The organism is Belnapia sp. F-4-1, assembly GCF_000802185.1.
In the GTDB taxonomy this organism is placed as follows: Bacteria; Pseudomonadota; Alphaproteobacteria; order Acetobacterales; family Acetobacteraceae; genus Belnapia.
The window spans coordinates 1070492-1124639 of record NZ_KN676113.1 but is presented as its reverse complement, the minus strand read 5'-3'; the positions used below and the strand labels follow the sequence as shown (position 1 = coordinate 1124639).

Sequence of the window (54148 nt, the reverse complement as noted above, 5' to 3'; positions counted from 1 at the left end):
TACCGCGGCGCGCGGGACGCGCTGGTGGCGGCGCTGCGCGAGCACCTGCCCGAGATGCTGGAGGTGGAGGTGCCGGACCAGGGGATGAAGCTGCTGGCCCGCCTCCGCCCCGGCCTTACCGATCAGGCGGTTGCCGAGGCGGCGGCGCGGCGCGGCGTCATCGCCCGGCCGGTGAGCCCCATGTTCCTCGCCGCCCCGCCCATCCAGGCGCTGATGCTCGGCTTTTCCGGCCATGAGCCGGGCAGAATGCGCTGGGCGGCGCGGGAGTTGGCCCGCGCATTGGCGTAATTGTGCGTCCCTCGCCCTGGGCAGCGGCGGCGGTGGCGCCTAGAAGGGCCGGGTGAGCCCGCGCGACATCCCAGAGGGCGACCTTTCCCCCGCCGCCAAAGCCCCGCCCCGGCGGCCGGTCCCGTCCATGCTGCTGCTGGTGGCGATGACGGGCATCGGTCCCTTCACCATGCAGATCCTCATCCCGAGCCTGCCGGCCCTGGCGGAGGCGCTGGCCTCCAGCTACGGCCTCGCCCAGCTCAGCCTGACGCTCTACTTGGTCGGGGTGGCGGGGGCGCAGCTGGTCTACGGCCCGCTCTCGGACCGCTATGGGCGCAAGCCGCTGCTGCTGGCCGGGCTGGTGCTCTATTGCCTCGGCAGCCTGGGCGCGGCGCTGGCGCCCTCCATCCATGCGCTGATCCTGGCCCGCGTGGTGCAGGCGGTGGGCGGCTGCGCCGGCCTCGTCCTCGGCCGCGCCATGATCCGCGACGCCTATCCGCGGGAGGAGGCCGCCAGCCGCCTCGGCATCGTCAGCTCCGCCATGGCCATCGCGCCGATGATCGGCCCCTTGCTCGGCAGCCTGCTCGAGGCGCAGTTCGGCTGGCGGGCCAGCATGCTCGCCTGCCTCGTCTTCGGCCTGCCGCTGCTGGCCGCCATTCGCCTCCGCCTGCCGGAGACGCTGGCCGAGCCGGCGCCGCTGCCCGGCCTTGCCGGCCTGCTCGGCGCCTATGCGGCACTGCTGCGGCTGCCGGCCTTCCGCGCCTATTGCGGCATCACCGCCTTCGCCACGGGGATGTTCTTCGCCTTCGCCGGCGGGGCGCCGCTGACCGTCATCAAGGGGCTCGGCTACAGCTCCACCGCCTATGCCGTGGCGATGATGACGACGCCCTTCGCCTGGAGCTCCGGCACCTTCACCGCGGCGCGGCTGACGCAGCGGGTCGGCATGGTGCGGATGATGGCGCTCGGCACGGCCGTGATGCTGGCGGGGGGTACGCTCGCGGTGCTGCTGCCGCTGCTGGCGCCGGGGCATATCGCGCTGGTCTTCCTGCCGATGGCGGTCGCCGCCTTCGGCAACGGCATGGCCCAGCCGAACGCCATCGCCTGCGCCATCAGCGTGCGGCCGAACCTGGCCGGCACCGCCTCCGGCCTGATCGGCGCGGCGCAGATGGGCTGCGGAGCGCTGATGACGGTGTTCTGCGGCATGACGGAAACGGGCACTGGCCTTGCCACTGGCGCCTGGATGCTGGTCTCGGCGCTCGCCACGCTCTGGGCGCTGCGGGCGGCGCGGCGGCTGAAGGCCTGAGGCGGTGCCGGCCGACGCCGCAGACCGCCGGCCCGACGGCCGCTTCACCCATTTCGATGGGCTGCGCGGCCTCGCGGCGCTGAACGTTGCCGTCAACCACGCCGTGGTCGCCTTCGACTTCGCGGTCTATACCGGCCAGGCCGAGCATGCCCATGGCTACTGGGAGGTCGGCCTGTCCGCCTGGCCGCTGCTGCTGCCGGTCGCCGGCGCCAATTTCTCGGTCTGTCTGTTCTTTGTCCTGAGCGGCCTCGTGCTGGCCCATGCCTTCGCCGCGACCCGTCTCGGCATGGCCGCGCTGGCGATGAAGCGCCTGCTGCGGCTCGGCCTGCCGATCCTGGCGGTGACGCTCTTCGCCTGGGCACTCCATGCCGCCGGCCTGATGGTCAACCAGGCGGCGGCAGTCCTGACGCGCTCGCCCTGGCTGGCCTCCCAATTCCGGCAGGAGGCGAGCCTCGCCGGGGCGCTGCGGGAGGGACTCTACGGCGCCCTGGTCGGGCCCTGGGACTTCGCCACTTCCTACGACAGTTCGCTTTGGACGATGTCGGTCGAATTCGCCGGGTCGCTGCTGCTGGTCGCGGTGGTCGTGACGCTGCGGCGCCTCGGAAGGACGGAGGCCTCGCCCGGCCGCGCCGCCCTCATCTTGCTGCTGCTGGGCCTGGCGCTCTATCCGCTCTACTTATCGCTGCTGGCCTTCGGCGCCTTCCTCTTCACCCTGCTGCCGAGGCTCCGGCCCAGGATGGCGCCCCGGACCTGCCTCGGTCTGGCCGCCCTTGCCCTCCTTCTCGGTACGGTGCCCTACAGCGCCGCCCGGGGGGCCTTCTGGGACGGGCTGGCCGCCATCCCGGTGAAGGGCATCGGCCTGTCCTGGCACTGGATCGGTCCCGCGGCCCTGCGCATGGACGGCCCATCGGCCTGCCACGGGATCGCCGCCGTCATGCTGGTGCTGGCCGTCGCCTGCAGCCCCTGGCTGCGGGAGCGCCTGTCGGGCGAGGGAATGAGGTATCTCGGCCGGATCTCCTTCCCCCTCTACCTCGTCCATATCCCGGTGCTGATGTCGGTCGGCTGCGGCACCCTCCTGGCCGCGCATTCGGCCGGCCTGGCCTATGGCGCCGCGGTGGCGATCGCCGTGGCAGCCTATGCCGTGGTGGCGTTCGGCCTCGCCGCCCTGGCGGCGCGGGTGGTGGAAGGGCCTGCCATATGGCTCGCCGGGCAGGGCGGGCGGCTGGTGCAGGCCGGCCTGGAGGCGATCGTCGACGGGATCCGGCGCGAGAGGACCGCCCGGCCTTCCTGACACGGACCCGTCCCGCCCTCAGGCGTGCCCCGCCGCCCCCGAGAGCAGCAGCGGGTCGACCCGCAGCTTGGCCATGGCCTGCCGCCACTTGCCGTCATGCTCCTCGCCGAAGAGCAGCGCCTCGTCCGGATCGACCGAGAGCCAGGAATTCGCCTGGATCTCGTCCTCCAGCTGCCCCGGCCCCCAGCCGGCATAGCCGAGGGCCAGGATGCCGCTGCGCGGCCCGCCGCCGCCGGCAATCGCCTTCAGGATATCGACGCTCGCGGTCAGCGCCAGGTCCTCGGCGACGGGGAGGGAGGCGTCGCTGGTCCAGTCCTTGGTGTGCAGCACGAAGCCGCGGCCGCCCTCGACCGGGCCGCCCTGGCAGAGGGCGATGCGCCGCTGCGGCGGCACCGGCTCCAATTCGAGCTGCTTCAGCAGCTCGTCGAAGGACATGCCCTCGATCGGCTTGTTCAGGATGATGCCCATCGCCCCTTCCGGGGAATGGGCGCAAAGGCAGATCACGGTGCCGGCGAAGCGCGGATCCTGCATGTTCGGCATGGCGACCAGGATCTGGCCGCTCAGATAGCCTTCCTCATGGCTGGCCTGGGCGGTCGGTCGGGTGCGTGGGCGTTTGGCCATGCGCTCAAGATGGCGGCTGGCCCGTGGTCCCGCAAGCCGGGCCGCCCCCCACACGCGCGGGGGTGAAGGCCCGGCGCGTCCCCATCCCGTGCGGTGACAGGCGCCGGGGAAGCGGTTACAGGATGGAGGATCGGAGGAGATTACCCCCTATGACCATCCAGGTTGGCGACAGCATCCCCGCGGCGAAGCTGATGCAGGGCACCGCCGAAGGCCCGAAGGAGACCTCGACCGAGGAGCTGTTCGGCGGCAAGACCGTGGTGCTGTTCGGCGTGCCCGGCGCCTTCACGCCCACCTGCTCGGCCAAGCACCTGCCTGGCTTCGTCACCCAGTACGACGCGCTGAAGGCGAAGGGCGCCGACGTCGTCGCCTGCATGGCGGTGAACGACGCCTTCGTCATGGCCGCCTGGGGCAAGGACCAGGGCGTCGGCGACAAGGTGGTGATGCTGGCCGATGGCAGCGCCGAGTTCACGAAGAAGCTCGGGCTGGAGCTGGACCTGACGGCACGCGGCCTTGGCGTTCGCAGCCAGCGCTTCGCCCTCATCGCCAAGGACGGCAAGGTGACGCATGTCGCCGTCGAGGCGCCGGGCGCCTTCGAGGTGAGCACCGCCGAAGCCGCCCTGGCGGCGCTTTGATCGGGAGGCCGCGGCCATGAACCCCTTCACCGCCGCGGCCTTCGCCTGGCAGACGGCCTTCGTCTTCACGCTCCGCAGTGCCCAGCTCTGGGCCGAGCCGGCCGAGGCCCAGGCCCGCCTCACCGGCTACGTACTGGAGAAGCAGAAGGCCTTCACCAGCGGCGCCTTCGCCGCCGGGCAGGCGGCGCTCTCCGGCGCCGGGGCGGAGGCGGTGATGGCCGCCGCCCTCGCCCCCTCGCATCGCCGGGTGCGGGCCAATATGCGGAAGATCATCAGGGGCTGAGCAGGGGCGCCCGCCGCCGCAGCAGCGCCAGCCCGCCGAGCAGGGCGAGCGCCGCCAGGTTGCAGGCGATCCCGACCTGCCAGGCGATGGCATAGAAGCCGAAGCCGTCATAGAGCGCGCCCGCGAGCCAGGCCCCCGCCGCCATGCCGGAGAGGCTGAGGAAGAGCAGCACCGGCACCCGCCAGGCCGCCTCGCTCGCGGGGAAGAACTCCCGCACCGCCACCACATAGGCCGGCACGATCCCGCTGAAGCCAAGCCCGTAGCCGGCGGCGACGAGGAACAGCCCCGCCTCGTCCTGGGTGGTGAGAAAGGCCGCCATCCCCAGCGTCTGGCAGATGTTGCCGGCGAGCAGCGTGTTCAGCCCGCCGATCCGGTCGGCGACCCAGCCCCAGAACTGCCGTGCCAGGAAGGCGGCCGTCAGCAGCACGGAGAGCATCAGCGCGCCCTGCTGCGCATTGATGCCGAGATCGCCGCAGAAGGCGACGAGATGCGCCGCCGGCATCGCCATCGGGATGCAACACAGGAAGGAAGCCAGGGCGAGCAGCCCGAGCGCCAGGTTCGGCGGGAGGCCGAGCACCTCGGCGCCCGCCGCCGGCCCCGCCGCCGCGGTATCGCCGACGGCCGGCTGCGGCGGCGGCCGCAGCACCAGCGCCGCCAGCGGCAGGATGGTGGCGGCGGCGAAAACCCCGTAGCCCAGCATCACCCGCTGCCAGCCATGGGCGGCGATCAGCCGCTCGAGCAGCGATGGCCAGAGGGCGCCCGCGACATATTGCCCGGAGGCGACCAGCGCCAGCGCCGTCCCCCGCCGCCGGTCGAACCAGAGCGAGACATAGGTCATCATCGGCGGGAAGAGCGCGCCGTTGCCGAGCAGCCCGACCAGCAGCCCGAAGCCGAGCACCAGCTGCCAGGCCGCCCCGCCCGAGGCCAGCGCCAGCCCGGCGCAGACCATCGCGCCCCCGACCATGGCGATCAGCCGCGTGGAGGTCCGCCCGGCGATCCACCCCATCAGGATGCCCCCCGCCCCCGCGCCGAGATAGGCGAGCGACGAGGCCAGCGCCGGGATCGAGCGCGCATCGCCGAGATCGGCGGCGATCGGCCGCAGCGCCACCACCACCAGCAGCGGCGCCCCGAAGGAGATGGAGAGGATGACGACCGCCGTGACGGCGATCACCCAGGAGGCACGGCTCTCGATGCTCACCAGCACATCAGCATCCGGAGCCCCGCCGCGTCGCGGACCACCCGCCCGGCGGTGCGGCCGGCGAAATGCGTGCCGATCACCAGCACCGGCGTGCCGGCGAAGCCGCCGAAGATTTCGCGGCGCGTTGCCTCTGCCTGGGCCGGGTCGGCATCGGCGGTCGAGTTCCAGTGCGGATGGGCGAGCTGGCAGGGATGGTGCGCGATGTCGCCGGTGATGAAGCCCCGCTCGCCCTCGGACTCGATGGCGACGCTCACATGCCCCGGCGTATGGCCGAAGCTCGGCACCAGCCGTATCTCGGGGCAGAGGCGGTGATCCGCCTCGACCAGCTCGTGCAGCCCCGCCTCGACGATGGGTTGGACGGAATCGGCGAAGACCGCGGCTTGCGCCTCACCGCCCGCGCCGGCCGACCAGTGCTCGAATTCCTGCCGTCCGAAAAGGTAGCGCGCGTTCGGGAAGCTCGGCACCCAGCGCCCCTCGACGAGCCGCGTGTTCCAGCCGACATGGTCCACATGCAGATGGGTGCAGAGCACCGTGTCGATGCTCTCGGGCGGGAAGCCGGCCTCCGCCATCTCCTCGAGGAAGCGGGACTGCCGCGCGTTCCAGTGCGGGATCTTCCGCCCCTGCTTGTCGTTGCCGAGGCAGGTATCGACCAGGATGCGCCGCCCCGGCGCCTCGACGACCAGCGCATGGATGCTGAGCCGCAGCCGCCCCGCCTCGTCGGCGAAGTCGGGCACCAGCCAATCGATCTTCCGCACTTCCTCAGGCGTCGCCTGGGGCAGCAGGAAGCGGCTGCCGCCCGTCGCCTCCAGCTCAACCAGCTTGGTGACGGCAACCTGGCCGATGGTCCAATGCATGTGATGGCCTCCCCGCCGCCATAGCAGCGACGGGGTCGCCACCCGTCAAGCCGGGCCGCCGACCCCGGTGATGCCGCTATGCGCCGGCGGGTCGCTGGCGGGGAAGCTTTCCTTGCTCGCCTCATCCGCCTCCTGGTCCTGCTCGGCGGCGATGGCGCGGTGCCAGTACTCCTCCGCCTGACCGTTCGGTTGGCCATCGCCGAGCCAGAGGAAATAGGCGCGTTCGCGGATGCGCTGCGCGCGGTGTTCTTCGTCGCTCATTCCGGGTCCTCTCCTTCTCGCCGCATCAACCGGCGAGAAGGCAACTGGTTCGCCGCGCCATTGCACCGATCCGCGATGCACGGGTCAGTGACTGGATCGGAACGGTTGCGCCGCACAAACTCCGTTCCGTAACGACGTCATGGCCCATCTGTGCAGGACATTCTCGATCGACGGAGGACGGAGGCCCGCCAGGCGCTCCGCCCCAATCCCAATGCCTGGCAGCAGGCTCGCCCGCGCGCCGCGGCGATGCGCCCGTCCCGGCCCGCGCGCGTGAGCCTCGGCGAGGTGCTGCAGCGCCTGCTGGAGCGGGGCGCCGCCGGCCATGCCTGGAAGCTGTTCGGCGGCGCCGTTCTCGCCTGGGCGCTGGCCCTGCTCTGCACGGCCTGGCTGCTGGGTGTCTTCCCCTGATGACAGGCGGCGCCGGCTCCTGTTGACTGCGGGCGCATGAGCATCACCGCCTATCTCGCCGGGCCGGACGTCTTCCTCCCCGACGCCATCGCCCATGCGGCCCGCAAGGTCGCCCTCTGCGCGCAGCATGGCATCACCGGCCGTCCGCCGCTGAACGAGGATGTCGAGACGCTGCGCACCTTGCCGGAGGACCGGCTGTGGCGCGTCATCTACGACAAGGACGTGGCGATGATGGAGGAATGCGACATCGTCATCGCCAACCTCACGCCCTTCCGCGGCCCCTCGGCGGATGCCGGCACGCTGGTGGAACTCGGCTGGTTCCTCGGCCGCGGCAAGCCGATCTTCGCCTATTCCAACACGGCGACGCCCTTCGCCGAGCGCACCCGCCGGCACCTCTCGTCGGTGCCGGACCCGCTGCCCGGCCTGATGGTGGAAGGCTTCGGCCTCCCCGACAACCTGATGATCCCCGGCGCCGTGCTGCAGGGCGGCGGCCACCCGGTCGTGCTGCCGGCGGATGGGGTGGACCGGGCCTTCGATGCGCTCGATGTCTTCGCCGATTGCGTCCGCCTCGCCGCCGGGGCCTGCCGCCGGTAGCGCGGTGCTCTTCCTCGACCTCGACGGCGTGCTGGCGGATTTCGACCGCGGCGTCGAGGCCGTGACCGGCCAGCGGCCGGAAGCGTTGCCGCTGAAAACGATGTGGGCCGCGCTCGCCCGCGCGCCGCGCTTCTTCGAAACGCTCGAGATGATGCAGGATGCCGAGGCGCTCTGGCGCTTCTGCGCTCCGCTGCATCCGACCATCCTCACCGGCCTGCCGCGCGGCGCCTGGGCGCCCGAGCAGAAGCGGCGCTGGGTCGCGCGGGTGCTCGGCGCGCATGTCCCCGTCATCACCTGCATGAGCCACGAGAAGCCGCGCTGGTCAGGCCCCGGCCATGTGCTGGTGGATGACCGCGCCTCCGCGCGGGACGGGTGGGAGCGGAAGGGCGGGCGCTTCATCCACCACGTCTCGGCGGCGGGGAGCATCGCGCAGCTGCGGGCGCTTGGCCTCGAGGGCACTGCGGAGGGCCTGCCGCGTTGAGCCTGCCTCCCAGAACAGGAGACAGGCATGGCGAAGGATGACGCGAAGCCCGGCACGCCGATGGTGCCGCAGCCCCAGCAGCCGGCCGGCACCGGCGGCGGTGCCCGGCCGCCTACCGCACCGCGATCAGCTTGATCCGCCGCCCCTCGACGCCGACTGCCAGCCGGCCTGCCTTGAGCGCCATCGCCGCCTCGCCGAAGACCTCCCGCCGCCAGCCATGCAGCGCCGGCAGGTCCGGCTCCGCCTCGGTCGCCAGCCGGTCCAGCTCCTCGCTGTTCGCCAGCAGGCGCGGCGCGACATGGTGCTCCTCCGCCTTGGCCGCCAGCAGCACCTTCAGCAGCGCGACCAGGGCAGGGGAGGGGGAGGGGCCGCCGCGGTCGCGCGGCGCCTCCGGCAGGTCCGAATCGGGCAGCGCCTTGGCCGCCTTGATCGCGGCGATGAGCCCGGCGCCGCTCCGCCCCTTGGCGAAGCCCTCCGAGATGCCCCGCGCCCGGGCGAGGTCAACCGGCGTCTCCGGCCCGGTGGCGGCCAGTTCCAGCAGCGTCTCGTCCTTCACCAGCCGCTGGCGGGGGATGTTGATGCGCTGCGCCTCCCGCTCCCGCCAGGCGGCGGCGGCCTGCAGCAGGCCGAGGAAGCGGCGGTTGCCGGTGCGCGGACGCAGCCGCTCCCAGGCCGTCTCCGGATCGGTGCGGTAGGTCTCCGGCCGGGTCAAAACCGCCATCTCCTCGCCCACCCAGTCGAGCCGCCCCTCCCGCTCCAGCCGGTCGCGGAGCGCCACATAGATGCGACGGAGATGGGTGACGTCGGCTGCCGCATAGGCGACCTGCGCGGCGGAGAGCGGCCGCACCGACCAGTCGCTGAAGCGATGCGCCTTGTCGATCTGGGCACTGGCCAGCGAGCGGCAGAGCTGGTCGTAGCTCACCTGGTCGCCGAAGCCGGCCACCATGGCGGCCACCTGGGTGTCGAAGAGCGGCGCCGGCACCGCATCGAATTTCAGCAGGAAGATCTCGACGTCCTGCCGCGCGGCGTGGAAGACCTTCACCACCGCCGGGTCGGCCAGCAGGGCCCCGAGCGGGGCGAGGTCGAGATCGGGGGCCAGGGCATCGACCACGGCCGTCTCCCGCGCCCCGCCGAGCTGGACGACGCAGAGCTCGGGCCAATAGGTCCGTTCGCGCATGAACTCCGTATCGACGGTGACGAAGCTCTCCTGCCGCAGCCGCTCGCAGAGGGCGGCCAGGGCTTCGGAGGTCGTGACGAGGGCGGGAACGGGCTCGGCTTCGGCGGAACGACGGCTCATGCCCGGCTTCTAGACCCGGGCGGGCGCGGGGGAAAGCCATGCGCGCTTGACAGGACCCGCCCCGGGCCCCTCTTACGAGCGCTCCGATTGCCAGCGCAGGTCCCGAACCCCCATGCATGCCTACCGCACCCATAGCTGCGGCGCCCTCCGCGCCACCGATGCCGGCAGCACGGCGCGCCTTTCCGGCTGGGTGCACCGCAAGCGGGACCATGGCGGCCTGCTCTTCCTCGACCTGCGCGACCATTACGGCCTCACCCAATGCGTGGTGGCCCAGGGCTCGCCCGTCTTCGAGGCGGCGGACCGGCTGCGGCCCGAGAGCGTCGTCACCGTCACCGGCGAGGTGGTGAACCGCGAGCCCGGCACGGTGAACGCCAAGCTCCCGACCGGCGAGATCGAGCTCCGCGTCCGCGAGCTCACGGTGCAATCCACCGCCGAGGTGCTGCCCTTCCAGATCGCGACGGAGCAGGAGTATCCGGAGGAGATGCGGCTGCGCTACCGCTTCCTCGACCTCAGGCGGGAGCGGCTGCAGCGGAACATGATCCTCCGCGCGCAGATCATCCAGGACATCCGCGAGCGGATGATCGCCGCCAGCTTCAACGAATTCCAGACGCCGATCCTGACCGTCAGCAGCCCCGAGGGCGCGCGCGACTTCCTCGTCCCCGCCCGTCTGCATCCCGGCAAGTTCTACGCCCTGCCGCAGGCACCGCAGCAGTACAAGCAGCTGACGATGGTGGCGGGCTTCGACCGCTACTTCCAGATTGCCCCCTGCTTCCGCGACGAGGCCGGCCGCGCCGACCGCACGCTGATGTTCTACCAGCTCGACGTCGAGATGAGCTTCGTCACGCAGGAGGACGTGTTCACCACGATGGAGCCGGTGATCCGCGGCACCTTCGAGCGCTTCGCCGAAGGCCGCCATGTCGATGCCGGCCCCTGGATCCGCATCCCCTATGCCCAGGCGATGCTCGACTACGGCTCCGACAAGCCGGACCTCCGCAACCCGCTCGTCATCCGCGACGTGACGGAGCAGTTCGCCGGCTCCGGCTTCGGCCTCTTCGCCAAGATCGCGGCATCGGGCGGCGTGGTGCGCGCCATCCCGGCGCCGGGCGCGGCCGGCAACCCGCGCAGCTTCTTCGACAAGATGAACGAGTGGGCGCGCGAGCAGGGCGCCGGCGGCCTCGGCTACATCACCTTCGAGGCGGATGGCGCCAAGGGCCCGATCGCCCGCAACCTCGAGGCGGACCGCGCCGCGGCGATCCGCGAGGCCTGCGGCCTCGGGGCGGGCGACGCCGTCTTCTTCGCCGCCGGCAAGGCGGCCGATGCCGCCAAGCTCGCCGGCCAGGCGCGGCTCAAGCTCGGCCACGACCTCGGCCTCTCCGAGAAGACCGGCTTCCGCTTCTGCTGGATCACCGACTTTCCGTTCTACGAGCTGAACGAGGAGACGGGGCAGGTCGACTTCAGCCACAACCCCTTCTCCATGCCGCAGGGCGAGATGGAGGCGCTGGAGAACCAGGATCCGCTGACCATCCCGGCCTACCAGTACGACGTGGTCTGCAACGGCTACGAGATGGCCTCGGGCGCCATCCGCAACCACAAGGCGGAGATCATGGTGCGGGCCTTCGGCATCGCCGGCTACCCGCCGGAGGCGGTCGAGGAGCGCTTCGGCGGCATGCTCAACGCCTTCCGCTACGGCGCTCCGCCGCACGGCGGCATGGCCGCCGGCATCGACCGCATCGTCATGCTGCTGGCGGAGGAGCCGAACCTGCGCGAGGTCAACCTCTTCCCCATGAACCAGCAGGGCGAAGAGCTGATGATGGGCTCGCCCTCCACCGTGGAGCCCGCCCGGCTCAAGGAATTGCACATCCGCCCCGAGCTGCCGCCCGCCAAAGGGGCTGCCGCGGCGCCCAAGGCGTCCTAGATCAACACGTCGCTTCGAAGGACAGAGTGATGCCGCTGCGCCGCCCCCTGCTCGCTGCCGCCCTCCTTGCTGCCTGGGTCGCGCCCGTCGCCGCGGAGCCGGGGGTGGAGGCGATGGTCGGCCATCGTGCCGCCTACCAGCTGACGCTCGACCGGGTGCGGGAGAATTCCGACATCGCCCGCGCCGAGGGCGCCATGCTCTACGAGGTGGTCGATGCCTGCGACGGCTGGGCGACGCGCCAGCGCTTCCAGCTCACCATCACCGACCGGGACGGAACGGAGGTCGAGACCACCTCCGACTACTCGACCTACGAGACCAAGGACGGGCGGAGCATCCGCTTCTCCCTCACCCAGACCTCGCAGGGTGCCGTCTCTCAGCGCATCTCGGGCGAGGCGGAGGTGACGCCGGAGGGCGGCACCGTCCGCTATGTCGACCCGGAGGCGAAGCAGGTGCAGCTCCCGCCCGGCACGCTGCTGCCGATGCTGCACACCATCCGTACGCTCGCCGCCTCCCGCGCCGGGCAGCGGCTGCTGGTCGTGCCGCTCTTCGACGGCACCAGCGCCGATGGCGCGCAGGACACCACCAGCGTCCTCCAGGCCTGGCAGTCGCCGCAGCCGAACGAGCGCTTCCCGGCCCTCGCCCCGCTCGGCAGCGCGCGGATGCGCATCGCCTTCTTCGACCGCACGCCGGACAAGAGTGGCGGCGGCGCCAGCGCCCCCGACTACGAGGTCGGGCTGCGCTACTACGAGAACGGCGTCGCGGACGAGCTGAAGATGGAGTTCGGCGACTTCAGCGTGAACGGCCGGATGCGCGAGCTGGCGGTGCTGCCCAACCCCTGCTGAACTACACCCGGCGGAGATTCCACAGGAAGGGGTTCGGCCCCTGCAGCACGCCCTGCAGCTCCCGCCGGAAGGCGGTGCGCAGGCGGAACAGGCCGGTGGGGGCGAAAGGCACGCTTTCCCAGGCCGCGGCCTGGAGGTCGGCCATCGCCTCGGCCTGCGCCCCGGCATCGGCGGCGCCGATCCAGCGCGCGACCGCCGCCTCGCTCGCCGCATCGCTCGGCCAGCCGAACCAGGCCCGCTCGCCATGCCCGCGGATGATCGGGCTCACCGCCGGGTTGGCGATGGCGGCGGCCGGGAAGTTCGTGTTGTGCAGGCTCCAGCCGCCGGCCTCGGGCGGCGCCCTGTTGGCGCGGCGGGCGATGATCGTCGCCCAGTCGCTCTCCACCAGTTCGATGTTAACGCCGAGCCGCCGCATCAGGTCGGCGGTGACGCGGCCCTGCTGGGTGACGGCGGGGAAGTCGCTCGGGTTGACGAGCACCACGCGCTCGCCGCGATAGCCGGCCTCGCGCAGCGCCGCCCGCGCCCGCTCCATCGCCGGGGCACCACCCGGCGGGGCTTCGAATTCTCGCACCTGCGGCAGTCCGCAGGGGAAGACGGCATGGCATTCCCGCCAGTCGCCGGGCAGGGCGACGGAGGCCATGTAGTCCGGCTGCGCCATCGCCTCGCGCACCGCTCGCCGCACCCGCACGTCGTTGAAGGGCGGATGCAGGTGGTTGAAGCGCAGGAAGCCGAGGAAGCCGTTCGGGTCGTAGATCTGGGTGGCGACGCCCGGCGCCCGGTCCAGCACCGGCACCAGGTCGGGCAGGGGATATTCAATCCAGTCGATCTCCCCGGTCCGGAGCGCCGCCGCCGCGGTGCCGCCATCCGGAATCCAGATCAGCTCCAGCCGGTCGAAATGCACGCGCTTGCCGCCCGAGGCCGCGTCCGCCGGCTCATCGCGCGGGACATAGGCCTCGTTCCGCGCGTAGGCCGCCCGCGCACCCTGGCTGAATTCGTCGGCGATGAAGCGCCAGGGGCCGCTGCCCACCATCTCGGTGATCGGCTTGTCGGCCGGTGTCGCCGCCACCCGCTCCGGCATGATGAAGGCCGGGCTCGCCGCCGGCTTGGCCAGAGCGTCGAGCAGCGCCGGGAAGGGCCGGTGCAGGCGGATCAGCAGCGTCCCGTCGTCCGGTGCCGCCCATTCCGCGACGGCCGCCGCCAGCACCTGGCCGAACCCGTCCCGCACCGCCCAGCGCCGGAGCGAGGCGATGCAGTCCCGCGCCCGCACCGGCTCCCCGTCGTGGAAGCGCAAGCCCTCGCGCAGACGGATGGTCCAGGCCAGCCCATCGGCCGAAACCTCGCTCCCCGCCGCCATTTGCGGCCGCGGCCGCAGCGCGCTGTCGCAGCCATAGAGGGTGTCGAAGACGCAGTAGCCATGCGTCGAGGCGATGGTGGTCGGGTTGAAGATCGGGTCGAGCACCGCTGGCGCCGCCTGCGGCATGAAGCGCAGCGTGCGCGTCCGGCTTCCCTGGGCGAGCGCCGGCCCCGCCAGGACCAGCCCCGCCCCCTGCAATACCTGCCTCCGCCGCATCGCCGCCTCCCCCCTGCCCCGGGCCGGATAAGCCAGAGGCGCCCGCGGCGGAAGGGGGATCGTCCTTGCCACGGCCGTGAGCCGATGCACCGGCACCCCGCCCAGGCGGCATTGTGCCTGAACGGCATGCCCAAGCGTAACGGCTCAACCGCAGCCGGGACACCCGCCCCAAATCCCAGCGGCTCCGCTGCACCAACGCCGCCCTGGTGAAGAAGCTGACCAAGTCAGCGTCCAAAGCCGGTCACTGCTTCGAGGCCCCGGTCCCAGTATGGCTCCGGCCCGAATCTCACAACCAGCCAGTCGATAAACGCCCTGACTTTGGGTGCGAGCTCTCGAGAGCTTGGGTAGAGCACCCATAAGGTTTGCGTTGAGACAAGCGGGTACTCCGGAAGCGCGGCGACCAGCGCGCCGCTTCGGATCTCCTCAGCTGCGCACCAAGTGGCCATAAGCGCGATCCCAAGCCCAGCGCACGCGGCATCGCGCACGGCGCCACCGTCGTTGATCCGCAAGGTAGGCATCACCTGCCGCTCTATGGTCCTTCCGTCCACCCCTTTGAACGTCCAAAGGTCGAGAGTACCGACGACGAGGCAGGTGTGGTTCGTAAGGTCGTCCGGTGACCGTGGGCGACCACGCCGCGCGATGTAGTCCGGCGATGCGACCAGCACACGCCGGTCGGGCGCAAGCCGCCGTGCAACGAAGGACGAATCCCCAAGCTCCGCATAGCGAACAGCAACGTCGAACGCGCCCTCCACGAGGTCGACAACGCTGTCCGAGATGCGCATGTCGAGAATAAGCTCCGGGTAGCGGCTACAGAATTCTCGAAGGCCTGGCACAATGTGCATGCGCGCGAAGGAGGCCGGGGCCGCCACGCGGAGCGTGCCGCGAGGTGTCGCCTGCTCGCGCCCGAGCGCCGCGCGCGCGGCCAGTGCCGCATCCAATACATGCTCAGCATGCGGCAGGAAGGCTATCCCGTCCTCGGTCAGGGTCGCTTGCCGTGTTGTGCGATGGAGCAGGCGCGCTCCCAGCCGCTTCTCGAGCGCTGCAAGGCGCGCGCTCGCCCCCGCTGGGGTGACATTGAGGTCACGTGCTGCAGCGCTGATGCTGCCAAGCCGGGCGATGCGCACAAACAGGTTCAGGTCACTGATGTCCACGGTGTGGCTTCCCAGGTCAAGGTTGGCGCCGGCATCAACTGGAGCGTGATTTTTGCTGCCGGAGCAGGCCGATCCACCCGCGCTCGCAGCTGTCTCAGCTGCGGACGCGACCATCAAGCCATGTCTGGGCTTCGCTATGGTCATTTTCAAGAGTTTCTTGAAACTGATCCATGAGAACGCCGGCTTCTGCAGTTTCTTCAGAGGGATCAAATGGGTGATGACAAGTGCGACGGACCCCTCAAGGCAGGAGCCATTCATGCATCCCAATGTGGTCGAGGCCTTCGGAGAGCCTGGCGTCTTTCGGATCGCGAACTTGCGCAACCCTTGGCCAAACCCAGGCGAGGCGGCGGCGATAGCGGCCACCAGCGTAAACCCTGTCGATTGTAAAATCCGGCGCCAAGGCCGCTCGCTCGCGCCAAGTCCGCCGGCCATCCTCGGCTGCGGCATTGTCGGCACAGTGCTCCCATTAGGCGCCGACACGAGCGGCGTACACCTCTGCCGGTCGGCTTCCCGATGACCCGGCGCCAGCTTTGAGCGGGGCCCTACAAGTCACCGAGTGGTTCACTGCTGAAAAGGAATCTACCATGTCCCAAACCATGAAGGCTGCCGTTCTCACCCGTTTCGGCGGGACGGATGCATTCGAGCTGCGCGAGGTTTCGGTACCGCCAGTCGGGCCGCACCAAGTGCGAGTGCGCGTGCACGCGACCGCCGTAAACCCGCTGGACTGCCAGATTCGTCGTGGTGACTACACGGATTACGTGCCACTACCCGCCATCATCGGCCACGACATCTCCGGCGTCATCGAAGAAGTCGGGCCCGATGTTACCGAGTTCGGGATCGGCGACGAGGTCTACTATACACCAAAGGTCTTCGGTGGCGCCGGCTCTTATGCCGAGCAACACGTCGCTGACGTGGAACTGGTTGGCCGCAAACCCAGAAACCTGTCCCACATCGAGGCCGCGAGCCTGACACTCGTGGGAGGTACCGTTTGGGAGGCATTCGTTCAACGAGCGCAGCTCAAGATTGGTGAAACCGTACTGATTCATGGCGGGGCGGGCGGCGTAGGGACGATTGCGATCCAGATCGCCAAAGCGATCGGGGCACGGGTGATCACAACGGCACGCGCCCGCGATCATGATTTCGTACGTTCCCTTGGAGCAGACGAGGCAATCGACTTCACCGCGGAGGACTATGTAAAGGCGGTTCTTCGACAAACTGATGGGGATGGCGTCAATGTCGTCTTCGACACCATCGGTGGTGACACGCTGACACGGAGCCCGCTGACGCTCTCCGCCTATGGACGCGTCGTCAGCCTCGTCGACATTGCGCAACCTCAGAACCTCATCGAAGCCTGGGGCAAGAACGCCGCTTACCATTTTGTCTTCACACGTCAGAATCGCGGGAAGCTCGACGCGCTGACCAAGTTGATTGAGCGGGGTCTGGTGAAGCCTGTCATCGGCGCGACGTTTCCGCTCACGCGCATGAGCGAGGCGCACGATCTCCTGGAAAACGGGAGCGCGCGCGGCTTGCGTGGAAAGATCGTGATCGACGTGTCGGGCGAGGCGGAAGCTTTGTACTCCGGCCAGCAGGCCGCTGCCTGACACGTTGCAAGGGCGACCGGCCGCTTCCTCGCCAAAGCCAGTCGTTCGCCCCAACTGGAGCGGATCAGATGATCACCGAACTCGCGCTTCTTCGCCTTCTCCCTGGCTCCGGCTCGGCGTTCACGGCTGCGTCCGCTAGTGCTTCTCCGCTACTTACCAGCGCCGACGGCTACATCCGACACCGCCTCGTTTCAGCGCTCGAGAGTACCGATCTTTACCTGCTAGCAGTGGGCTGGCGGGACGTGGCAGCCCACACAGGAGGATTCGAGAACAGCGAAGCCCACGCTCGCTTCATGGCGCCTCTCAAGACGCGGCTCTCCGGCGACCCTATCGTCCTCCATGTGAGGCGGGGCCGCAGCGCGACGCCGAAAGCGTCGCCGCAACCGAGTCTCAGTTGCTGATGGCTTATGCTGTCTCGCGGCCTCACGCCGCCTCGTAGCAAGTTCGTTTTCAGGGCATCACCGAGATTTTGAAGGGTCTGTCGCCAAGCGCTCAGGCTGGGCGAAGACGGCGCTGATCCTGCGGCCGCTGTACGCCTGCCGCACAATTCACGGCGCCTTGCTCACCCTCGCGACACACCGTGTCGCATGACAGGACCGCGACATGGACATCGAAGAGTTACGAACCTTCGTACAGGTCGCCGACGCCGGAGGTGTGACACACGCGGCACGGCGGCTCGGCGTATCCAAATCGATTGTCAGCCGACGTCTCGCCCGCATGGAGGCAGATCTCGGCGTCCAACTGCTGGCGCGAACCACCCGGGGCGCGGTGCTTACGGAGGCTGGGCTGACGTTTCGAAGCCATGCCACAAAAGTCTGCACGGAAATAGATATCGCGAAGGAAGCAATCTCATCTGCTGGTAGTTTGCGCGGGCTTCTGCGCGTGACGGCACCACTGACCTTGGGGGTCAAATACTTTGCTCCAGTGCTCGCAAGTTTGGCCTGCCGGTATCCGGAGTTGCATATCCATGCGTGCTACACTGACAGGTTCCTTGACCTGGTGGCGGAAGGGTTCGATTGCGCGATCCGATGCGGCCGTCTGGCCGACTCGAGTTTGCGCGCAAGGCGTGTCGGGCACATGTGTGCCAAGTATGTCGCCAGTCCAGCCTACATCGACAAGCATGGGTCGCCTGAAACACCTGAGGAGATGATGCATCATCAGGCGCTTATGCAGGGCACTGAGATTTGGCTGACAATGGATGGCGACAAGCTCATTGAGATGAGACCGAACGGTCGGTTCAAGGGCGACAGCGCTCTCGCGCTTGTTTCTGCGGCTTTGGCTGGCCTCGGGATTGCCAAGCTTCCAGTTCCCTCGATCGAGGAGCACCTTGCGTCCGGAGCTCTTGTTCCTGTCATGACGCGCTACCCGGTTCCGGTGCAAGGCATCTTTGTAGTCCGTCCGCCGGGTGCACACGCGCCGCGCAAGGTGCGGGTGCTGACAGAGATGCTTAGAAGCTGTGCGCGGTTAAAACCCCTGCTGAGCCAGGGTTTGCGCGGCGAACTGACATGCGATGATGGAGGTCATCGCAATCACGACATGCCCCGCAATGAGGTTTGCGGCGCGACCGTAAACGATGTTGAGCAGCGGGTATCGGCTGTGCCAAGCGAACAGCCGCCCGACAACCCACCCGATGCCATTCGGCAGGAAAGGCGAGGAAGGCCTCGCTGGTCATGCAGTACGGGAGAAGCGGCTAGGCCGGTGCTGCGCAGTCCTGCGGTGAAAGCGGTGGCGCGTTAGCGACCGTGTGGTGCGGCATCCACCAGACGCTCCCCCTGCGGTCCCCGGCCATGGGGCTGGAGGCATTGCCAAGTTCTCGGCATCATCCGGGCCGTGCCAGTCGCCAGAAGTGTGAGATTTGTCTTCCAAGGGAGCAAGCCTTCTCGCTGCCGCTATCGCCTGAGGACGGTTGTTACCCAGCGGCCAGCACCGGTTTTGGTTAAGGTGCATCATGGAGGCAGCGATATTTCGGGGACCGCAGTACAGCAGGTGCGGGTTCAGCTCAGGTAGCGGAATGGACTGAGAGCGTTGGACCAGCCACCCAAGGGCGGAGCTGGTGCTCGAGACGATGGGTGAGTTGCTGACCTATCCGCAGCGCAACCGCGTGTTCAGTCTGCTGGCCCAGCATCGGACTGGCATGGGCAAGGCCACGATCCTCCAAAAGTTCTGCCGCAGTTATCCCAGGCATGCTGCCCTGGAGGAAGGGTAAGGGACTTCCGAAGCGGGCTGGCCCTGTGGCAGCCTCGAGCGGGACCAGCCGGGGATGGGAATGAGCATTGCTGTCCGCTTCGACGGGTTGGTGAAGGAATTCGGCCCGGTCCGCGTGCTGCACGGAGTCAGCTTCGAGCTGGCGCCGGGGCGGGTCTATGGGCTGCTTGCCGAGAACGGCGCCGGCAAGTCGACCTTGATGAAGATCCTCGCCGGCTACGAGCAGCCGACCGGCGGCGAGATGCTGCTGGATGGCGTGCCGCAGCGCTTCCGTAGCTCGCGCGAGGCGGAGAATGCCGGCATCGTGCTGATCCACCAGGAGTTCAACCTGGCCGAGGATCTCACCATTGCGCAGAACATCTTCCTCGGCCATGAGCTGCGCCGCGGCTGGTGGCTGGATGAGCGGACGATGCGCGTCGAGGCCCAGCGCGTACTCGGCCTGGTCGAGCTGAGGCGCGACCCTGATACGCCGGTGCGCCGCCTGATCGTCGCCGAGAAACAGCTGGTCGAGATCGCTCGCGCCCTGGCGCGGCAGGCGCGGCTGCTGGTGATGGACGAGCCGACCGCGACGCTGACGCCGGGCGAGACGGAGGCGCTCTTCGCACTGATGGCGCGGCTGAAGGCGGAGGGTGTGACGCTGCTCTACATCTCGCACAAGCTGGACGAGGTGGAGCGCGTCACCGACGAGGTGGTGGTGATGCGCGACGGCCGCTTCGTCGCGCGCCGCCCGACGCGCGAGGTAACGCGTCAGGAGATGGCGAGCCTGATGGTTGGGCGGGAGATGTCGGACCTTTTCCCACCGCGCGACCCGGTGCCGGGGGGCGCGGCGCTGCTTGCGGTGCGCGGGCTGACGGTCCCGGGCTGGGCGGAAGGCGTCTCATTCGAGTTGCGCGCGGGCGAGATTCTCGGCTTCGCCGGGCTGGTGGGCGCTGGGCGGACAGAGCTGTTCGAAGGGCTGCTCGGGCTGCGGCCGGGGAGCGCCGATGCTGTGACGCTCGAGGGCCGACCTCTCCGCATCCGCAGCCCGCGCGAGGCGGCGGATCAGGGCCTCACCTATCTCAGCGAGGACCGCAAGGGGAAGGGGCTGCATGTCGCGCTCGGCCTTCGCGAGAACCTCACCCTGATGGCGCTGCGGCGATATGCCGCACCCTGGCTCGATCGGGCGGCCGAGCAGCAGGCGTTGGAGGCCGCCGTCGCCGATTTCGGCATCCGCGCAGGCTCGACGGCGGTGCGCGCGGCCTCGCTCTCGGGCGGCAACCAGCAGAAGCTGGCACTCGCCAAGGTGCTGCACCCGGTGCCCAGGGTCGTCGTGCTGGACGAACCGACGCGGGGCGTCGACATCGGCGCAAAGCGGGACATCTATCTGCTTATCCAGCGGTTGGCGCGCGAGGGGCGGGGGGTGATCGTCATCTCCTCGGAACTGATCGAGCTGGTCGGGCTTTGCCATCGCGTTGTCGTGATGCATGGAGGGCGAGCCGTTGCGGATATCGGCCCCGGCCGGCTGACCGAGGAGGAACTCATTGCCCATGCAACGGGAACACGCCATTAGGCTGCGGCTCTCCGGACTCGGCCCGGTCCTCGGGCTGGTGCTGCTCTGCCTCGCCGGTGCGCTGCTGAACCCGGATTTCGCCTCCCTCGCCAATGCGCTGAACGTGCTGACGCGCACCGCCTTCATCGGCATCATCGCGGTGGGGATGGGCTTCGTCATCATCTCGGGCGGGATCGACCTCTCGGTGGGGTCGATGGCGGCGCTGATCGCAGGCGCCGTCATCCTGGTGATGAACGCGCTCGGCGCGGGGGGCTTCGGGCCGGTGCCGGCGGTCGCCATCGGGATGGCCTTCGCGGTGGTGCTGGGCGCCAGCTTCGGCCTCATTCATGGACTGCTGATCACGCGTGGTGCGATCGAGCCCTTCATCGTGACGCTGGGGACGCTTGGCATCTTCCGCGCCGTGCTGACCTGGCTGTCGGATGGCGGCGCCATCATGCTCGACAACGACCTGGCCGATGCCTACAGCCCGGTCTACTACGCCGCGCTGCTCGGCATCCCGGTGCCGATTTGGGTCTTCGTCGTGGTGGCGCTGCTCGGCGGGCTGGTGCTGAACCGCACGGCCTATGGGCGCTACGTGCAAGCCATCGGCTCCAACGAGCAGGTGGCCCGCTATGCGGCGGTCGATGTCGACCAGGTGAAGCTGATAACCTATGGGCTGCTCGGCGCCTGTGTCGGCATCGCAACCTTGCTCTACGTGCCGCGCCTCGGCTCCGCCTCGCCGACCACCGGGCTGCTGTGGGAGTTGGAGGCGATCGCCGCGGTGATCGTCGGCGGGACGGCGCTGAAGGGCGGGGCGGGCAGCGTGCTCGGCACGGTGGTGGGGGCGGTGCTGCTCTCGGTGATCGGCAACATCCTGAACCTCACCAGCATCATCTCCGTCTATCTCAATGCGGCGGTGCAAGGACTTGTCATCATCGCAGTTGCCTTCCTGCAGCGACGGCGCTGAAGCAGGGCCTTGATGCGGCGCCTTCGGCGATGCTCAACTGGCGCCAAACAGAGATGGGAGCGAAACCACCCCATGTCCATGCTCATCGGCCGGCGCCTGCTCGCCGGCGCCGCAGCGGTGCTTGCTGCGCCGGGCCTCGCGCTGGCGCAGGGGGCGGTCAATCTCGGCGTCGCCATCCCGACCGCGACGCACAGCTTCACCGCGGCGATCGTCTGGTGGGCGAACAAGGCGAAGGCGGATCTCGAAGCGGCGCACCGCGAACTCAAGATCACCGTCAAGACCGCCGCCAATGCGGGTGAGCAGGCGAACCAGCTGCAGGACCTGGTCACCGCAAACCGGATCAACTCGCTGGTGATCTTCCCCTTTGAATCGGGCGCGCTGACGCGGCCGGTAGTGCAGGTGAAGAGCCGCGGCGTGTATGTGACGGTGGTGGACCGGGGCCTGACCGACACGGCGGCGCAGGATGCCTATGTCGCGGGCGACAACTCCGCCTTCGGCCGCGTGCCGGCGGAGTACATCGCCAAGGCGCTCGACGGGCGCGGCAATGTCGTGGCGCTGCGGGGCATCGCCACGACGCTCGACAACGAGCGGATGGATGCCTTCAACGCCGTGCTGAAGAACTATCCCGACATCAAGCTGCTCGATGCCCGCTACGCCAATTGGAACCGCGACGACGCATTTCGCGTGATGCAGGACTACCTGACGCGCTTCCGCCAGATCGACGCCGTCTGGGCGGCGGATGACGACATGGCGGTCGGCGTGCTGCGCGCCATCGACCAGGCGAAGCGGATGGATATCAAGCTGGTCTTCGGCGGTGCCGGTGCGAAGGGGATGATCAGGACGCTGATGGACGGCAGCGACCCGCGCATCCAGGCCAATGTCTCCTACTCACCGAAATTCATGTACGACGCCATCAAGCTCACCGCCGAGGCACGGCTGAAGGGCGAGCGGCTGCCGCCGACCACGATCATCCCCTCGGTGCTCATCACGAAGGAGAATGCGAAGGACTTCTACTTCCCGGACTCGCCCTTCTGATGATGCGCACGATCAAGGGCCCGGCGATCTTCCTCGCCCAGTTCGCCGGCGATGCCGCACCCTATGACAGCCTGCCTGGCTTGGCGCGCTGGGCGGCGGGGCATGGCTACAAGGGCGTGCAGATTCCGAGCTGGGATGCGCGGCTCATCGACCTCGGGAAGGCCGCGGAGAGCCGTGACTATTGCGACGAGCTCCGCGGCACGCTCAGCGAGGCCGGGGTGGAACTCACCGAGCTGACGAGCCACCTCCAGGGCCAGCTCGTCGCCGTGCATCCCGCTTATGACCTCGCCTTCGACGGCTTCGCGCCGCCGGAGCTGCGCGGCAAGCCGCAAGCCCGGCAGGGCTGGGCGGTGCGGCAGCTGCTGCTGGCGGCGAAGGCCTCGCGGAACCTCGGCCTCGCGGCGCATGGCACCTTCTCCGGCGCGCTGGCCTGGCCCTTCCTCTATCCCTGGCCGCAACGGCCGGCCGGGCTGGTGGAGGAAGCCTTTGACGAGCTCGCGCGGCGCTGGCGACCGATCCTCGATGCCTTCGAGGAGGCGGGCGTCGATCTCTGCTACGAGATCCATCCCGGCGAGGACCTGCATGATGGCGTGACCTTCGAGATGTTCCTCGAGCGGCTCGGCGGGCATGCGCGCTGCAACATCCTGTATGACCCAAGTCACTTCGTGCTGCAGCAGCTCGACTACCTTGCCTATCTCGACATCTACCACCCACGCATCCGCATGTTCCACGCGAAGGACGCGGAATTCCGGCCGAGCGGGCGCCAGGGCGTCTATGGCGGCTTTCAGCCCTGGGCGCAGCGGGCCGGCCGGTTCCGCTCGCTCGGGGATGGGCAGGTGGATTTCGGCGCCGTCTTCTCGAAGCTCTCGCAATACGGCTTCGACGGCTGGGCGGTGCTGGAATGGGAGTGCTGCATCAAGGACAGCGAGCAGGGCGCGGCCGAAGGGGCGCCTTTCATCGCCCGGCACATCATCCAGGTCGCGGCGCGGGCCTTCGACGACTTCGCGGCGAGCGGCGCCGATGCGGCGACCAACCGCGCGCTGCTCGGGCTCGGCTGAGATGGCGCGGCGGCTGCGGCTCGGCATGGTGGGCGGCGGGCAGGGCGCCTTCATCGGCGCGGTGCACCGCATCGCCGCTCGGCTGGACGACCGCTACGAGCTCGTGGCGGGCGCGCTCTCCGCCGATGCCGGGCGGGCGCGTGAGAGCGCCGCGGCGCTGCACATCGCGCCCGACCGCGCCTATGCCGATTTCGAGACGATGGCGGACCACGAGGCGGCGCGCGAGGACGGCATCGACGTCGTTGCCATCGTCACGCCGAACCACCTGCATGCCGCACCTGTCCGCGCCTTCGCCGAGCGCGGCATCCATGTGATCTGCGACAAGCCGCTCACGCACAGCCTCGAGGATGCGCTGGCGCTGGAGCCTCTGGTGCGGCAATCCGGCATCGTGTTCGGCCTCACGCACAACTACACCGGCTACCCGATGGTGCGGCAGGCGCGCGAGATGGTGGAAGCGGGCGAAATCGGCGCCATCCGAGTGGTGCAGGTGGAGTATGCGCAGGGCTGGCTGGCCACGCCGCTCGAGGAGACGGGCCAGAAACAGGCCGCCTGGCGCACCGACCCGGCGCGCTCCGGCGCCGGCGGCAGCGTCGGTGATATTGGCACCCATGCCTTCAACCTGGCGGAATTCGTCAGCGGCCTTGCCTGCGAAAGCCTGGCGGCGGAGCTGACCAGCTTCGTCCCCGGCCGGCGGCTGGACGACGATGCGCGGATGCTGCTGCGGTTCGCGGGCGGCGCGCGGGGGATGTTGTGGTCCTCCCAGGTCGCGCTCGGCCATGAGAACGGGCTGCGGCTACGAGTGTATGGCGAGCGCGGCAGTCTCGCCTGGGCGCAGGAGGAGCCGGAAGGGTTGGTCCACGCCCCGCTCGGCGAGGCGCCGCGGCTGCTGCGACGCGGCGGGCCCGCGGCCTCCCCTGCGGCGGGGCATGCGAGCCGCATCCCGGGCGGTCATCCCGAGGGCTATCTCGAGGCTTTCGCCCAGCTCTACCGCGACCTCGCCGAGCAGATTACCGCGCGGCTCGAGCACCGCGCGCCGGACCCGGCCGCGCTGCGCGTGCCAGGCCTGGCGGAGGGGTTGCGCGGCATGCGCTTTATCGCGGCGGCGGTGGAGTCCAGCCAGCGCAATGCGGCCTGGGTTCCGCTCCTGGGCTGACGCCGGGAGTGCGCCGGCCGCCGCGGGGCAAGGCGGCCGGTTTCAATGCCCATAAAGTTCGTATTGCTTCCCATGACGGCCAGCGAAGGTGGCACGGCGAAAGTGGTCTGCCTTTGGTGTTGGCTTTCGACGGATCCATCATGGCTGACGTGAAAGGTGATCACCAACGGCGGTAACGGAGGTTGTGGCTCATATGGCGAAAAGCCACGTCACCATCGAGCACTGGGCCCTTTCTCTGACGCGTCGGGGCCCATCAACCTGGAACAAGCCGCGCACCATGGATCTCCGCTTTGAGATCTGGCAGCGCATGCACGAGATCGCGCAGGCGCTGGCTTGCATTGACGACCGGCAGATGCAGTAAGCGCTGTTCTTTCGATGTTGCTTAGGATCCGCCGGTAACGCAGCCGCCACATCACTACAAGGTCGATCACATCCGAGAGGCAGTGGCTGTGGTTCAGTGCGCCGCCGCTACGCTCGTTGAGTTGCTTGCCGCCGGCTCGGCCGCGGGACCGGCGGTAGCCTAGGGCGGTGCACTCAAGCCGCTTCGTCACCAAAGCGGAGCCGCAGGCTACATAGTTCCATTATCGGCCCCCGTTTCCTCCTCCCGGGAGCTTGCGAGTGCTGCTCCGGCCAGCCAAACGGGCTTCCCGCACAAGATCTTATGGATTCTGTTGAGAAAGCGGAACGCGTCGGCCGTAAGTATAATGTCATGACACGATCACATGCTGACGCAGTGCTCAGGTAGTATTAAGAATCGTTAAATATTCGGGGTGGGACGTATGGCTTGGATTAATGAGATTCATTATGACAATTCTGGTACGGACGCTGGCGAGTTTATCGAAGTTGCTGGCGCTGCCGGCACCGACCTGGCCGGCTGGAGCCTCGTCCTGTACAATGGATCCAATGGCCAAGCCTACAATACCCGTAGCTTGTCAGGTGCTATTCCTGACCAGCAGAATGGCTTCGGCACCCTCGCCCTGACCTATCCGGCTGACGGCATCCAAAATGGTACCCCGGATGCAGTCGCCTTGGTGGATGCGACTGGCCGGACCGTCCAGTTCCTCAGCTACGAAGGCCGGGTGACCGCGACAAATGGGCCCGCCAACGGCCTCACCAGCACCGATATCGACGTTGCCGAAACCAGTTCCACGCCGGTTGGCCAGTCGCTGCAGCTCAAGGGGAGCGGCAGCGCCTACGATGATTTCGCCTGGACCACGCCGGACGACGACACGCCTGCTGCGTCGAATGCCGGCCAGACCTTCAGCCCCTCCGGCGGCGAAGACCCGGACGATCCCGCGCCGCCTGCCTTGACCGACATCTCCGCCATCCAGGGCAGCGGGCAACGCTCCGCCTTCGAGGGCCAGTCCGTCACCACCCGTGGCATCGTCACGGCGATCGACACCAATGGCAGCCGCGGCTTCTATCTCCAATCGCCGACCGGCGACGGCAATGCCGCAACCTCGGACGCCGTGTTCGTCTTCACCAATGCAGTGCCCGCCGTGGCGGTGGGCCAACTGGTCGAGGTGACCGGAGAGGTCGAGGAGTTCCTCCCCTCCGGCGCCGCGGCAGGCAGCCTTCCCACCACCGAGATCGTGGCGACGGGGGCCAATGCCTACACCGTGGTGGACGCTATGCCTGATGTGAGCGTCACGCCGACATTGATCGGCGGCCCCGCCGGACGCCTGCCGCCGACCGAGGACTTGGCCGCCGGCGCCAGCTTCCTCGAAAGCCTGGAGGGCATGCTCGTCACCCTCGCGGCGCCGACCGCGGTCGCGCCGACGAACGGCTTCGGCGAGATCTACACCGCCGTTGCCGGCCCGGACGGCCAGCCTTATGGCACCGGCTTCTCCGCACGCGGCACCCTCAACATCGATGGCGGGACGCCCGCCTTCGGCGACACCAATACGGTCGGGGGCGATTTCAACCCTGAGCGGTTCCAGCTTGATCCGGATTCCGGCGTCCTGCCCGGCTTCGACGCGCCGGCCGTCGATGTCGGAGCCCGCATCTCCGATGTGACCGGCATCATCAACTACGACTTTGGCCAGTATCAGGTGGTGCCGACCCAGGCCTTCGAGGTGACGGCGGCCAGCTCCCTGCAACGCGAGACCACCGCGCTCACCGGCAGCGCCGACCGCATGACCGTGGCCACCTACAATGCCGAGAACCTCGATCCCGGCGACGGCGCAGCACGCTTCACCACGATCGCAACCGAGATCCTGAACAATCTCGGCTCGCCGGATGTCGTCGCGTTGCAGGAAATCCAGGACAACGACGGGCCGACCAATTCGAATGTCACCTCCGCGTCGCAGACGCTGGGCCAGCTTGTCCAGGCGCTGAATGCCGCTGCGCCGGAGGGCGTGGAATATGCCTTCGCCGACAACCCCTTCGTCAACGACGATGCGGTGGGAGGCCAGCCGGGCGGCAACATCCGCAACGCCTTCCTGTACCGTACCGACCGCGTCGATCTGGTGGAAACCTCGCTTCGGACCGTGGCTGCCGATGGCACTGCCATCACCGAGCCCGGCAGCTATGCCGACCAGGCGACCAACCCGGACAATCCCTTCTATGAGTCGCGCGTGCCGCTCGCGGCGGATTTTACCTTCAATGGCGCGACGCTCACCGTCCTCAGCAACCACTTCACGTCCAAGGGCGGCAGTGCCGCGCTGCTGAACGAGGAGCAGCCGCCCTTCAACGGTGGCGAGGTGCAGCGGGCGGCGCAGGCCCAGGCAGTGAACAGCTTCGTCGATGGCCTCCTGTCCGCCGATGGCGATGCCAAGGTGGTCGTCGCCGGCGATCTCAACGAGTTCGAGTCCGAGGAGCCGCTGGACGTCCTGGAAGGGCTCGCCCGGATCGACAATTACGATGTTCCCGGCGATGACCCGATCGCCGCCACGGCAACCCTCGTCCCCGGTGGCGAGCGGGTGCTGTTCGACCAAGTCGAGACGCTGCCCGAGGACGAGCGCTACGGCTATGTGTTCGAGGGCAACTCCCAGTCGCTGGACCATATCCTGGTCAGCGGCTCGCTGCGGCAGGTGGCGGAGTACGACATCGTCCATATCAACTCGGAATTCGCGGTCCAGACCAGCGACCACGATCCTTCGGTGCTGCGGCTGACGATCGGCGGCAACACGGGCATGCCGGGCGGCACGCCGGGGAACGACACCCTCCGCGGAACCGACCGAGATGATCGGCTTGACGGCGCTGCCGGGAACGACGCGCTCAACGGTATGGGCGGCAATGATGGCCTGCTCGGCGGTTCCGGGAACGACACCCTCCGGGGCGCTGCCGGCAACGATACGCTGGACGGCGGTGAAGGCAGCGACACCGCCGACTACGTTCTCGCCACCCAGACGGTCGTGGTGGATCTCGCCGCGGCGCGAGCCAGCCAGGACGGGCAAGGTGGCCAGGACCGGCTCACCGGCATCGAGAATGTCATTGGTGGCCCGGGCAACGACACAATCCGTGGCGACGCGGCTGCGAACCGTCTGGTTGGGGGTGCCGGCAACGACGCCATCAATGGAATCGGCGGCAATGACGCCATCAACGGGGGCGAAGGGCGTGACATCCTCCGCGGCGGGGCAGGACAGGATATTGTCACCGGTGGTGCGGGCAATGACACCTTCACGATCTTCGCGGCCGATCTCGCCGACGGCACGGTCGACACGATCCTCGACTTCGAAGGGGCTGGTAAGCCCTACTCGTCTTCCAACACCGATATCCTGCGCTTCGAAGGCTTCGATGACAGCGCAAGGCTCACGGTGGCATCGGTCTCGCCCGATGGCAGCCGGTATCTGTACAACATCATCGACGATACCGGAGCCGTGGGACGTTTCATCCTGGTTTCAGGAACCGGGGCGGGCCTGAGTGAGGGTGCCAGCGATTACCTCTTTGCCTGAGGGGAATGTATCCGATGAAGCCGATGCGCGGCGGGCTGTGAAGGCCAAGCCCGCCGTGCAGTGGGCGCCCAAGTTCGGCCAGGAGTTCGCCAACCGAATCCGGCGCAGACTGCCCCATGCCGGTGCAAGCGGCACCCCAATGAGGCCGCCATCAAGATCGCTGGGGTACAGCACTGGCTCTGGCGTACCGTGGATCAGACAGGAATCCTGCTCATCCAGAGCCGGCACGACAGGCGGGAGGGGATGCCCGGTGTCGAGCGCCGCCAGCACGGGGGGTTTGAACAATCGAGCCGAGAATTCACATCAGCTGACGCGACGACGTGAGCGGCAGATGCGGCGCTTCGAATCAGCCCGGCAGGCACAGCGCTTTCTTTCTGGTCACGACCAGATCGCCAATATCTTCCGTCTTCACCGCCACCACGTCACGGCCAGTGAACACCGGCCGCAAGGGCGCATGCATTCGAAACGTGGGCCGACATCAGCAGGGCTGCCACCGTGGCCTGAGTTCTGCTCCCCATCGCGCTTGGCTGGCCATCTCGGTCAGCCTCGGGCCAACAACTTGACAGTGCCGTGCGCCAAGCCGAGGCCGGAGCCGGGCCAGGCTTCCGCGCCGTGCCTGCACCCTCATCTGCCGTCATCGGCAGCGGCTCAAGCCCCGCGGCACCGCCCTAGGCTCGAAACCCAATCAGGTGTTGGTGTGACGCGTTGGGTTGTGACTCAAGCTCTGGGTCATCGGAGTTTGGGTCATGGCGGGTAAGTTCTGGCTGTCGGACCGGCAATGGGCGGCGATTGCGCCGCTGCTGCCTGTGAACCAGCCCGGCACGCGGCGGATTGACGACCGTCGGGTGATCAGCGGCATCGTGCACATGCTCCGCAACGGCGGGCGGTGGCAGGACTGCCCGGCCTGCTACGGGCCGCCGACCACCATCTACAACCGCTACCATCGCTGGTCGGGGCGGGGCATGGGCTGGCATGCTGGCCACCCTGGTCCAGGCCACGCTGGGCGGGATGCATCTGATCGACAGCACCACCGCCAGGGCGCACCGCTCGGCCGCGGGCGGAAAAGGGGGGCGACCGCCAGGCCATAGGCCGCTCGCGCGGCGGGCGGAGCACCAAGATCCACCTGGTCGTGAACGGCGCAGGCCGCATCCTCGCCGTCACCGTCACCCCTGGCCAGATGGGCGACCTCCGGCCCGCCCACGGCCTGTTAGCCAACCTGCCGCCGCCTGACCGACTACTCGCCGATACCGCCTATGGCAGCAACGGCTTCCGCCACTTCCTGCTCGGGCGCGGCACCACACCCGTCATCCCGAACAACCCAACCCGCAAGAACAGGCACCCCTTCGACAAGCGCGCCTACAAGGCGCGCAACATCATCGAGCGCGCCATCGGGAGGCTCAGGGACCGGCGCCGCATCCATACCCGATACGACAAGCTCGCCGCCAACTACGCCTCAGCCATCGCCATCGCTGCCATCCTCCACGGATGGACCTGATTGGGTTTGAAGCCTAGCCCGCCGGCCTGCGCCGCAAGGCAATGCGGAAGGCAAGCTGCGCCGCGAGGCTCGCCCCCGCCAGCACCGCGGCGGCGGCCAGCGCCGGGTCCCGCCCCAGCCCGGCGAGCGCCGTGCAGAGCGCGCCGATGCCCATCTGCGCAAAGCCGTAGAGGCCGGAGGCGGAGCCGATCACCTTCGGGTTGACGCTCACCGCCCGGGCCAGCGCCGCCGGGCTGGCCATGCCGATGCCGAGGGTGAAGACCAGCATCAGCCCGAGCATCGGCGCGAGGCCGAGCCGCCCCGCCAGCACCAGGCCGAGGAAGCCGAGCGCCGCCGCACCGCTCAGCGCATTCGCGCCCAGCAGCAGCCGTTCCGTGCCGAAGCGCGCCGCCAGCCGCCCGGTCATCAGGTTGCCGGCCGCCATGCCAAGGATGATGAGGCCGAGGCAGAGCCCCACCTCCTGCGGTGGCCGGTGCAACTCCCCGGTCAGGATGAAGGGCGCCGCCGCTACGAAGGCGTAGAAGGAGGTCGTCGCGCAGCCTCCGCCAACCGCAAGGCCGAGAAAGGTGCTGGAGCCGATCAGCGCCCGGTACTCGCGCCCCAGCAGGCGCGGGTTCACCGGCCCGGCCGGCCCGCCCGTCTCCGGCAGCAGCCGCCAGCAGAGGGCGATGCCGAGCGCACCCATCGCCGCCAGCAGCAGGAAGATCGCCCGCCAGCCGAGCGTCGCCGCCATCGCCCCGCCCAGCATCGGGGCGAGCCCCGGCCCGACCAGCATCATCAGCGTCAGCAGGGCGAGGCGCCGCACCGTCTCCTCCGGTCCTGCCGTGTCGCGCACCATGGCCCGGCCCAGCACCAGCCCGGCACAGCCGCCGAGCGCCTGGAAGAGCCGCGCCGCCACCAGCGCCCCGGCATTCGGCGCCAGCGCCGCCGCCAGCCCGGCCAGCGCGTAGATCGAGAGCCCCGCCATCAGCACCGGCCGCCGCCCCAGCGCATCGGCCAGCGGGCCGTAGGCGAGCTGCCCGAAGGCGAGGCCGAGGATGTAGAGGCTGATCGTCATCTGCATCGCACCGAGCCCGGCGCCGAGGTCCCGCCCGGCCTCGGGCAGGGCGGGCACGAAAATATGCATCGCCATCGTGCCGCTGAGGGTGATGAAGGCCAGCAGCCAGAGGGGCGGTCGCTTCGGCTGCTCGGTCTCGGCCATGGGGGGAAGCCTAGTCCCCACCCGCCGCTGCCGCCAGAAGTCGCGGCTCAGCCCGGCGAGGACGCCCAGCCGCACCTCGTATCGGCAGCTGCACCCCATTCAGGCTGACCGTCACCCAATTCTGCTCCGGCATTCCCCCCGTCACCGCCATGGTCCACGGCGTCCAGTCCCCGGGCGCCGGCACATGGCCGAGGGCGAGGCGGTGGAGCCCCGCCACCTCCACCCACCGTGCCAGGGCTGGGACACCGAGAAGGATGCTGGAATCGGGGGTGCTCGTGCCGGAACGGGTGAGCCGGCATTGACGCCGCATCAACAAAGAAGATTGTTAATATTTTCGAGGCATGCCTTCGAGCCGGAAGAGCTGCCCCCAGCCCGCCAGCCCTCCCGTCGGCGCCCCTGCCGCCCGCAAGGCAGCCCAGAGCGACACGGCAATGCTGTCCAGTACCGGGATGCCCGTCTCCGCCTCCAGCGACGCCACAGCCCCGGCGCCACGGAAATTGGTGCAGTGGATGGCGATCGCCTCCGGCCCGGCCTGCGCCACCTCCCGCACCAGCTGCGCGACCAGCGCCTCCGGATGATCCGCGAAGCTGAAGTTGCCCGGATCTTCCAGGTGCCGCTCTGCCACCACATCGAGGCCGGCTGCCGCCCAGCGGGCGACGATCGCCTCCTGCACCGCGCCGAGATAGGGCGTCACCAGCCCCAGCCGCCGCGCGCCGAGCAGCGTCAGCGCCTCCATCAGCGCCAGCGTCGCCGTCACCGCCGGGATGCCGGTCGCGCGCGTGATGGCCTCGCAGATCGCCCGGTCCTGCTCCAGCCCCAGCCAGGCGCCGGAGGTGCCGTTCCAGCAGATCGCCTGCACCCTGGCATCTGCCAGCAGCCCCGCCGCCTCCAGCATCGGCCCGGTGTCGAACTGCGCCCGCGATCCGGCGCCGAGATCGATCGCCACCACCCGGATCCGGGCGAAATGCGCCGTTACCCCCGGCAGCCCGGCGAGCATCGCCGCCGTCACCGGCTCCAGCACGGTGTTGGAGGAGGGGGTGAGCATGCCGAGGCGGATCGGAGCGTCCATGCCGGAATGGTCGGACCTCGGGCCGGGCCGGTCAACCGGGAAGCCGGATTGCCCTGCGGCGGCGGGCCGCCCATGCTCCATCCGAACCCCGTGCAGAGGAGACGCCGCATGCCCGGTGTGCCCGATATCCGTCCCCGCGACACCTGGGAGGCGCTGGTCCAAGACCCCGCCACCATCCTCATCGATGTCCGTACCGACGCGGAATGGAATTTCGTCGGCCTGCCGGACATCACCGGGACGGGCAAGCAACTCCTGCTCATCCCCTGGCAGGTCTATCCCTCCATGCAGGTGAACGGCGCCTTCGCCGAGCATCTGCGCAAGGCCGGGCTGACGGCGGAGAACCGCCTCTACTTCATCTGCCGTTCCGGTGTCCGCAGCCTCGCCGCCGGGCAGGCTGCGCAGTCCATGGGCTTCCCGCACGCTTTCAACGTGGCCGATGGCTTCGAGGGCCCGCCCGACGAGGAAGGCCATCGCGGCCAGCTCGCCGGCTGGAAGGCCGAGGGCCTGCCCTGGCGGCAACGATAAGGAGGACTGGACATGACACCCTTGCCACTGATCGGTGAATTCCTCTTCCGCGCCACTCTCACGGTCGGCGCACCCCAGGCCGTGGGCGCGACACGGACCGGCGACCTCCGCATCGTCCCCGTCACCGGCGGCCGCATCGAGGGCCCGGCGCTGACCGGCGAGATCCTCCCTGGCACCGCCGCCGACTGGCTGCGCGTCGACCCGGACGGCACGGCGCATATGGATGTGCGGCTGACCGTCAAATCCGCCGAGGGCCACCACATCTTCATGCACTACAGCGGCATCCGCACCGCGGCGCACGAGGTGCTGGCGCGGCTGAACGCGGGCGAGCCAGTGGACCCGGCCGAGTACTACTTCCGCACCGCCATCCGCTTCGAGACCGGCGCCGCGCCGCTGGCCTGGCTGAACCGCATCCTCGCCATCGGCATCGGCCAGCGGCCGCCGAGCGGACCGACCTACGATGTCTATGCCGTGAAGTAGATGACTGCCGCACCGGTTGCGCCGGTGCATCGTCCTTGCTCTCTTGGCCGGACCAATAGGGGAGTGGAAGGATGCGGTTCTGGCTTGGATGGGGCCTGGCCCTGCTGCTTGGCGGACAGGCCCTGGCCCAGGAGGCCGCCCTGCTGGAGCGCGGCCGCACCCTGGTCGAAGGGATCGCCGCCTGCGGCAACTGCCACACGCCGAAGGGCCCGTCCGGCGAGGTGCCGGGCATGGCGCTGGCCGGCGGCCTGGTCATCGAGGAGCCGGGGCTGTTCCGCGCCGTCGCCTCCAACATCACGCCCGACCCCGAGACCGGCATCGGCCGCTGGACTGATGCTCAGATCGCGCTCGCCATCCGCGAGGGGCGGCGGCCGGATGGCAGCCTGATCGGCCCGCCAATGCCGATCGAGCTCTATCGCGGCATCGCCGACCGTGACCTCGCCGCCATGGTCGCCTATCTCCGCAGCGTGCCGCCGGTGCGGAACGCGACAGGGGCGTCGAGCTTCCAGATCCCGCTGCCGCCCTCCTACGGGCCGCCGGTCGGGACGGTGGCGATGCCGGCCGACAACCCGGTCTCCCGCGGCGCCTATCTCGCCGGACCGCTCGGGCACTGCATCGAGTGCCACAGCCCGGTCGGTCCTGACGGGCGGCGCGACTGGAGCCGGGCGGGCAGCGGCGGCCCGCCGATGGCCTCGCCGCTGGGACAGGTCGTGCCGCGCGACATCACCCCGAGCGGCATCGGCACCTGGACCGAGGCGCAGGTCTTCCGCGCCATCACCCAGGGCATCTCGGCCGATGGCCATCCGCTCGGCCCGCCGATGGCCTATGGCTACTACGCCCGCGTCAGCCCCGATGACCTGTCGGACATCGTGGCCTATCTGCGGTCGCTGCCGCCGGCGCCTTAACGCCGGCCGGCGAGCTGGCGGTTCTCCAGCCGCGAGAGCAACCGCACCACCGGCCAGAGCAGGATGAAGTAGATCACCGCCGCGGCCATGATCGGCGTCGCGTTGTAGGTGACGCTCTGCGCCTGCCGCGCCTGGAAGAGCAGCTCCGGCATCGCCACCACCGAGGCGATGGAGGTGAGCTTCACCACCTCCAGCGTGTTGGAGATGAGGTCCGGCAGCACGTTCCGCACCGCCTGGGGCAGCACGACATGCAGCATCGCCTGCGCCGTGGTCAGGCCGGTGCAGCGCGCCGCCTCCACCTGCCCGCGCGGCACGCTCTCGATGCCAGCGCGCAGGATCTCGCCGTAGTAGGCCCCGGTGTTGAGGAAGAAGCCGATGGCCACCGCCGTCAGCGCGTTCACCTCGAGCCCGGCGAAGGGCAGCCCGGCATAGACGAAGACCAGCAGCACCAGCGGCGGCAGCGAGCGGAACAGGTCGACCCAGGCGATCAGCGGCCAGCGCACCCAGCGGCTGTGCACCGTGCCGAGCAGGGCGAGGACCAGCCCGCCGATGAAGCCGAGCGGCACCACCACCACCGAGAGCAGCAGCGTGTTCAGCAGCCCCGCCCAGAGGATTGGCCAGGCCTGCTGCAGGATCTCGACCGAGAAGAAGGCCTGAAGGAAGTCGTCGAAGGTCATTGGCTCAACGCTTCCAGGCGAAGCGCGTCTCGACCCAGCGGCCGAGGATCACGACGGGCAGGAACAGCACGAGATAGGCGACCGCCCCGAGCGTCAGCGGCGTCGGGTTGAAGCTGAAGGAGACGCCGGCCTGCGCCGCGCCCAGGATCTCCTGCACCGCGACGACGGAGGCCAGCGCCGTCCCCTTGGTGATGGCGATGGTGCGGTTGGTCAGCGGCGGGATCACCATCCGCACCGCCTGCGGCAGCACGACGAGGGTGAAGGTGTCGAGGAAGCCGAGGCCCGTGCTCCGCGCCGCCTCCCACTGGCCCTTCGGCACGGCGGTGATGCCGGCCCAGAAGATCTCCTCGGTGAAGGCCATCAGCACCAGCGAGAGCGCCAGCCAGGCCGCCGCGAAGCCGGAAAGCGACAGCCCCGCCGCCGGCAGCCCGAAATAGAGCAACGCGATGATGACCAGCGGCGGCAGCGCCCGGAACAGGTCGACGACGAAGATGATCGCCCAGTTCAGCACCCGGATGCCGAGGCTGCGCAGCACGGCGAGCGCCAGCCCCGCCGCGACGCCGGCCAGGATGATGCAGGCGGCGAGCAGGATGGTGAGCCAGAAGCCCTCGATGATCTTCGGCAGGTACTCGGCGGCCACGCGCGCGTTGAAGAAGCTGTCGAGGAAGCGGTCCCAGTTGCTCATGCTAGTGGCGGGTGATCTGGCCGATGAAGGCGCGCGTCCGCTCCTGCTGCGGGTTGCCGAAGATCGCCTCGGGCGGCCCCTCCTCGACGATGCGCCCGCCATCCATGAACACCACGCGGTCCGCCGCCGCGCGGGCGAAGCCCATCTCGTGGCTGACGACGACCATGGTCATGCCGCTCTCGCGCAGCTCGCGCATCGCGGCCAGCACGCCGCCGACCAGCTCCGGGTCGAGCGCCGAGGTCGGCTCGTCGAACAGCATCACCCGCGGCTCGAGCGCGATGGCCCGCGCGATGGCGACGCGCTGCTGCTGCCCGCCCGAAAGCTGCCCCGGATAGTGCCCGGACCGGTCGGCCAGGTGCACCCGTTCCAGCGCCTGCCGCGCCTTGGCCTCCGCCGCCGCGCGCGACATGCCCTGCACCCGGCGCAGCGCCAGCGCGACATTCCCGAGCGCCGTCATGTGCGGGTAGAGGTTGAAGGACTGGAACACCATCCCGATCCGCTGACGGGCCTTGTTGATGTCGGTGCGGCGGTCGAGCATGTCGATCCCGTCCACGGTGATGCTGCCGTCGCTCGGCTCCTCGAGCCGGTTGAGGCAGCGCAGCAGCGTCGACTTCCCCGAGCCGCTCGGACCGATGACGAAGACCAGCTCGCGCTCCCGCACCGCGAGATCGACGCCCTTCAGCACGTGCAGGCCGCCGAAATGCTTGTGGATGCCGCGCGCCTCGACGATGGCGCCCCTTTGTGCCGGCATGGTCAGCCGCAGGCCGCGCGCACCGGGGTCGCGTCGTAGCCCGGCAGGTCGGGCGGGCCGTAGCCGGGGAAGCTGACGCGCTCCGCATCATCTGGCTTCGGCGCCGCGCCGAACCACTTCTCGGAGAGCCGGGCGACGGTGCCGTCCTTCTTGAGGCACTCGATCGCCTCTTCCAGCTGCGCCCGCATTGCCGTGTTGTCCTGCCGCACCGGCGTCCCCCAGTGGAAGCGCGTGCCCGGCAGCACGAAGTCGGCGATGAATTGCGGCGTGCGCGAGGCCGAGTACTTGACGACCGTGTTGCCCGAAAGGTTGGCATAGGCCCGGCCTTGCAGCACCGCCTGCACCGCATCCGGCTGGCTGTCGAAGGCGAGCAGCGTCAGCCCCAGCCGTTCGGCGTTGTTGCGCACCCATTGCTCGTAGGGCGTGCCCTTGTTCACGCTGATCGTCTTGCCGCGCAGATCCTCCTCCGAACGGATCGGCGTGGTGCCGCGCTTGATGCCGAATTGCAGCTCGGTCCAGAGATAGCCCTCGGTGAAGAGCAGGCTCTGGGCGCGCTCCGGCGTCACCGTCGTCGGCGCGCAGAGGAAGTCGTAGCGCCCCGCATTCATCGCCGGGATGAGGCCGGAGAAGCTGGCGCTGTCGATGACGAGCTGCCGCCCCAGCCGCTTCGCCACGGCGTCGAACAGGTCGATCTGGAAGCCCTGCACCCCGCCCTGGAGGCTCGGGAAGGCATGCGGCGCGAAGGTGCCGTCCACCGCGCAGCGCAGCGGCGGCTGGCCGCCGGCAGGCGCCCCGACGGTGGTCTGGGCAAGGGCCGGCGCGGCGAGCAGGCCGGCGCCCATCAGGGCGGCGAAAAGGGCACGGATCATGGGCGAGGGGGCTCCCGGCAGGCGAGGCCGGTACGATCCCGCATTCCATGCTGCAGCGCAACCGGGGGCCTTGCCACGAAATCGCCCCACCACCGGCCAGAAGCTGCCAAGGCCCGGGTGTTCTTATGACTGCACGGGCCGCCTGGCCCATCGATGAATGGAGCATCCCCGCATGCAACGGATCGCTTGCAGCCTGATCGGCGCCTCCCTGGCGATCATCTCGGCCCTGGTCGCCCTGCTGCTGTCCGACGCCTTCACCCCTGGCCGCGTGCCGCCGATGCTCGCCTTCTGGGCCGCCTGCGGCGCCGGCGGCATGCTGATAGCGGGGCTGATGGTGCTGGAGCGCACCAGCCGGGATCGCCACCCGGTCCCGGCCCTCTACGGCCGCTAGCAGCTTGTCGGATTCCCATCTGGCCTGAAATGGGCGAATCTGGCGGGCATGACAGGGTTCATTCCGTTCAGCCGCGAGCAGGCCTTTCTGCTGCCGCCGGATGCCAAGGACTGGTTGCCGGCGGACGACGTGGCGCACTTCGTAGTGGCGGCGGTGGACCGGGTGCCGCTCGGCGCCTTTGCGGTGCGGCCGATCCCGGGCGGCAAGGCGCAGTATCACCCGCGCCTGCTGCTGGCGCTGCTGATCTACTGCTATGCGAACGGCATCTTCTCCTCGCGGCGGATCGAGCGGGCGACCCACCGCGACATTGGGGTGCGCTACGTGGCGGCGAACCTGCACCCCGACCACGACACCATTGCCGCCTTCCGCCGGGCCAACCGCGCTGCCTTCGAGGCGGCCTTCCTGCAGGTGCTGCTGCTGGCGCGCGAGAGCGGCCTGCTGCGGCTCGGGACGGTTTCGATCGACGGCACCAAGCTCGACGCCAACGCCTCCAAGATCCGCTCGGTGCGGTATGACCGCGCCAAGGCGCTGCGCGTCAGGCTCGCTGCCGACATCACCGACCTGACCAACCGCGCCGAGGCGGCCGACGCTGAGGCCCAGCCCGACCCGCAGGCGCTGCCCGCTGAGATCGCCAGGCGCGAGGCGCTCAAGGCCAAGCTCGATGCCGCCTGCGCCCGGCTGGAGGCCGAGGCCCGTGCCGAAGCCGAGGCCGCCCGACCCGAGTATGACGCCAAGCGCGCCGCCTACGAGGCCAAGACGGGCCGGCGGGGCCGCCCGCCCAAGCCGCCCAAGGACGATCCGCCGCCCGAGCGGCAGTCCAACCTCACCGACCCCGACAGCGCGCTGATGCGCCGCTCCGACGCCCATGAGTACCGCCAGGCCTACAACGCCCAGGCTGTGGTCTGCGCCGAGGGCTCGCAGCTGATCCTCGCCACCGGCGTCGTCGCCACCTCGGCCGATGCGCCGAGCTTTGCCGCAACCATCCTCGGCATGGAGGGCGGCATCGGCCTGCCACAGACCGTCCTCGCCGACACCGGCTTCGCCTCAGGCGAGGCAGTTGCCGCCCTCGAGGCGCACGGGATCGAGCCGCTGGTCGCCATCGGCCGGACCCAGCCGCACCGCGCCTACGACTTCCGGCCGCCACCCCAGCCCAGGACGCCACGCCGCATCACCGAGCCCTGGCGCCTCGCCATGGTGGCCAAGCTCGAAACCCCTAATGCCAAAGCCCGCTACGCCCGTCGCAAGCAGACCGTCGAGCCCGTCTTCGGCACCATCAAGTCAGCCCTCGGCTTCACCCGCTTCCACCTCCGCGGCCTCGCCAAGGTCACCAGCGAGTGGACCCTCGTCGCCCTCGCCTACAACTGCCGCAGGCTCCACAACCTGCGGCTCGCAGCCTGATCGCGCCTCAACCCTCGGCCTGACACCAAGTGCAAATCCGACAGGCTGCTAGAGCGGTTTCCGTTCGCGCCGGCTCACGGAACCCGCTCCCGCTTGTTGGTGTGACGAGCAAATGCCTCCGACCAGGTGATTCAACCTGATCGGAGTTTGCTGCAGGGCCGTCGCGGCGCGGCTCAGAACGCCATCTGGGACCGCAGCCCGATCGTGTGGAAGCGGTCGCCGATCTGCTGGGTACCTGCGGCGTTCAACCGGTCCACGTTGACGATGTTCCAATCGAGCATGAAGCGCAGGAAGTTGGTCGGGTACCAGGACAGGCCCAGGCCCACCGTCTCCTGCCGGCCGCCATAGACGCCGCCCGTCGCGGAGGCCGCCGTGCCGCGCGTCACCTTGTCGTTCAGGTCGGCGACGCTGTAGCGGGCCATCAGCTCCCAGGCGCCCCAGCCGCCTTCCTTCAGGCTGAAGGGGTGACGCGGACTGGGCCGGCCGAAGGCGGCGGAGGAGGTGCTGTAGCGCCGTGGCTCGCCGGTCATGACCCAACTCGCCTCGACATAGCCGCCATTGAAGGTCAGGTCGGGCCGCGACGCGCCGGTGGCCTGGGCCTGCGAAACGTTGATCTGCTGGTACTCGCCCTGCAGCATGAAGTTGCGCCAGCGCACGCCGAACTCGGGGCCCCAGGTGCTGGCATTGTCGGCCGCCAGATTCCCGGTATCGATCAGCCGCGTGGAAGGATCGCCGGCGCGCCATTCCGGCCGGTCGCGCAGGCGGAGCGTCTGGCCGTCCGCCTGCCGCCGCAGGTCGAAGGCGTAGGAGCCGGTGAGGCCGAGATGCAGGTCGGTGTCGGCATCGGTATAGGGCCGGCCGGCCACGCGGCCGATGAAGCCGGTCTGCCCGCTGGTGGCCTGGTTGGTGCTGTTCGAGCCGGCGACGTCGCCGGTGAAGTAGCCGGAGGCAAACCAGCGGCTCGCCGCCCAGCGCCCGCCCAGCGAGGCACGGCTGTCGCCGGCCACGATGTTGCGGGCGATCTCCATGATGCTCGGCCGTTCGAGGAACAGGAAGTCGTTCGAGCTCATGGAGTCGGCCAGGCCGTAATAGGGCTTGTAGTAGCCGACCGTCAGCGCCAGCGGCCGGAGCGGCGTCCAGGTGAGGTTGGCCTCGTAGAGCGAGGGCGTGCCGTCCGGCGAGCCGCCGAAATCGGGGGTCACGCTCAGCAGCAGGTCGTCGTACTTGAAGCCGAAGAACAGCCGGCCGCGGCGGAGGTTCTCGCCGAAGGAGTTGAGCCGCGGCGCTCCCGCGGTGCGGTCGCCCTGGAACGCGCCGCCGATGTCGTACTGGAATTGCGCGCCCAGATAGGCGCTGAACCGGCCATCGGCGGAGCTGATGGTCGGCCGGTTGCTCGGGAAGGTGATGCGTACCTGGTCGGCCGGCGCCTGCGCGGTGACGCGCGGCGCGGCCTCGACCTGGCGCTGCGTGGTCTCGACCTGACGCTGCGCGGCCTGCGCTTCGGAGCGGGCCTGGGCGGCGTCCTGCTTGGCCGCGCGGGTTTCGGTCTCGCGCGCCTGCATGTCGCGCCGCATGCGGGTCAGCTCGCCCTGCAGCGACCGGATCTGCCGCTCGATCACTTCCATCCGGGCGGCATCCTGCGCCAGCGCGGGCGGCGCCGCCATGGCAAGGAAAACACTTCCGGCCGCCAGAATTCGGGCCTTACTCATCATCAAACACCCCCAAGCCATGCGGCGGCGGACCATGCCGTCGCCGTATAGCCTGAGGATGATGCTCAGGTTTCAGGTCGGCTACAATTCAGCCAGGGCTGGATGAAACGAAGGGGCCGGGTTTCTACTGGCCGGCGAATTCCGGATACATGGTGGCGAGCGCTGCCTCACTTGCGTCGCACCGCCCGCGCTCGGTGATGAGTCCCGTCACCAGCCGCGCCGGCGTCACGTCGAAGGCCGGGTTGGCGGCCGCGCTGCCCTCGGCCACCACCCGCACCGTCTCGATCCGTCCATCCGCGGTGCGGCCGGTGAGCTCCGTCACCTCCGCGCCCGACCGCTCCTCGATCGGGATCTCGGCCACGCCGTCGCGCACGCGCCAGTCGAGCGTCGAATGCGGCAGCGCCACCCAGAAGGGGATGCCGTTGTCCCGCGCCGCCAGCGCCTTCAGGTAGGTGCCGATCTTGTTGGCGACGTCGCCCTGCCGCGTCACCCGGTCCGTGCCGACGATGCAGAGGTCAACATCGCCATGCTGCATCAGGTGTCCGCCCGCATTGTCGGCGATGACGGTGTGCGGGACGCCATGCGCGCCAAGCTCGAAGGCGGTCAGCGCCGCGCCCTGGTTGCGCGGCCGCGTCTCGTCGACCCAGACATGCACGTCGTGACCGGCATCATGCGCCATGTAGATCGGGGCGAGGGCGGTGCCCCAGTCGACGGTCGCCAGCCATCCCGCATTGCAATGGGTCAGCACGTTGACCTTGCCCTTCCGCGCCGCGACCTCCGCCAGCAGCGGCAGCCCGTTCTCGCCGATGCGCCGGCAGGTTTCGGCATCGTCGTCGGCGATGGCCGCCGCCTCGGCATAGGCCGCCTCCGCCCGCGCCTCGACGGGCAGGTTGTGCAGCGCCGCCCGCTGCCGGTCGAGCGCCCAGCGCAGGTTGATCGCTGTCGGCCGGGTGGCGTTGAGCGCCGGCAGCACCCGGTCGAGCGAGGCGGGGTCCTCCCGCATCGCCAGCGCCACGCCATAGGCGGCGACGGCGCCGATCAGCGGCGCCCCGCGCACCTGCATGGTGCGGATGGCCTGCGCCGCCTCCTCCCATGTCGTGAGCCGGAGGATGTCGACCAACCAGGGCAGCTTGGTCTGGTCGAAGATGCGGACGGACCAGCCATCCTCGGGGTCCACCCAGACGCTGCGATAGGGGGTGCCGTTGATCTTCATGAATGAGTGTGCTCGCTAGATCCGCTGGTGCAGCGCGCAGACCAGGGTGAAGAGCCGCCGCGCCGACTCGAAATCGAGGCCGATGCGGCCCTCCAGCCGCTCCACCAGCAGCGCCGCGCCCTCGTTGTGCAATCCGCGCCGGCCCATGTCGATCGCCTGGATGCGCGCCTCGTGCCCGCCCTCGGTGACGGCCTGCTCGTGGCTTTGGACGATCAGGTGATAGTCCTTGATGAGCCGCCGGAAAGGCCCGAGCGCCAGCGCCACCGCACGCACCGGCTCCTCCGCCCCGTCGCGGATGTCGAAGACCAGCCGCCCGTCCCGCACGCAGAGATATAGCACGAAGGGCCCGCCCGGCACGCCGAGCGGGTCGAAGCTGTTGCCGGCCAGCAGGTCCTGCACCGCCTGCCTGCGATCCGCCTCGGCATAGGCCGAGGGGAGGGGGCTGGCATCCGGCAGCTCCAGCCGGGCGATCCGCCGTTCCGGGGGCTCCGCTTCAGGCATTCCGGTCAGGCAGCCCGCGCAGCGGGGGCGCCGCCGCGGCCGGCGCCTCCTCGTCCTCATCATCCTCCACCGAAACGATGCCGAGCGTGCTCATCCACCCCACCACCGCGCCCTTGATGGGCCGCAGCATCAGGATGCAGAGGATGGTGAAGAGAGGCAACCAGACGACCATGTGGATCCACATGGGGGGCTCGTAGGCCTTCTCCACCCAGAATACCGGCGGCACCAGCAGGTGGCCGACGAGGAAGATGGTGAAGTAGGGCGGCGCGTCGTCGGCCCGCAGCCGGGCGAGCGGCGCGTGGCAGTTGCTGCATTCCGGCACCAGCGTCAGGTAGCCGGCGAAGACCCGGCCGACGCCGCAATAGGGGCAGCGGTTGCGGACGCCCCGGCCTATCGCCGTGGTGAGCGGCGCCGGCACGAAGCGTGGCGGCTTGGCGTCGGTAGTCGTCGCGTCCCAGCGCATCGGGCTGTCCTTTTCCATGGCCGGCAAAGCGCCATAGCCCCGCCCCGCGTTCCCGGGCGCTGGCGCATGCCGCCGGAACGGTCCGCCCGCCCTGGGAACCGCCCCCCGCCCGGCGCTGTTCCTTGCGCAGGAAACACAGGAGACACTCCATGGCAAGCAGCGCCCAGGACATCTACATCACCGGCCTCAAGAACGCCCATGCCCTCGAGACGCAGGCGGTTCAACTGCTCGAGCGCCAAATCGAGCGGATCGAGAACTATCCCGAGATGGCGGCCCGCATGAAGTCCCATGTGGAGGAAAGCCGCGTTCAGGCCCAGCGCCTGGAGCAGATTCTCGAGCGGCACGGCACCAGCCACTCCGCGCTGAAGGATTTCGGCACCGGGCTGATGGGCAACCTCGCCGCCATGGCGCATGCCCCGATGCAGGACGAGATCCTGAAGAACACCTTCGCCAACTACGCCTTCGAGCATTTCGAGATCGCGTCCTACCGCGCCCTCATGGAGATGGCGCAGGCGGCGGGTGACCAGGAGGGCCTCGGCCTGCTGCAGCAGAGCCTGCAGGAGGAGGTGCAGATGGCTGAGTTCGTTGGCCAGAGCCTGCCGCAGACGGTCCAGCGCTACATCCAGCTCGAGACCAGCGGTCAGAAGTCCGGCATCTAGCCTCGACTACTGCGGGGCGGTGGCCAGCAGCGCCATCGCCCCGGCCGCCGCGCAGGGCTCGATCACCGGGAGCCCCGCGGCATCCTCCGCCGCGGCGACATGCCCGGCCATGCCGGTGCAGCCCAGCACGATCGCGCCCGCTCCCGTCGCCGCCAGCGCCCGCGCCGCCTCACGGATGCGCGCCCGCGGCACTTCCGGGTCGGTCAGCACCTCCATCGGCAGGTCGAGCGGAATCCAGCCGGCCAGCCGCTCCTCCACCCCCATCCCCCGCAGCGCCATGCGCTGCCGCGCCTCGCTCGCCGCGACGAAGCCGATGACGCCGAAGCGCTCCGCCCGCGTCATCGCCGCCGCGACCGCGCTGCGGAACATCCCGAGCACCGGGCGCCGCGTCGTCGCCCGCACCGCCTCCAGCCCGGGGTCCGAGACGCAGGCGATCACATAAGCCGCCGCCGCCTCCCGTTCCACCAGCCGGCAGAGCGGCTCGGCGACCGAATGCCAGTCCCGCCAGCTGGCGATGGCCGGCGGCCCTTCCGCCAGCCGCACCACCTCGAACCGCCCGAGCGCGCCGAAGCGCTCCAGCGCCGCCGCGATCCCCTGCGTGCAGGAGACGGAGGAGTTCGGGTTGATGACGAGAATGCGGCCCGCCTCGATCACAACATCTGGCCCCCGTCCACGATGACGGTTTGCCCTGTCACCCACCCGGCCAGTGGGCTCGCCAGGAACAGCGCGACATTCGCCACTTCCTCCGGCGTACCGAGCCGCCCGAAGGGGATGCTGCCGAGGATCGAGTTGTACAGCTCGGGATTGCTCGTCCGCCGCTGCTCCCAGGAGCCGCCGGGGAATTCGATCGAGCCCGGCGCCACCGCATTCACCCGGATGCCCTTCGGCGCATACATCGCCGCCTGCGAGGTGGTGTAGTTGATCAGCAGCGCCTTCACCGCCGCATAGGCCGGCGTCCGCACCGAGGGCCGGTAGCCGGAGATGGAGGAGACGTTGATGATGCTGCCGCGGCCGGCTTCCAGGAAGGGCAGCGCCGCATGCGTCGCCCGGACCGTTGCCATGACATCGACCGAGAGCCCCTGCGCCCAGTGCTCCTCGGTATCCTGCGAGCCGAAGCCGCTGGCGTTGTTCACCAGCACGTCGATGCCGCCGAGCGCCTCGGCCGCCGCCGCGACATAGCCGCGCACCGCCTCCCGGTCGCCGAGGTCGCAGCCCGCCGCATGGGCCTGGACGCCATGAGCCGCGATCTCCGCCCGCGCCGCCTCCAGCGGCCCCGCGCTCCGGGCGCAGATCGACACCGCCGCCCCCGCCCCCGCGAAGCCGAGCGCGATCGACCGCCCGATGCCCCGGCTGCCGCCGCAGACCACCACCCGCTTGCCCTTGAAGTCGAACATCGCCCGGCCCTCCCTGTTCGCCGGCAGGCTGGCGAAGCCGGGCGCGGAGGACAACCCCCGGCATGCGGGCTTGATACCGGCGCCGGCGCGGGCATGTCTGGCCCCATGCCCCTCTCGCTTCCCTTCCTTTCGCGCGACCCGCGCATCGCCCTCGTCCGCCTCCAAGGCACCATCGCCGCCCGCCCCGGCCTCGGCGGCGGGTTGAGCCTCGCCGGCATCGCCCCCGTCCTCGACCGCGCCTTCGCGCTGAAGCGGGCGGCGGCCGTCTTCCTTGTCGTCAACTCGCCCGGCGGCTCGCCGGTGCAGTCGAGCCTCATCGCCCGCCACATCCGGCGGCTGGCGGAGGAGAAGCGGCTACCCGTCATCGCCTGCGTCGAGGATGCCGCGGCCTCCGGCGGCTACTGGATCGCCTGCGCGGCCGACGAGATCGTGGCGGACCCGGCCTCCATCCTCGGCTCCATCGGCGTCATCGCCGCAGGCTTCGGCTTCGAGGGGGCGATCCGGCGCCTCGGCATCGAGCGGCGGATGCACACCGCCGGCAGCGAGAAGAGCTTCCTCGACCCCTTCGCCCCCGAGCAGCCGGAGGATGTGGCCCGGCTCGACACCCTGCTCGGCGAGCTGCATGGCGAGTTCCGCGGCTGGGTCGAATCCCGCCGCGGCGACCGGCTGAAGGCCCCGGCGGAGGAGCTCTTCACCGGCCGCTTCTGGCCCGGCCGCCGCGCGGTGGAGCTTGGCCTCGCCGACCGCCTCGGCGATGCGGCGGAGGAGGCGCGCCGCCGCTTCGGCCCGAAGGCGAAGCTCGTTCCCTTCGGCGCCCGCCGCCCCTCGCTGCTGCGTCGCCTGCTGCCCGGCCTCTCCGCCGAGGCGATCATCGCCGCGGCGGAGGAACGCGCCGCCTGGGCACGCCTCGGGCTGTGACGGGCCGCCCCACTATGTTCGCGAGCGGGGCCGTGGCAAAAGGCGCCGCATGCAGAGCCTGGCCGCCCCCACCCTCCGTCAGAAGCCGCCGAGCTTCCAGGACATCATCCTCCGCCTGCACGCCTTCTGGTCGGCGCAGGGCTGCCTGATCCTGCAACCCTATGACATGGAGGTCGGCGCCGGCACCTTCCACCCGGCGACGACGCTCCGCGCCCTCGGCCCGAAGCCCTGGAAGGCCGCCTATGTGCAGCCGAGCCGCCGCCCCTCAGACGGGCGCTACGGCGAGAACCCCAACCGCCTGCAGCACTACTACCAGTACCAGGTGATCCTGAAGCCGAGCCCGCGCGACCCGCAATCCCTCCTTCTCGATGCCTACCGGGCGCTGGGGATGGACCCCAAGGTCCACGACTTCCGCTTCGTCGAGGACGACTGGGAGAGCCCGACGCTGGGCGCCTGGGGCCTCGGCTGGGAGGTCTGGTGCGACGGCATGGAGGTGACGCAGTTCACCTACTTCCAGCAGGTCGGCGGCATCCCCTGCGCCGTACCCTGCTGCGAGCTGACCCTCGGCCTCGAGCGGCTGGCGATGTACCTCCAGGGCAAGGACAGCATCTACGACCTCGATTTCAATGACGAGGGCGTGAAGTACGGCGAGGTCTTCCTCCGCGCCGAGCGCGAGTACAGCGCCCATAATTTTGAGTTTGCCGACGTGCCGATGCTGTTCCGCCACTTCGAGGATGCCGAGAAGGAGTGCGCCGCGCTGCTCGCCCAGGGGTTGGCGATGCCGGCCTACGACCAGTGCATCAAGGCCAGCCACCGCTTCAACCTGCTCGACGCCCGCGGCGCCATCAGCGTGACCGAGCGCGCCGCCTATATCGGCCGCGTGCGGGCGCTGGCGAAGGGCTGCTGCGAGGCATGGCTGAAGGGGGAGGGGTAGGGTAGAATGCTTCTTTCCGATCTACCCCGGAGCTTCGCATGGGCCAGCTGAACATTAAGGACCCGGCGCTCATTGCCGAGGCGAAGGCGCTGGCCGAGCTTCTCGGCACCTCGGTGACCGATGCCCTGCGCCAAGCGGTGACGGAGCGGCTGGCGCGGGAGCGGACCGACCGAGAGGCCGTGCGGCGCCGCCGGTTCGATGCCCTCATGGCCATCTCGGAACGCGCCGGGAAGCTCGTGCCGCCCGGCGTGACCAGCGACCACGCCGACCTGTATGACGAGAACGGGCTGCCGCGATGATCGTGGACACTTCCGCGCTCATCGCCATCCTCTTCCATGAGGTGGAGGCGGGGGAGTTCATTGCCGCCATCGACACGGCCAGCTCAGTGGCGATCGCGGCGCCGACCCTGGTGGAGGCGGCCCTGGTGAGCGAGGGCCGGGTCGGCCCTTCGATGCGGCTGGAACTCGACGACCTGCTCCGGACGATGAAGCCGGAGATCGTGCCCTTCACCGCGGAACTGGCCGGGATCGCCCAGGATGGCTGGCGCCGCTTCGGCAAGGGTCGCCACCCGGCCGGCCTCAACCTCGGTGACTGCTTCGCCTATGCCCTCGCCAGGCACCGCAACGAGCCCCTCCTGTTCAAGGGCGATGATTTCGCCCGGACCGACGTGAAAGCGGCGCTGTAACCGATGCCCGAACTGCTCATCGAGCTCTTCTCCGAGGAAATCCCGGCCCGCATGCAGGCCCGGGCGGCGGAGGATTTCGCCCGCCTGCTCCAGGCCGAGCTGCGCCCGCTGATGCCGGAGCCGCCCCGCCCGCTCTCCGGCCCCCGCCGTATCGCCCTCGTCGGCGAGATGGCCGCGCGCGCCGAGACCCCGGGCAAGGAAGAGCGCGGCCCCCGCCGCAACGCCCCGCCCCAGGCGTTGGAGGGCTTCCTCCGCAAGCACGGTGCCACCCGCGAGCAGCTGCGGGAGGAGGGCGATTTCTGGGTTCTCGCCAAGCCCGGCGAGGTGACTTTGGCCGAGGCCCTGCTGGCCCGCGCCGTCCCCGCTGTGCTGCGCGCCTTCCCCTGGCCGAAATCCATGCGCTGGGGCAGCAGCGACTTCGCCTGGGTCCGCCCCCTGCAGCGCGTCCTCTGCCTGTTCGACGGCCGCCCCGTCCGCTTCGCCCTCGCCCAGGGCGAGGACCAGGTCCACGGCATCGCCGCCGATGACCTGACCGAGGGCCACCGCATCCTCGCCGGGACGGAACCCTTCGCCGTCGCCTCCTTCGCCGAGTACGAGGCGGGGCTGCGCGGGCGCTTCGTCATCGCCGACGCCGCCGAGCGCGAGCGGCTGATCGAGAGCGGCATCGCCGAGCTCGCGGCGCGGGAGGGGCTGGAGGTCGTCCCCGACCGCGGCCTGCTCGCCGAGGTGGCCGGGCTGGTGGAATGGCCGGTGCCGCTGCTCGGCTCCATCGACGCGGCCTTCATGGACCTGCCGCCCGAGGTGATGCGCACCACCATGCGGGTGAACCAGCGCTACTTCGCGCTCCGCCACAAAGACGGCGGCGCCGCACCGCGCTTCGCCCTCGTCGCCAACATCATCCCCGAGGATGGCGGCGCCGCCATCATCGCCGGCAACGAGCGCGTGCTGCGCGCCCGCCTCGCCGATGCGCGCTTCTTCTGGGACCAGGACCGCAAGCAGCGGCTGGAGGCGTTCCTGCCGAAGCTGGAAAACGTCGTCTTCCACGCCAAGCTCGGCACCCAGGGCGAGCGGGTGCGGCGGCTGGAGCGTCTGGCCGGCCTCATCGCCCCGCATGTCGGCGCCGACCCGGCGCTGGCGGCCCGCGCCGGGCGGCTGGCCAAGGCCGACCTGGCGACGGGCCTGGTCGGCGAATTTCCCGAGGTCCAGGGCATCATGGGCCGATACTACGCGCTCGCCGATGGCGAGGATCCGCGCCTCGCCGAGGCGATCGGTGCCCATTACCGGCCGCTCGGCCCCGGGGACGCGGTGCCCTCCGAGCCGGTGGCGGTCGCGGTGGCGCTGGCGGACAAGCTCGATCAGCTCGCCGGCTTCTTCGCGGTCGGCGAGCGTCCGACCGGCTCGGGCGACCCCTTCGCCCTCCGCCGCGCCGCGCTCGGCGTCATCCGGATGATCCGGGAGGGCGGATTGCGGCTCGGCCTCGCCGGGCTGATCGGCGAGGCCTTCTTCGGCTATCCCCAGGCCACCGGCACCACCGCCAGCCCCGAATTCGGCATGGACGTCGCCACGGAGAAGATGGCGGCCGGCTGGCAACCACCGGCCGGGTCCGACCACCCGCCGATGGTCGCCGCCTTCGCCGCGGGCCTGCTCGACTTCCTCCTCGACCGCCTCCGCGTCCAGCTCCGCGCCGAGGGCGCCCGCCACGACCTCGTCGCCGCCATCTTCGGCGCGACGCCCGATGACGACCTCGTGCGCCTGCTCGCCCGCGCCGCCGCGCTCGAGACCATGCTGGCGACGCCGGACGGCGCCAACCTCCTCGCTGCCTACAAGCGCGCCGCCAACATCCTCCGCATCGAGACGCGGAAGGACGGCCCGCATGACGGCCCGGTCGATCCCCCCCTGCTCGTCCTCCCCGCCGAGGCCGCGCTGGCCAATGCGGTCGAGGCCCGCGCCACGGAGGTCGCCGCCGCCCTGGCGCGCGAGGATTTCCTCGCCGCCATGGGGGCGCTCGCCGCACTCCGCGCCCCGCTCGACGCCTTCTTTGAATCCGTGGTTGTGAACGACCCGGATGCGAAACTGCGTGCTAACAGGCTGCGTTTGCTCAGCCGTCTCTGCGCCGCCATGGCGGTGGTCGCGGACTTCTCAAAAATCGAAGGTTGAATTGACGCCGGAATGGCACACTCTGCGCCACGACCGGCGTCCGCGTCGCCCTCGTCCAACACAAGGAACTCGCCCGTGAGCAAGTGGGTCTACAGCTTCGGTGCCGGCCATAACGAAGGCAAGGCCGAGATGCGCAACCTGCTCGGCGGAAAGGGCGCCAACCTGGCCGAGATGGCCAGCATCGGCCTGCCCGTCCCGCCCGGCTTCACCATCACCACCGAGGTCTGCACCTACTACTACGACAACGGCAAGCAGTACCCGCCGGAGCTGAAGGACCAGGTCGCCGCCGCCCTCGCCCGCATCGAGGAGGCGGTCGGCGTCCGCTTCGGCGATTACAAGAAGCCGCTGCTCGTCTCCGTCCGCTCCGGCGCCCGCGTCTCCATGCCGGGGATGATGGACACCGTGCTGAACCTCGGCCTCAACGACGAGACGGTGGATGGCCTCGCCGCCGCCTCGGGCGACTCGCGCTTCGCCTGGGACAGCTACCGCCGCTTCATCCAGATGTTCGGCAGCGTCGTGCTCGGCGTCGACCACCACCGCTTCGAGGAGATCATCGAGGAGGTGAAGATCAGCCGCGACGTCCACGAGGACACGCAGCTCACCGCCGAGGACTGGAAGACGGTCGTCACCGGCTACAAGGAGATGGTGGCCCAGGTCACCGGCCAGCCCTTCCCGCAGGACCCCGAGGCGCAGCTCTGGGCCGCCATCGGCGCCGTCTTCGGCTCCTGGATGAACGCCCGCGCCAACACCTATCGCCGCCTGCACGACATCCCCGCCAGCTGGGGCACCGCGGTCAACGTCCAGGCCATGGTCTTCGGCAACATGGGCGAGGATTGCGCGACCGGCGTCTGCTTCACCCGCGATCCCAGCACCGGCGAGAACATCTTCTACGGCGAGTACCTCATCAACGCCCAGGGCGAGGATGTGGTGGCCGGCATTCGCACGCCGCAGCCCATGGCGCAGCTCAAGGCGAAGCCGGGCGAGCGCAGCATGGAAGTCGCCATGCCGAAGGCCTATGAGGAGCTCGTCGCGGTCCGCGCCAGGCTCGAGCAGCACTACACGGACATGCAGGACATCGAGTTCACGGTCCAGCAGAACAAGCTCTACATGCTGCAGACCCGCAACGGGAAGCGCACCGCGGCGGCCAGCCTCAAGATCGCCGTCGACATGGCGCGCGAGGGGCTGATCGACCAGACCGAGGCCATCAAGCGCGTCAACCCCTCGGCCCTCGACCAGCTCCTCCACCCGACGCTCGACCCGAAGGCGCCGCGCAAGCTGCTCGCCAAGGGCCTGCCGGCGAGCCCGGGTGCCGCCAGCGGCGCCGTCGTCTTCTCGGCCGATGAGGCGGAGGCCCGCGCGGCGAAGGGCGAGGCCGTCATCCTCGTCCGCATCGAGACGAGCCCGGAGGACATCCACGGCATGCATGCCGCGCGCGGCATCCTGACGACGCGCGGCGGCATGACCAGCCACGCGGCGGTGGTCGCCCGCGGCATGGGCCGGCCCTGCGTCGCCGGCGCCGGCGGCGTCACCGTCGACTATTCCTCGCAGATGCTGATGGCCGGCGGCCAGACCATCCGCGGCGGCGAGACCATCACCCTCGACGGCGCGACGGGCGAGATCTTCATCGGCTCCGTCGCCATGGTGGAGCCGCAGCTTTCCGGCGACTTCGCCACGCTGATGGAGTGGGCGGACGGCGTTCGCCGCCTCAAGGTCCGCGCCAATGCGGAGACGCCGCTCGATGCCGACACGGCGCGCAAATTCGGCGCCGAGGGCATCGGCCTCTGCCGCACGGAGCACATGTTCTTTGACCCGCAGCGCATCGGCGCGGTGCGGCAGATGATCATGTCGGAGACGGAGGGGGGGCGGCGCGAGGCGCTGTCCCGCCTGCTGCCCTTCCAGCGCGCTGACTTCATCGAGCTGTTCCGCATCATGGCCGGCCTGCCGGTGACGATCCGCCTGCTCGACCCGCCGCTGCACGAGTTCCTGCCGCATTCCGAGGCGGAGATCGCCGAGGTGGCGGCCTCGCTCGGCACCGACCCGGTGACGATGCAGCGCCGCGCCGCCGACCTGTCGGAGGCGAACCCGATGCTCGGCCACCGCGGCTGCCGCCTCGGCATCTCCTACCCGGAGATCTACGAGATGCAGGCCCGCGCCATCTTCGAGGCGGCCGTCGCCACCGCCAAGGAGACCGGCGCCGCCCCGGTGCCGGAGATCATGATCCCGCTGGTTGCCACCCGCCGCGAGCTGGAGATCACCCGCGCCCAGGTCGACAAGGTGGCGAAGGAGGTCTTCGCCGAGAGCGGCCAGACGATCGAGTACTATGTCGGCACCATGATCGAGCTGCCGCGCGCCGCGCTGACCGCCGACCGGATCGCCGAGGTGGCCGATTTCTTCAGCTTCGGCACCAACGACCTGACGCAGACCACCTTCGGCCTCTCCCGCGACGACGCCGGCAAGTTCCTCCCCCTCTATGTCGAGAAGGGCATCCTGCCGAAGGACCCCTTCGTCTCCATCGACCCGGAGGGCGTCGGCGCGCTGGTGCGGATCGCCAAGGAGAAGGGCAGGGGGGTGAAAAGCGACCTCAAGCTCGGTATCTGCGGCGAGCATGGCGGCGACCCGGCCTCGATCCAGTTCTGCGAGGAGGCGGGCCTCGACTACGTTTCCTGCTCGCCCTACCGCGTCCCCGTGGCGCGGCTGGCGGCGGCGCAGGCGGCGCTTTCCGGCGGCGGCGACCGCACGGCCTGAGCCGCGCCGGCCGAGGGGGGCGCCGCTCCCCCTCGGTCACCCGTTGCGCGTGCCGCCCTCCCGGCTGGCAAGGCCGTAAGGCAGCGCCGCAAATCCCCTGAGCCGGCCCTCCACCGCGGCGAAGGCGCTGCGGTCGGCCTGGCTCAGCGGCGCATCCGGCGTGCTGGTGCGATGCGCCAGGTAGCGCGCCACGCTCCCCGCCCCCCGCCGGTGCGCTGCCGCGACCAGCCCCGCCTCGGTCAGCGGCACCACTTGGCCATCCAGCCCCATGACGCTGCCGCCCGCCCTCGCCAGGCTGCCGTTGCGGTCGAGCTGCTGCTCCGCCCGGCGGAGATAGGCCGCCATCGCCGCCTCCTGCGCCGGGGCGCTCGTCAGGAAATCGGCCTCGGAGCGGATGCCATGCCGTGCCGCCAGCGCCGTCCACTGCCCGCCCGCATCCTGCCAGCCAAGGTCGCGCAGGGCCTGCGGCGTGATCTGGTAGCGCCCGAGCGCCCCCGAGCTTGCGTTCCGCGCCCCGAGCCCCTGATCGGGCGCGCGGGCGCTGCTCTCGGCCAGGGCGATGCGGGCGCGGAAGGCATTCTCGGCCACCCGCGGCGCCGCGGCGGGGGCGGGCAGCCGGGCCGGCGGACCCGCGCCCTCCATGGCGCGCGCCATCGCCTGCTTGAAGGCATTCGCCTTGGCCGGGCGCGGCGGCGCGGTGCCCGGCTTGCCGCCGTGAGAGATGCCTTGGGTCCTGTCCATTCCCGCAGGATGCGCCGGCAGGGATTAACCGACCGTTCCACCCGCCATCGGCAACCCCCGCCCCGCCCGCCCCGTTGGCCGGGGCACGGAGGACCCCCATGCCCGACGACAAGCAGACCCCCCAGCCGCCGCAGCGCCAGAACCGCCAGCCCGGCCTCACCACGGAGATGACGCCCCGTCCGCAGGATCGGATGGAGCACTGGCGCGCCAGCGGCAAGCTCACCGGCAAGACCGCGCTGGTGACCGGCGGCGATTCCGGCATCGGCCGCGCCGTCGCCATCGGCTTCGCCAAGGAGGGCGCCGACGTCGCCATCCTCTACAAGGACGAGCACGAGGACGCCGAGGAGACGCGGCGCCTCATCGAGGCCGAAGGCCGCCGCTGCACCGCCATCGCCGGCGATATCGGCGAGCGCGAATTCGTCCATCGCGCGGTGGCCGAGGCGGCGCAGGCGCTCGGCGGCCGCATCGACATCCTGGTGAATAACGCCGCCGAGCAGCACATCTGCAAGGACTTCGCCGAGATCCCGGAGGACCAGGTGGAGCGCACCTTCCGCACCAACATCCTCGGCATGTTCTGGGTGACGCGGGCGGCGCTGCCGCACATGCCGAAGGGCGGCGCCATCGTGAACAGCACCTCGATCACCGCCTACAAGGGCAGCCCGGGGCTGATCGACTACGCCAGCACCAAGGGCGCCATCCTCGCCTTTACCCGCAGCCTGTCGCAGCAGCTCTATCCCTCGCGGCAGATCCGGGTGAATGCCGTGGCGCCCGGCCCGATCTGGACGCCGCTGATCCCCGCGAGCTTCGACGAGGAGAGCACGGCGAAGCACGGCCAGTCCGCCGAGATGGGCCGCCCCGGCCAGCCGGACGAATGCGCGCCGAGCTACATCTTCCTCGCCGCCGAGAGCGACAGCAGCTACATCAACGGCCAGGTGCTGCACCCCAACGGCGGCACGGTGGTGAACGGGTAGGGGCCATCCCCATCGTTGCCACGCCGCCGCCGGCATGATCCGATCCATCCCGGTCGCCGCGCCATAAGCGGATACCGGGAGGATCGAAACCATGCAAAGACGCGCCCTCATCGGCGGCCTGGCCGGCCTCCCGCTCGCCGCCCCGGGCCTCGCCCTGGCCCAGGGCGGCTTCCCCGACCGCCCGCTCGCCATGGTGCTGGC

General features: G+C 69.8%; 56 protein-coding genes and 2 pseudogenes (2 of these 58 cut by a window edge). 38 read left to right on the top strand and 20 right to left on the bottom strand.

Annotated elements, in window-relative coordinates:
* The 3 genes in view from LH62_RS05490 to LH62_RS05480 are tightly spaced (at most 52 nt apart) and all read left to right on the top strand, a layout consistent with a single transcriptional unit that may run on beyond the window.
* Positions 1 to 288, top strand: partial view of a PLP-dependent aminotransferase family protein gene (locus LH62_RS05490; protein WP_236552482.1) — the end only. The gene continues 1137 nt to the left of window position 1, outside the view; only the last 288 of its 1425 coding nucleotides appear in the window; its start codon lies beyond the left edge, outside the window; its stop codon occupies positions 286 to 288.
* 52 nt (positions 289 to 340) lie between these two features.
* On the top strand, positions 341 to 1570 hold the full coding sequence (locus LH62_RS05485; protein WP_043359800.1) for a multidrug effflux MFS transporter: 1230 nt from the start codon (positions 341 to 343) through the stop codon (positions 1568 to 1570).
* Between the two features lie 4 nt (positions 1571 to 1574).
* Entirely contained in the window at positions 1575 to 2861 is a 1287-nt protein-coding gene (locus LH62_RS05480) for an acyltransferase (protein ID WP_043359798.1), read from the top strand.
* 18 nt (positions 2862 to 2879) lie between these two features.
* Here LH62_RS05480 and LH62_RS05475 read toward each other — a convergent pair whose 3' ends face one another.
* Positions 2880 to 3482, bottom strand: coding sequence for a YqgE/AlgH family protein (locus LH62_RS05475; RefSeq protein WP_052213738.1), 603 nt, complete (start codon positions 3480 to 3482; stop codon positions 2880 to 2882).
* 149 nt (positions 3483 to 3631) lie between these two features.
* On the opposite strand from LH62_RS05475, the gene LH62_RS05470 reads away from it, so the two are divergent.
* The gene (locus LH62_RS05470; protein ID WP_043359795.1) at positions 3632 to 4114 is read left to right on the top strand and encodes a peroxiredoxin; all 483 of its coding nucleotides are present in this window, start codon (positions 3632 to 3634) and stop codon (positions 4112 to 4114) included.
* Positions 4115 to 4130: 16 nt separating this feature from the next.
* Positions 4131 to 4397: a hypothetical protein gene (locus LH62_RS05465; protein ID WP_043359793.1), complete on the top strand. Its 267-nt coding sequence runs from the start codon at positions 4131 to 4133 to the stop codon at positions 4395 to 4397.
* On the opposite strand, the gene LH62_RS05460 is transcribed toward LH62_RS05465, so the two are convergent.
* Genes LH62_RS05460 through LH62_RS05450 form a run of 3 tightly spaced genes read right to left on the bottom strand, consistent with a single transcriptional unit; the run spans position 4387 to position 6710 of the window.
* Entirely contained in the window at positions 4387 to 5595 is a 1209-nt protein-coding gene (locus LH62_RS05460) for an MFS transporter (protein ID WP_160299776.1), read from the bottom strand. The two genes, LH62_RS05465 and LH62_RS05460, sit on opposite strands and share 11 nt — an antisense overlap.
* Positions 5592 to 6449, bottom strand: coding sequence for an MBL fold metallo-hydrolase (locus tag LH62_RS05455; protein ID WP_043359789.1), 858 nt, complete (start codon positions 6447 to 6449; stop codon positions 5592 to 5594). The genes LH62_RS05460 and LH62_RS05455 overlap by 4 nt, the downstream gene beginning before the upstream one ends.
* Positions 6450 to 6494: 45 nt before the next feature.
* Positions 6495 to 6710: a DUF2934 domain-containing protein gene (locus LH62_RS05450; RefSeq protein WP_043359788.1), complete on the bottom strand. Its 216-nt coding sequence runs from the start codon at positions 6708 to 6710 to the stop codon at positions 6495 to 6497.
* Positions 6711 to 6860: 150 nt separating this feature from the next.
* On the opposite strand from LH62_RS05450, the gene LH62_RS05445 reads away from it, so the two are divergent.
* The 3 genes from LH62_RS05445 to LH62_RS05435 are packed head-to-tail and all read left to right on the top strand — an operon-like array spanning position 6861 to position 8193.
* Positions 6861 to 7118, top strand: coding sequence for a hypothetical protein (locus LH62_RS05445; RefSeq protein ID WP_043359787.1), 258 nt, complete (start codon positions 6861 to 6863; stop codon positions 7116 to 7118).
* Between the two features lie 36 nt (positions 7119 to 7154).
* Positions 7155 to 7712, top strand: coding sequence for a nucleoside 2-deoxyribosyltransferase (locus tag LH62_RS05440; protein WP_043359785.1), 558 nt, complete (start codon positions 7155 to 7157; stop codon positions 7710 to 7712).
* Positions 7663 to 8193, top strand: a complete 531-nt coding sequence (locus LH62_RS05435; protein ID WP_052213737.1) for a hypothetical protein — start codon at positions 7663 to 7665, stop codon at positions 8191 to 8193. Before LH62_RS05440 ends, LH62_RS05435 begins: the two co-directional genes overlap by 50 nt.
* Positions 8194 to 8305: 112 nt before the next feature.
* On the opposite strand, the gene rnd is transcribed toward LH62_RS05435, so the two are convergent.
* Entirely contained in the window at positions 8306 to 9490 is a 1185-nt protein-coding gene (gene rnd / locus LH62_RS05430; RefSeq protein WP_043359784.1) for a ribonuclease D, read from the bottom strand.
* 112 nt (positions 9491 to 9602) lie between these two features.
* On the opposite strand from rnd, the gene aspS reads away from it, so the two are divergent.
* Positions 9603 to 11405: an aspartate--tRNA ligase gene (gene aspS / locus LH62_RS05425; RefSeq protein ID WP_043359782.1), complete on the top strand. Its 1803-nt coding sequence runs from the start codon at positions 9603 to 9605 to the stop codon at positions 11403 to 11405.
* Between the two features lie 29 nt (positions 11406 to 11434).
* Positions 11435 to 12247, top strand: a complete 813-nt coding sequence (locus LH62_RS05420) for an EipB family protein (protein ID WP_052213736.1) — start codon at positions 11435 to 11437, stop codon at positions 12245 to 12247.
* Position 12248: 1 nt separating this feature from the next.
* Here the strand turns inward: LH62_RS05420 and LH62_RS05415 are convergent, their stop codons facing one another.
* A complete protein-coding gene (locus LH62_RS05415) occupies positions 12249 to 13817 on the bottom strand; it encodes an ABC transporter substrate-binding protein (protein ID WP_043359781.1) in 1569 nt (522 codons plus the stop codon).
* Positions 13818 to 14041: 224 nt separating this feature from the next.
* Positions 14042 to 15400: a LysR family transcriptional regulator gene (locus LH62_RS05410; protein ID WP_201445424.1), complete on the bottom strand. Its 1359-nt coding sequence runs from the start codon at positions 15398 to 15400 to the stop codon at positions 14042 to 14044.
* Here LH62_RS05410 and LH62_RS32850 point away from each other — a divergent pair.
* The 14 genes and pseudogenes from LH62_RS32850 to LH62_RS29040 all read left to right on the top strand — a co-directional run bounded on the left by LH62_RS32850 (position 15321) and on the right by LH62_RS29040 (position 29906).
* A complete protein-coding gene (locus LH62_RS32850) occupies positions 15321 to 15485 on the top strand; it encodes an alcohol dehydrogenase catalytic domain-containing protein (protein WP_408735074.1) in 165 nt (54 codons plus the stop codon). The two genes, LH62_RS05410 and LH62_RS32850, sit on opposite strands and share 80 nt — an antisense overlap.
* Positions 15486 to 15552: 67 nt before the next feature.
* The gene (locus LH62_RS05405) at positions 15553 to 16569 is read left to right on the top strand and encodes a zinc-dependent alcohol dehydrogenase family protein (protein ID WP_043359777.1); all 1017 of its coding nucleotides are present in this window, start codon (positions 15553 to 15555) and stop codon (positions 16567 to 16569) included.
* A 68-nt stretch (positions 16570 to 16637) separates the two neighbouring features.
* Complete coding sequence (locus LH62_RS32635) at positions 16638 to 16970, top strand: antibiotic biosynthesis monooxygenase (RefSeq protein ID WP_144404385.1); 333 nt, start codon at positions 16638 to 16640, stop codon at positions 16968 to 16970.
* Positions 16971 to 17172: 202 nt separating this feature from the next.
* Complete coding sequence (locus tag LH62_RS29050; protein WP_082012365.1) at positions 17173 to 18306, top strand: LysR family transcriptional regulator; 1134 nt, start codon at positions 17173 to 17175, stop codon at positions 18304 to 18306.
* A 295-nt stretch (positions 18307 to 18601) separates the two neighbouring features.
* Positions 18602 to 18775: pseudogene (locus tag LH62_RS29045) on the top strand (TniB family NTP-binding protein); the annotation flags it as partial.
* Between the two features lie 60 nt (positions 18776 to 18835).
* Complete coding sequence (locus LH62_RS05400) at positions 18836 to 20323, top strand: sugar ABC transporter ATP-binding protein (protein WP_043359774.1); 1488 nt, start codon at positions 18836 to 18838, stop codon at positions 20321 to 20323.
* Positions 20301 to 21269 carry an ABC transporter permease gene (locus LH62_RS05395; protein ID WP_043359772.1) on the top strand — a complete coding sequence of 323 codons (969 nt, stop codon included), beginning with the start codon at positions 20301 to 20303 and terminating at the stop codon, positions 21267 to 21269. Before LH62_RS05400 ends, LH62_RS05395 begins: the two co-directional genes overlap by 23 nt.
* A 72-nt stretch (positions 21270 to 21341) precedes the next feature.
* On the top strand, positions 21342 to 22304 hold the full coding sequence (locus LH62_RS05390) for a substrate-binding domain-containing protein (RefSeq protein ID WP_043359770.1): 963 nt from the start codon (positions 21342 to 21344) through the stop codon (positions 22302 to 22304).
* A 2-nt stretch (positions 22305 to 22306) separates the two neighbouring features.
* A complete protein-coding gene (locus LH62_RS05385) occupies positions 22307 to 23362 on the top strand; it encodes a sugar phosphate isomerase/epimerase (protein ID WP_043365225.1) in 1056 nt (351 codons plus the stop codon).
* Positions 23325 to 24515 carry a Gfo/Idh/MocA family protein gene (locus LH62_RS05380; protein WP_052213735.1) on the top strand — a complete coding sequence of 397 codons (1191 nt, stop codon included), beginning with the start codon at positions 23325 to 23327 and terminating at the stop codon, positions 24513 to 24515. Before LH62_RS05385 ends, LH62_RS05380 begins: the two co-directional genes overlap by 38 nt.
* A 193-nt stretch (positions 24516 to 24708) precedes the next feature.
* Positions 24709 to 24876 carry a hypothetical protein gene (locus LH62_RS31000; RefSeq protein WP_160299775.1) on the top strand — a complete coding sequence of 56 codons (168 nt, stop codon included), beginning with the start codon at positions 24709 to 24711 and terminating at the stop codon, positions 24874 to 24876.
* Between the two features lie 418 nt (positions 24877 to 25294).
* On the top strand, positions 25295 to 28411 hold the full coding sequence (locus LH62_RS05375) for an endonuclease/exonuclease/phosphatase family protein (protein WP_082012363.1): 3117 nt from the start codon (positions 25295 to 25297) through the stop codon (positions 28409 to 28411).
* Positions 28412 to 28550: 139 nt separating this feature from the next.
* Positions 28551 to 29168: a DDE-type integrase/transposase/recombinase gene (locus LH62_RS32630; RefSeq protein ID WP_369796820.1), complete on the top strand. Its 618-nt coding sequence runs from the start codon at positions 28551 to 28553 to the stop codon at positions 29166 to 29168.
* Positions 29158 to 29906 (top strand): annotated as a pseudogene (locus LH62_RS29040) (IS5 family transposase). Before LH62_RS32630 ends, LH62_RS29040 begins: the two are co-directional and overlap by 11 nt.
* A 13-nt stretch (positions 29907 to 29919) precedes the next feature.
* Here LH62_RS29040 and LH62_RS05365 read toward each other — a convergent pair.
* Both LH62_RS05365 and LH62_RS05360 read right to left on the bottom strand, forming a co-directional pair.
* Entirely contained in the window at positions 29920 to 31107 is a 1188-nt protein-coding gene (locus tag LH62_RS05365) for a multidrug effflux MFS transporter (protein ID WP_043359764.1), read from the bottom strand.
* Between the two features lie 325 nt (positions 31108 to 31432).
* Positions 31433 to 32176, bottom strand: a complete 744-nt coding sequence (locus LH62_RS05360; protein ID WP_201445423.1) for an aspartate/glutamate racemase family protein — start codon at positions 32174 to 32176, stop codon at positions 31433 to 31435.
* Positions 32177 to 32284: 108 nt separating this feature from the next.
* Here LH62_RS05360 and LH62_RS05355 point away from each other — a divergent pair, with 108 nt between their 5' ends.
* The 3 genes from LH62_RS05355 (at position 32285) to LH62_RS05345 (ending at position 34086) form a co-directional block, all read left to right on the top strand.
* The gene (locus LH62_RS05355; RefSeq protein ID WP_043359761.1) at positions 32285 to 32701 is read left to right on the top strand and encodes a rhodanese-like domain-containing protein; all 417 of its coding nucleotides are present in this window, start codon (positions 32285 to 32287) and stop codon (positions 32699 to 32701) included.
* Positions 32702 to 32713: 12 nt separating this feature from the next.
* Positions 32714 to 33181 (top strand): DUF3237 domain-containing protein, encoded by a 468-nt coding sequence (locus LH62_RS05350; protein WP_201445422.1) that lies wholly within the window; start codon positions 32714 to 32716, stop codon positions 33179 to 33181.
* A gap of 71 nt (positions 33182 to 33252) precedes the next feature.
* Positions 33253 to 34086, top strand: a complete 834-nt coding sequence (locus LH62_RS05345) for a c-type cytochrome (protein ID WP_043359757.1) — start codon at positions 33253 to 33255, stop codon at positions 34084 to 34086.
* On the opposite strand, the gene LH62_RS05340 is transcribed toward LH62_RS05345, so the two are convergent.
* The 4 genes from LH62_RS05340 to LH62_RS05325 are packed head-to-tail and all read right to left on the bottom strand — an operon-like array spanning position 34083 to position 37068.
* Positions 34083 to 34763, bottom strand: a complete 681-nt coding sequence (locus LH62_RS05340; RefSeq protein ID WP_043359755.1) for an amino acid ABC transporter permease — start codon at positions 34761 to 34763, stop codon at positions 34083 to 34085. The two genes, LH62_RS05345 and LH62_RS05340, sit on opposite strands and share 4 nt — an antisense overlap.
* A gap of 4 nt (positions 34764 to 34767) precedes the next feature.
* Positions 34768 to 35448, bottom strand: coding sequence for an amino acid ABC transporter permease (locus LH62_RS05335; RefSeq protein ID WP_043359753.1), 681 nt, complete (start codon positions 35446 to 35448; stop codon positions 34768 to 34770).
* 1 nt (position 35449) lies between these two features.
* Entirely contained in the window at positions 35450 to 36199 is a 750-nt protein-coding gene (locus tag LH62_RS05330) for an amino acid ABC transporter ATP-binding protein (protein WP_043359751.1), read from the bottom strand.
* 2 nt (positions 36200 to 36201) lie between these two features.
* Positions 36202 to 37068, bottom strand: a complete 867-nt coding sequence (locus LH62_RS05325) for a transporter substrate-binding domain-containing protein (RefSeq protein ID WP_052213733.1) — start codon at positions 37066 to 37068, stop codon at positions 36202 to 36204.
* Between the two features lie 172 nt (positions 37069 to 37240).
* Here LH62_RS05325 and LH62_RS05320 point away from each other — a divergent pair, with 172 nt between their 5' ends.
* Positions 37241 to 37459 (top strand): hypothetical protein, encoded by a 219-nt coding sequence (locus LH62_RS05320; protein WP_043359749.1) that lies wholly within the window; start codon positions 37241 to 37243, stop codon positions 37457 to 37459.
* Between the two features lie 48 nt (positions 37460 to 37507).
* Positions 37508 to 38857, top strand: a complete 1350-nt coding sequence (locus LH62_RS05315; protein ID WP_043359747.1) for an IS1182 family transposase — start codon at positions 37508 to 37510, stop codon at positions 38855 to 38857.
* A 173-nt stretch (positions 38858 to 39030) separates the two neighbouring features.
* On the opposite strand, the gene LH62_RS05310 is transcribed toward LH62_RS05315, so the two are convergent.
* The 4 genes from LH62_RS05310 to LH62_RS05295 all read right to left on the bottom strand — a co-directional run bounded on the left by LH62_RS05310 (position 39031) and on the right by LH62_RS05295 (position 42761).
* Positions 39031 to 40521, bottom strand: coding sequence for a porin (locus LH62_RS05310; protein WP_052213732.1), 1491 nt, complete (start codon positions 40519 to 40521; stop codon positions 39031 to 39033).
* A 169-nt stretch (positions 40522 to 40690) separates the two neighbouring features.
* On the bottom strand, positions 40691 to 41779 hold the full coding sequence (gene mtnA / locus LH62_RS05305) for an S-methyl-5-thioribose-1-phosphate isomerase (protein WP_043359746.1): 1089 nt from the start codon (positions 41777 to 41779) through the stop codon (positions 40691 to 40693).
* A gap of 15 nt (positions 41780 to 41794) precedes the next feature.
* On the bottom strand, positions 41795 to 42280 hold the full coding sequence (locus LH62_RS05300) for a UPF0262 family protein (protein ID WP_043359744.1): 486 nt from the start codon (positions 42278 to 42280) through the stop codon (positions 41795 to 41797).
* Positions 42273 to 42761, bottom strand: coding sequence for a DUF983 domain-containing protein (locus LH62_RS05295; RefSeq protein WP_082012361.1), 489 nt, complete (start codon positions 42759 to 42761; stop codon positions 42273 to 42275). Before LH62_RS05295 ends, LH62_RS05300 begins: the two co-directional genes overlap by 8 nt.
* 131 nt (positions 42762 to 42892) lie before the next feature.
* On the opposite strand from LH62_RS05295, the gene LH62_RS05290 reads away from it, so the two are divergent.
* Complete coding sequence (locus tag LH62_RS05290) at positions 42893 to 43402, top strand: ferritin-like domain-containing protein (protein WP_043359743.1); 510 nt, start codon at positions 42893 to 42895, stop codon at positions 43400 to 43402.
* A gap of 6 nt (positions 43403 to 43408) precedes the next feature.
* On the opposite strand, the gene LH62_RS05285 is transcribed toward LH62_RS05290, so the two are convergent.
* Together LH62_RS05285 and LH62_RS05280 are read right to left on the bottom strand one after the other, a co-directional pair.
* Positions 43409 to 44056, bottom strand: coding sequence for an aspartate/glutamate racemase family protein (locus LH62_RS05285; RefSeq protein ID WP_043359741.1), 648 nt, complete (start codon positions 44054 to 44056; stop codon positions 43409 to 43411).
* Positions 44053 to 44850 carry an SDR family NAD(P)-dependent oxidoreductase gene (locus LH62_RS05280; protein WP_369796739.1) on the bottom strand — a complete coding sequence of 266 codons (798 nt, stop codon included), beginning with the start codon at positions 44848 to 44850 and terminating at the stop codon, positions 44053 to 44055. The genes LH62_RS05285 and LH62_RS05280 overlap by 4 nt, the downstream gene beginning before the upstream one ends.
* Before the next feature lie 51 nt (positions 44851 to 44901).
* Between LH62_RS05280 and LH62_RS05275 the strand changes: the two genes are divergently transcribed.
* From LH62_RS05275 to ppdK, 6 genes are all read left to right on the top strand, one after another.
* Positions 44902 to 45714: a S49 family peptidase gene (locus LH62_RS05275; RefSeq protein WP_201445421.1), complete on the top strand. Its 813-nt coding sequence runs from the start codon at positions 44902 to 44904 to the stop codon at positions 45712 to 45714.
* 49 nt (positions 45715 to 45763) lie between these two features.
* On the top strand, positions 45764 to 46648 hold the full coding sequence (locus tag LH62_RS05270) for a glycine--tRNA ligase subunit alpha (protein WP_043341152.1): 885 nt from the start codon (positions 45764 to 45766) through the stop codon (positions 46646 to 46648).
* Positions 46649 to 46686: 38 nt separating this feature from the next.
* Positions 46687 to 46947, top strand: a complete 261-nt coding sequence (locus LH62_RS05265; protein WP_043359739.1) for a type II toxin-antitoxin system VapB family antitoxin — start codon at positions 46687 to 46689, stop codon at positions 46945 to 46947.
* Positions 46944 to 47333 carry a type II toxin-antitoxin system VapC family toxin gene (locus tag LH62_RS05260; protein ID WP_043359738.1) on the top strand — a complete coding sequence of 130 codons (390 nt, stop codon included), beginning with the start codon at positions 46944 to 46946 and terminating at the stop codon, positions 47331 to 47333. Before LH62_RS05265 ends, LH62_RS05260 begins: the two co-directional genes overlap by 4 nt.
* 3 nt (positions 47334 to 47336) lie before the next feature.
* Positions 47337 to 49490, top strand: coding sequence for a glycine--tRNA ligase subunit beta (gene glyS / locus LH62_RS05255; protein WP_043359736.1), 2154 nt, complete (start codon positions 47337 to 47339; stop codon positions 49488 to 49490).
* 75 nt (positions 49491 to 49565) lie between these two features.
* Positions 49566 to 52235 carry a pyruvate, phosphate dikinase gene (ppdK, locus tag LH62_RS05250; protein ID WP_043359734.1) on the top strand — a complete coding sequence of 890 codons (2670 nt, stop codon included), beginning with the start codon at positions 49566 to 49568 and terminating at the stop codon, positions 52233 to 52235.
* A 36-nt stretch (positions 52236 to 52271) separates the two neighbouring features.
* On the opposite strand, the gene LH62_RS05245 is transcribed toward ppdK, so the two are convergent.
* The gene (locus LH62_RS05245; protein ID WP_043359733.1) at positions 52272 to 52976 is read right to left on the bottom strand and encodes a hypothetical protein; all 705 of its coding nucleotides are present in this window, start codon (positions 52974 to 52976) and stop codon (positions 52272 to 52274) included.
* 98 nt (positions 52977 to 53074) lie between these two features.
* Here LH62_RS05245 and LH62_RS05240 point away from each other — a divergent pair, with 98 nt between their 5' ends.
* Both LH62_RS05240 and LH62_RS05235 read left to right on the top strand, forming a co-directional pair.
* On the top strand, positions 53075 to 53947 hold the full coding sequence (locus LH62_RS05240) for an SDR family oxidoreductase (RefSeq protein WP_043359732.1): 873 nt from the start codon (positions 53075 to 53077) through the stop codon (positions 53945 to 53947).
* 91 nt (positions 53948 to 54038) lie between these two features.
* Positions 54039 to 54148: the 5' end (the start) of a tripartite tricarboxylate transporter substrate binding protein gene (locus tag LH62_RS05235; RefSeq protein ID WP_043359731.1), read on the top strand. It continues 856 nt past the right edge of the window; 110 of the gene's 966 nt are visible here — the first part of the coding sequence; it begins with the start codon at positions 54039 to 54041; its stop codon lies off the right edge, out of view.

What these genes read in the sequence shown, in the direction of transcription:
- LH62_RS05455 (WP_043359789.1), bottom strand. Translation starts at nt 6,449, where the DNA reads ATGCATTGGACCATCGGCCAGGTTGCCGTCACCAAGCTGGTTGAGCTG.
- LH62_RS05240 (WP_043359732.1), top strand. Translation starts at nt 53,075, where the DNA reads ATGCCCGACGACAAGCAGACCCCCCAGCCGCCGCAGCGCCAGAACCGC.
- LH62_RS31000 (WP_160299775.1), top strand. Translation starts at nt 24,709, where the DNA reads ATGGCGAAAAGCCACGTCACCATCGAGCACTGGGCCCTTTCTCTGACG.
- LH62_RS05290 (WP_043359743.1), top strand. Translation starts at nt 42,893, where the DNA reads ATGGCAAGCAGCGCCCAGGACATCTACATCACCGGCCTCAAGAACGCC.
- LH62_RS05360 (WP_201445423.1), bottom strand. Translation starts at nt 32,176, where the DNA reads ATGGACGCTCCGATCCGCCTCGGCATGCTCACCCCCTCCTCCAACACC.
- LH62_RS32635 (WP_144404385.1), top strand. Translation starts at nt 16,638, where the DNA reads ATGATCACCGAACTCGCGCTTCTTCGCCTTCTCCCTGGCTCCGGCTCG.
- LH62_RS05245 (WP_043359733.1), bottom strand. Translation starts at nt 52,976, where the DNA reads ATGGACAGGACCCAAGGCATCTCTCACGGCGGCAAGCCGGGCACCGCG.
- LH62_RS05410 (WP_201445424.1), bottom strand. Translation starts at nt 15,400, where the DNA reads ATGGCCGGCGGACTTGGCGCGAGCGAGCGGCCTTGGCGCCGGATTTTA.
- LH62_RS05310 (WP_052213732.1), bottom strand. Translation starts at nt 40,521, where the DNA reads ATGGCGGCGCCGCCCGCGCTGGCGCAGGATGCCGCCCGGATGGAAGTG.
- LH62_RS05450 (WP_043359788.1), bottom strand. Translation starts at nt 6,710, where the DNA reads ATGAGCGACGAAGAACACCGCGCGCAGCGCATCCGCGAACGCGCCTAT.
- LH62_RS05400 (WP_043359774.1), top strand. Translation starts at nt 18,836, where the DNA reads ATGAGCATTGCTGTCCGCTTCGACGGGTTGGTGAAGGAATTCGGCCCG.
- LH62_RS05300 (WP_043359744.1), bottom strand. Translation starts at nt 42,280, where the DNA reads ATGCCTGAAGCGGAGCCCCCGGAACGGCGGATCGCCCGGCTGGAGCTG.
- LH62_RS05365 (WP_043359764.1), bottom strand. Translation starts at nt 31,107, where the DNA reads ATGGCCGAGACCGAGCAGCCGAAGCGACCGCCCCTCTGGCTGCTGGCC.
- LH62_RS05380 (WP_052213735.1), top strand. Translation starts at nt 23,325, where the DNA reads ATGCGGCGACCAACCGCGCGCTGCTCGGGCTCGGCTGAGATGGCGCGG.
- LH62_RS05440 (WP_043359785.1), top strand. Translation starts at nt 7,155, where the DNA reads ATGAGCATCACCGCCTATCTCGCCGGGCCGGACGTCTTCCTCCCCGAC.
- aspS (WP_043359782.1), top strand. Translation starts at nt 9,603, where the DNA reads ATGCATGCCTACCGCACCCATAGCTGCGGCGCCCTCCGCGCCACCGAT.
- LH62_RS05420 (WP_052213736.1), top strand. Translation starts at nt 11,435, where the DNA reads ATGCCGCTGCGCCGCCCCCTGCTCGCTGCCGCCCTCCTTGCTGCCTGG.
- LH62_RS05405 (WP_043359777.1), top strand. Translation starts at nt 15,553, where the DNA reads ATGTCCCAAACCATGAAGGCTGCCGTTCTCACCCGTTTCGGCGGGACG.
- LH62_RS32630 (WP_369796820.1), top strand. Translation starts at nt 28,551, where the DNA reads ATGAGGCCGCCATCAAGATCGCTGGGGTACAGCACTGGCTCTGGCGTA.
- LH62_RS05295 (WP_082012361.1), bottom strand. Translation starts at nt 42,761, where the DNA reads ATGGAAAAGGACAGCCCGATGCGCTGGGACGCGACGACTACCGACGCC.
- LH62_RS05325 (WP_052213733.1), bottom strand. Translation starts at nt 37,068, where the DNA reads ATGATCCGTGCCCTTTTCGCCGCCCTGATGGGCGCCGGCCTGCTCGCC.
- LH62_RS05385 (WP_043365225.1), top strand. Translation starts at nt 22,307, where the DNA reads ATGCGCACGATCAAGGGCCCGGCGATCTTCCTCGCCCAGTTCGCCGGC.
- LH62_RS05335 (WP_043359753.1), bottom strand. Translation starts at nt 35,448, where the DNA reads ATGAGCAACTGGGACCGCTTCCTCGACAGCTTCTTCAACGCGCGCGTG.
- LH62_RS05415 (WP_043359781.1), bottom strand. Translation starts at nt 13,817, where the DNA reads ATGCGGCGGAGGCAGGTATTGCAGGGGGCGGGGCTGGTCCTGGCGGGG.
- LH62_RS05340 (WP_043359755.1), bottom strand. Translation starts at nt 34,763, where the DNA reads ATGACCTTCGACGACTTCCTTCAGGCCTTCTTCTCGGTCGAGATCCTG.
- LH62_RS05345 (WP_043359757.1), top strand. Translation starts at nt 33,253, where the DNA reads ATGCGGTTCTGGCTTGGATGGGGCCTGGCCCTGCTGCTTGGCGGACAG.
- rnd (WP_043359784.1), bottom strand. Translation starts at nt 9,490, where the DNA reads ATGAGCCGTCGTTCCGCCGAAGCCGAGCCCGTTCCCGCCCTCGTCACG.
- LH62_RS05275 (WP_201445421.1), top strand. Translation starts at nt 44,902, where the DNA reads ATGCCCCTCTCGCTTCCCTTCCTTTCGCGCGACCCGCGCATCGCCCTC.
- LH62_RS05465 (WP_043359793.1), top strand. Translation starts at nt 4,131, where the DNA reads ATGAACCCCTTCACCGCCGCGGCCTTCGCCTGGCAGACGGCCTTCGTC.
- LH62_RS05395 (WP_043359772.1), top strand. Translation starts at nt 20,301, where the DNA reads ATGCAACGGGAACACGCCATTAGGCTGCGGCTCTCCGGACTCGGCCCG.
- LH62_RS05355 (WP_043359761.1), top strand. Translation starts at nt 32,285, where the DNA reads ATGCCCGGTGTGCCCGATATCCGTCCCCGCGACACCTGGGAGGCGCTG.
- LH62_RS05470 (WP_043359795.1), top strand. Translation starts at nt 3,632, where the DNA reads ATGACCATCCAGGTTGGCGACAGCATCCCCGCGGCGAAGCTGATGCAG.
- LH62_RS29050 (WP_082012365.1), top strand. Translation starts at nt 17,173, where the DNA reads ATGGACATCGAAGAGTTACGAACCTTCGTACAGGTCGCCGACGCCGGA.
- LH62_RS05475 (WP_052213738.1), bottom strand. Translation starts at nt 3,482, where the DNA reads ATGGCCAAACGCCCACGCACCCGACCGACCGCCCAGGCCAGCCATGAG.
- LH62_RS05350 (WP_201445422.1), top strand. Translation starts at nt 32,714, where the DNA reads ATGACACCCTTGCCACTGATCGGTGAATTCCTCTTCCGCGCCACTCTC.
- LH62_RS05260 (WP_043359738.1), top strand. Translation starts at nt 46,944, where the DNA reads ATGATCGTGGACACTTCCGCGCTCATCGCCATCCTCTTCCATGAGGTG.
- LH62_RS05270 (WP_043341152.1), top strand. Translation starts at nt 45,764, where the DNA reads ATGCAGAGCCTGGCCGCCCCCACCCTCCGTCAGAAGCCGCCGAGCTTC.
- glyS (WP_043359736.1), top strand. Translation starts at nt 47,337, where the DNA reads ATGCCCGAACTGCTCATCGAGCTCTTCTCCGAGGAAATCCCGGCCCGC.
- LH62_RS05265 (WP_043359739.1), top strand. Translation starts at nt 46,687, where the DNA reads ATGGGCCAGCTGAACATTAAGGACCCGGCGCTCATTGCCGAGGCGAAG.
- mtnA (WP_043359746.1), bottom strand. Translation starts at nt 41,779, where the DNA reads ATGAAGATCAACGGCACCCCCTATCGCAGCGTCTGGGTGGACCCCGAG.
- LH62_RS05330 (WP_043359751.1), bottom strand. Translation starts at nt 36,199, where the DNA reads ATGCCGGCACAAAGGGGCGCCATCGTCGAGGCGCGCGGCATCCACAAG.
- LH62_RS05375 (WP_082012363.1), top strand. Translation starts at nt 25,295, where the DNA reads ATGGCTTGGATTAATGAGATTCATTATGACAATTCTGGTACGGACGCT.
- LH62_RS05435 (WP_052213737.1), top strand. Translation starts at nt 7,663, where the DNA reads ATGTCTTCGCCGATTGCGTCCGCCTCGCCGCCGGGGCCTGCCGCCGGT.
- LH62_RS05320 (WP_043359749.1), top strand. Translation starts at nt 37,241, where the DNA reads ATGCAACGGATCGCTTGCAGCCTGATCGGCGCCTCCCTGGCGATCATC.
- LH62_RS05315 (WP_043359747.1), top strand. Translation starts at nt 37,508, where the DNA reads ATGACAGGGTTCATTCCGTTCAGCCGCGAGCAGGCCTTTCTGCTGCCG.
- LH62_RS05390 (WP_043359770.1), top strand. Translation starts at nt 21,342, where the DNA reads ATGTCCATGCTCATCGGCCGGCGCCTGCTCGCCGGCGCCGCAGCGGTG.